Genomic DNA, 57,015 nt, shown 5'->3' on the forward strand with positions numbered 1-57,015 from the left:
GCGGGGCGGGGGGGGCCCCCCCCCACACCCCCCCCACCCCCCCCGCCCGCCCCGGTCGACCGGGCCCGCGGTCGGCGTACGAGGGATCTCAGCGGGCGTCGGGCTCCGCGTCGGCGTCCGTGCCGCCGAGCCGGGCGTACACCTCCGGACGGCGCGAGCGCAGCCGCAGGGCGAGGCCGACCCCGGTCAGGAACACCACCGGAACCACCGCCACCAGCGGCCAGTTGACCTCCGGCCCGGCCGCCGTGAACAGGTCGAGCCGCCAGACCACCAGCCCGGTCGCGCCGCACAGCAGCGCCGTCGAGAGCAGCGGGGCGACCGCCGTACGGAACCGGCCGGCGCTCGCGGCGGCCGCCCGCTCGCGCCGGAAGAACGCGTACACGGCCAGCCCGGCCAGCGCCTGGAGCAGCAGGATGCCGACCACGCCGGGGGAGTTCACCCAGAGGAAGAACTGGTTGTACGGGTCGGCGCCGATCAGCGCGGCCACCACGACGGCCCCCGCCGCGAGCAGGCTCTGGGCGATGCCGCCGATCCACGGCGAGCGGTGCCGGGGGTGGATCCGCCCGAGCGCGGCCGGGGCCGCGCCCTCGGCGGCCAGCGCGTGGCCGTAGCGGGTGATGGTGTTGTGGAAGGCGAGCAGCGCGGCCAGCAGGCTGGTGACGATCAGGACGCGCTGCAGGTCCGTCGCCCAGCCGCCCACGTACTCGGTCATCGCGGTGAAGAACATCCCGGCCGGGTCGGCGGTCGCGGTGGCCACCGCCTCCGAGTCGCCGAAGGCCTGCACGATCGTCCAGGTGATGAAGGTGTAGAACAGCCCGAGGAAGGCGATCGCCGCGTACGTGGCGCGGGGCACCGTGCGGTGCGGGGCGCGGGCCTCCTCGCGGTAGATCGCGGTGGCCTCGAAGCCGACGAACGCCGCGAAGGACAGGCCGAGCACGCCGCCCATGCCACCGGTGGCCACGTTGCCGGGCGCGAACGAGGAGAGCGAGAGGCCGTGCGCGCCGCCCCGGACCAGCACCGCGACGGCGAGCACCAGCAGGATGCCGGTCTCGGCGATCAGCAGCGCGCCGAGCACCTTGGCGCCGAGGTCTATCGAGCGGTAGCCGAGGAACCAGACCGCCGCGACCCCGAGCAGCGCCCAGAGCGGCCAGGGCAGGTCCACGCCGAGCAGGTCGGCGGCGGTCTCCTGGGCGAAGTAGCCGAAGGCGCCGAACATGCCGATCTGGATCGCGTTGTACGACAGCACCGCGAGCAGCGCGGCGCCGAGCCCGGCGGGCCGGCCGAGGCCCCGGGTGACGTAGGCGTAGAACGCGCCGGCGTTGCGGACGTGCGCGGTCATGGTGGTGAAGCCGACCGCGAACAGGGCCAGGACGAGGCCGGTGGCCAGGTAGGCGGCCGGGGCGCCGATGCCGCCGAAGGCGATCGCGAAGGGGGCGACCCCGGCCATCACGGTGAGCGGGGCGGCGGCGGCCACGACGAAGAAGACGATGTCGCCGGTGCCGAGGACGCCGCGTTCCAGGCCGGGGGCCGGTGCCGGTGTCGATGCCGGTGCCGCTGTCGGGGGCGCGGCCGCGGGGGCGGTCGTGTCGGAGGGCAGGTGCATGGGGGAGCTCTCCTGGGGTCGTGCGGTCGAGGGTAGGGGAAGCCGCCCGGATGGGGGCGCGGACGGCCTTGGCGCGCGCCGGGGGCGCATCCGGGCGCAGGGGGGCGCGGACGCGGATGGGGCGCGGCGGGGGCGTTCGGCGGGCGCGGGGCGGTCAGTGGGTGCGGCGGCCGCCCAGCCAGGTGCCCAGGACGGCGAGCCGGGCCAGCTCGCCCGCCGGGACGGCGTACGGGTCGGCGGCCAGGTGCACCAGGTCCGCCCGCAGGCCGACCCGCAGCACCCCCCAGTCGTCCTCCTCGAACGCCTGGTGCGCCACCCCCGCCGAGTAGGCGGCCAGCGCCTCGGCCAGCCCGATCCGCTCCTCCGGCAGCCAGCCGTCCGCCGGCAGACCCTCGGGCGTCTGCCGGGTGACGGCGGTGGCCAGCCCGGCCAGCGGCTCGTACCGGGTGACCGGCCAGTCGCTGCCGAACGACACCCGCGCGCCGCTGCGCAGCAGCGCGGCGATCTGGTACTGCCGCGCGCCGCGCTCGGGGCCGATCCGGGGCAGCGTCAGCTCGGTCATCAGCGGGTCGGGCTGCGCCCAGAGCGGCTCGAAGTTGGCGATCACGCCGAGTTCGGCGAACCGCGGCAGGTCCGCCGGGTCGACCAGCTGGACGTGGGCGATCACCGGACGCCGGGCGCGCGGTCCGTTGCGGCGCCCGGCGGCCTCGACCGCGTCCAGGGCGATCCGCACGCCGTGGTCGCCGATGGCGTGGATGTGCGGCTGGAAGCCGAGCGCGTCGACGGCGGTGACGGCGTCGGCCAGTTCGGCGGCGGTCCAGTTGGCCGCCCCGTGCGAGTGCGGGCAGTCGGTGTAGGGCTCCAGCAGCGCGGCGGTGCCGGACTCCACCACCCCGTCGGCGAAGAACTTGACGGCCCGGGCGGTGAGCCGCCCGCGCCCGGCGTCGGCCACCCGCGCGCGGTCGGCGGCCAGCCGGGGGAGGCGCTCGCGCCAGCCGTCCGGCTCCAGCAGCAGCGCGAGGTTGGCCCGGACGGCGAGCTCCCGGCCGTCGGCGACGGCGGCGAGCCAGGTGTCGACCTGGTGGGGTTCCACCCAGGCGTCCTGGATCCAGGTCACCCCTGCGGAGGCGAGCGCCCGGGCGGTGCCGTGCAGCGCGTCGACCTGCTCGGCGAGGTCGGGCAGCGGGACGAGGGCGAGCACGGGGTTGAGCGCGCCGAACTCGCGCAGGGTGCCGAGCGGGCTGCCGTCGGCGCGCCGGACGATCTCGCCGTGGGCGGGCTCGGGCGTGTCGGCGGTGTACCCGGCCCGGCGCAGCGCCTCGCTGTTGGCCCAGCCGGTGTGGTGGTCCATGGTGCGCAGCAGCACCGGGCGGTCGGGGACGACGGCGTCGAGCAGCGCGGCGTCGAACAGGCCGCCCTCGGCGAGCCACGGGTCGAAGGCGTCGCCGGTGATCCACTCGGCCTCGGGGTGCTCCTCGGCCCAGACCCGGACGGCCTCGACGACCTCCGCCAGGCTGGTGCGGTCCCGCACCGGGACGCCGCGCAGGCCGAGCCCGCCGATCAGCGGGTGGACGTGGCCGTCGCCCCAGGACGGCAGCAGGGCGCCGCCGGCCAGGTCGACGGTCTCGGTCCGCTCGTCGCGCAGGGCGTGCGCCGTCGCGCCGAGGGCGGTGATCCGCCCGGCGGTGACGGCGAGGGCGTCGGTGACGGGGCGGGCCGGGTCGCCGGTGTGGATCCGGCCTCCGGTGAAGAGCGTGTCGGCGCGCATGCGGGGGCGTCCTCTCCCGGTGCGGTCTGGTGTGACCTGGTTAACTGAATGGGATTCGGTAACCGTAGGTGCGCCCGGGCGGGGCGCGGAAGAGTTTTATTGAAAGTCATTCGGTTACGTTTTCATTACGATGATCTTGAGCGATGATCGTAGGGCCGCGTCGCGCGGCGACGTCGCCATCGCCGAGCAAGGACGGGAAACCCATGGCCAGGCCGCGCACACCCCTGCTGGACCGGCAGCGCATCGTGCAGACCGCGCTGCGGCTGGTCGACGAGGCCGGCGACCTCACCATCCCGGCCCTCGCCGGCGCGCTCAAGGTCAGCCCCTCCGCGCTCTACCACCACGTCACCGGGCGCGCCGAGATCGTCGCTCTGATGCGCGCCGAACTCGTCCGGGTGATCGGCGAGCGCTCGCTGTGGGACAGGCCGTGGGACGAGGCGCTGCGCGGCTGGGCCCGCGCCTACCGGGAGGCCTTCGCCGAGCACCCCGGCATCATCCGGCTGCTGGCCACCGCGCCGCTCGCCGAACCGTTCATGCACGAGCTGTACGAGCGGGCGGTGGTCACCCTGGAGGCGGCGGGCTTCGCGCGCGAGGACGTGATGGGCGTGATCACCGCCCTGGAGAGCTTCATCCTCGGCTCGGCGCTGGACCTCGTCGCGCCCGCCGTGATGGTCGACGCCGTCGACCGGGCCGCCACCCCGCGGCTGGCTGACGCGCTGGCCGCCGTCCCGGCCGGGCGGGACCGCGCCGACCAGGCCTTCGAGGTCGGACTCGCGGCGCTGATCGCCGGTTACCGCACGCTGCTGCCCGCCGGTCGCGCGCGGGGTGCGGCGGAGGGGGATCCGATTTCTGACCAGGCGTGATGGCCTGCTAGTGTTCATTCCGTCGAGAGGGAACGATCACCGCGGAGCGGGGGTCGGGACCGGTTCGACCAGGCGTCAGCGGTGCTACCAGAGCACGCCCTACTTTCAGTAGGGAGAGTCCGTGCGACCCGGGCCTGGCGCTCCATCGGAAGCGGCCGTTCCCCTTGTGGGGGCGGCCGCTTCGTCGTTCCCCGGCCCGGGGCGTTCGCCGGTCCGGGGCGTTCGCCGCCCGTCGCGTCCGACATCTATCGCATCCGCCGTCCGAAACCCGTCGAGGTGGCCGACAACCGGCCAAGGTGGCACGCCAGGTGGATCGTCCGTTCGTGTTCCGTGCGGGTGTGCGGTCAGCGGAGATGTCCGATCGAACTGATCTGACGTGACGTCAAAGGATGGCCGAAAAACCGCCGTTGTGGTGTGAATATGCCATTGGAACGTTCGTTGAATGGAATCCACCAGTAGCCTTCCGTGTCGAACTCGCCACGCGTCGTGGCAGTCGGCCGGTGCCCGGCGGCCATGGCCCGCCGCGCCGTTTCCTCCCCGAACCCTCCGAAGGAGCCCGAGTGCCGGGTATCGACGAGTGCCTGTCCCGGGCGATGGCGATCGCCGGGGCCCGCTCGGCCAGCCTGATCGACTGGAGCAGCGGGCTCGCGCTGGGCAGCGCCGGCGCCAGTCCGACCGGCGACCACGACACCACGGCCGCAGAGGCAACCGACTTGGTACGGGCGGCCGTTGAGGCTGCGACCTTCACCGCAGCAGAGGACCGGACGGCGTCGATGCAGGACATCATCCTGACCGCCGGGCGCAGTTACCACCTGCTTTGCTTCATCGATACCGTCTTCGACAGCCGGCTCGTGCTGCACCTCTGGCTCGACCGCGCCGAGGGCAATCTCGCCGTAGCCCGCTTCCGGCTCCAGTCGCTCGCCGAGGAACTGGTGCTCGGATGACGAACTTCCTTGCGAACTCCCCGGCCGGCTCGGGCTCGTGCGACCCCGGCGCCGGGGCGCGCGCCGCCGTCGGGTTCCGGCCACCGGACGCGGCCGTTCCGAAGGGTACTTCGCCGGAGGGCACTTCCTCCGAGGGTGCCTTCCCGGAGGGCGCTCTCCCGGAGGCCTTCGCCCCCGGCTGGACCCCGGGCGCGGCCGTCGAACGGCTCGCCGGTGAACGCGCCACCGGGGCCCTGCGCGGCCCCGCCGGGACCGTCTACCTCGTCGACGGCCTGGTCGCCCACGCCGAGTCCGACCGCGCGCCCGACCTCGCCACCCTGCTCACCGCCTGCGGCCGGCTCACCCGCGAGACCTGGCAGGACGCCGTCCACCGGTTCGGCCCGCACGCCCGGGTCGGCGAGGCCCTGGTCGAACAGGGCCGGCTGACCCGCGGCGAGCTCGAACTCTGTCACCTCGGCGCGCTCTACGACGCCGCCTGCTTCCTGCTGGACACCCCGCAGGAGGGGGACGGCCCGTACGAGGAGGACGGCCCGGGCGCGACGGACGGCCCGGACGCGGTGGACGCCCCCGCCGCCCCGGCCCGCTGGACCTTCGCGCCCGGCGTACGGCACTGGTTCGGCCCGGTGGCCGCCGTCGGCGCCCACCGGCTGCGCCGGGAGGCCGAACGGCGGCAGCACCTGCTGGACCGGATCTGGCCCTCGGCGCAGTTCGACACCGCGCCGCTGCGCCGGTCCGCCACGCCGCAGACGACCACCGCCGCCCCCGGACGCCACGCCCGCCGGCTCCGCCCCCCGACCCGGCGCCAGTGCGAACTGCTCGACCACGCGGACGGCCGGAGAACCCCGGCGGAGCTGGCCCGGCTGCTCGGCCGCTCCGCGTTCGCGACCACGGCGGACGTCCGCCGGCTCGCCGCCGCCGGCCTGCTGGCCGGCCCCGACACCGGGTGCGCGGCGGGAACGGCGCCGGCCGCGCCCGGCGGGGTCCCGGCACCCAGGGCGCCGGGCGGACTGCACCGGCGGGTGCCCGGAGCGGCGCTCGCCGCCCTCACCGGCCCGCCGCGCGCCGCCGCTCCGCCGCCCGCCGGCGTCCCGCCCAACGACACCGATCCGGACATCGCGCTGCTGATCCGGGTCCGAACCCTTCTGGAGGCCCGACTTTGAACCACGCTCCGCCCGCGACCCCGCCCTCACGGCCATGAGGCGGGCGCTCAAGCAGCGTGTCGGAAGGAGGCAACTGATCGCCTTGGAAACCGAGCTGTTGGCCGAACTCCGCGCCATCAGGAACCGGCTGCCGCACCTCGCGGGCGGTCTGGTGGCCAGCGTGGACGGTCTGCTGATCGCCCACGACACCCACGGGACCGAGCCCTCGGGCCTGGCGGCGATGACCGCCGCCTCGCTCAGCCTGGCGCAACGGCTCGCCGACAGCACCGGCCAGGGCGAGTTCCGCGAGTCGCTGGTGCGCGGCGAACACGGCTACGTCGCCACCTACGCGGCCGGCGGCAGCTGCGTGCTCACCCTGCTCGCCCACCCGGACGCGAACGTCGGCCGCCTGCACCTGGAGGCCCGCCGCTCCGCCCAGCGGATCGCCGCGCTCCTGAACGACGCGCTGCTGCCCAAGGAGGCCCGGGAACCCTGACGGGCCCGGCCACCGCACGTACGTCCGTACCGCACCCACCCAACTCGACTCACCGATTCACCGAGCTCACCGATTCACCGAGCTCACCGATTCACCGACTCACCGACGAACGGGAGACACCGAGATGACCGACGCCGCAGGCGCGCTCAAGCAGGCCATGACCGTGATCGAGGGCGCCATCGGCGCGGCCCTGGTCGACTACAACAGCGGCATGGCGCTGGCCACCCTCGACGGCCCCGGCGGCCTCGACCTCAACGTGGCCGCCGCCGGGAACACCGACGTGGTGCGGGCCAAGATGCGCACCATGGACATGCTGGGCCTCAGCGACGGGATCGAGGACATCCTCATCACCCTCAGCAGCCAGTACCACCTGATCCGCCCGCTCACCAGCCGCAGCGGAAAGGGCCTGTTCCTCTACCTGGCGCTGGACAAGGGCCGGGCCAACCTGGCGATGGCCCGGCACCAGCTCAGCAGGATCGAGGCGGACCTGGAGGTCTGACGGCGGCCGGCTTCCCGGACCGGACGACCTCGCCGCCGGGGAGCCCCGCGCAGACCGTGCCGTCGGGCGTGACCACGCGCCACGGTGCGAGCAGCGCGTGCGGCGGGACGGAGAGCGTCCCGCCGCCCGCACCGGCGAAGACCAGTTCCAGCCCGCCGGCCGGGGTGACCCGGGCGGAGCCGACCGTCCGGCCGACCAGACCGAGCAGTGGTCCGGTGGGCCGGAGGGTCAGCGCGGGGTAGTAGAGGCTGACCCCCGTCGGTCCGGTGAAGCGGAACTCGTGTGTCACCCGGACGGTCGCCGGCCCGTCGAGCGCGAGGTCGAGGCGGTCGCCGCCGCCGACCGCCGTCACCCGGCGACCGGTCAGGGCGGACAGGGCGTCGCCGAGGCCGTCCCCGGTGCGCGTCGTGTGTTGCGTGTTCTGCATGCGGCCAGTGTGGACCGGCGGGACGCCGCCTGTCCCGCTGCCCCTCCCACCGGCCTCGCGGGGCGCGCTCACCCGGCCGGGTACCCGCCGACCAGCTCGGCCGGGCCTCCCGGCCGGTCCCGCGCCGCCAGCGCGGCCGCCGTCCGGGCCCAGGACGCCGGCGTCAGCAGCGCCCGCGCCTCCACCGGGTCGCAGAGCCGCCACTCGACCAGCTCCTCCTCGGCCAGCACGATCGACGCGAACCGCTCGTCCGCCACCGTGCCGCCGTCGAACAGGTAGACCAGCACCGCGGTCTCCCGGGCCGACGCCGGGTCCGCCGCCCGGCCGGGCAGCCAGTCCAGCGCCAGCAGCCGTCCCGGCTCGCAGGACCAGCCCAGCTCCTCGCGCACCTCGCGGCGCGCCGCCGCCCGGGGCAGCTCCCGGTCCGCCTCGATGCCGCCGCCCGGCAGCGTCCAGTACGGCACCTCGCCGCCCGGCAGGTCCCACGGCCGCTGCCGCACCAGCAGGACGCGGCCCGCCCGGTCGGTGAACACCGCGCGGGCCTTGGCCCGGATCCGGGGGCGGCCCGCGATGTAGGCGGCCCGGTCCAGCAACGGCGGGGCGTCGGAGGGCGGTGCGGGGGCCGTTCGCGCGGGCCAGTGCGGGGACAGCCCGGACAGGCCCGCGGCGCCCGTGTACGCGGGGGGCGCCGGGTGGGGCGTCAGGTGGTCGAGGGCGTGCCCGGCGGGCAGGCCGTCCTCCAGCTCCAGGGGTGCGGCCGCGCGCGGGGCGCGCAGACAGGCCGTCACCCGCCGGGAGAGCCGCGGCGGCAGCGCACGGGCCGCCTGCTCCGGCGTCAGCCACGCCCAGCCGCCGACCTCGGCGCGGTCCGGCGTGAAGGCCGCCGCCTGCGCGGGGGTGAGCGGCTCGGCCCAGTACAGGTGGGCGGCGATCGGCGGGCGGGAGTGGTCCAGCGTCCAGTCCAGGCAGGCCAACGCCCCGAGCCGCGGGGTGAACCCCAACTCCTCCTCGATCTCCCGCACCGCCGTCCGGCGCGGCGACCGGTCCTCCGGGTCCCAGCCCCCGCCCGGCACCGCCACCGGGTGCTTCAGGTCGTACGGCAGCCGCACCACCAGCACCCGCCCGCGCTCGTCCGGGAACAGCACCCCCGCCGCCGCCAACAACTCCCGCCCCGACCCTGCCTCGCCCGCCACCCGCACTCCTTCCGCCACCCGCACTCCCTCCGCCACCCCCGAGGACACCCCACCCCGCCCCTCCGGTTCCCGGCCCGCTCGAACCGGCCTGCCCCACCCCGACGTTCGCTCGCCCGGAGCGGGCGCACCCCGCTGTGGCGGTGCGCCTACCTCGACATCTCCGGAGCCGGGCATCCCCCCACCCCGGCGCGCGGATCCGGGGCACCCCGTTCTTGCTGCTCGCCCGCCGCGATATACCCGTAGCCGGGCGTCCTTCCGCACCTCTGCGTGCGCACGTCCGCCGATCCCGGCGCGCGGAGCCGGGACACCGCCTCCAAGCCCTGCGGCTGCACAGGCCGATGGGCCTGGAGTCGGACACCCGGCCCTGCGCCGGTTCGCCCACTGTGAGGCGTCCTGAGCCCGGGCCTCTCCCGCACTCCTGTGTTCCCGCACCCACCCGCCCCAGCGCCCGCGGAGCCGTGCGCCCTGCTCGCGCGGTTCGCCCCGTGGCGAGGTGTCTGGAGCCGGGGTCCGGGGCTTCTTCCCACGCCCCTGCGTTCGCGCGTCTGCCCGGATTGGCGCGCGCGGGGCCGGAGGGCTCTGCCTCTCCGCTTCTCTGGTGGCCGGCGGCTCCGCCCGCCGGGAGGTGAGGGGAGCAGGGGGCGTCCGGGCACGTGGGGCCGGCGATGTGTGGGGGCGGAGCAGGAAGTCGATGTCGCCGACTTCCCACTCCGGGGGTCGGCGGCTGCCGGCCTCGCGGGCGGAGCGGGAAGTCGACGGGGCCGACTTCCTACTCCGCCGGCTCGGGTGGCAGGGCGGCGAGGGCGGTGGTGGTGGCGTGGGCCATGCGGTGGTCCTGGTGGCCGGTGGTGCCGCGGAGGCGGGTGTAGCCCTCGACGGCGGCGAGGGCGACCAGGCCCGGGAGCAGGTCGGTGCTGCGGTCGGCGACCCAGCGGGTGCCCTTGGTGGCCATCCACCAGACGTCGGCCAGGGTGCCCGGCGGCGGTTCGGCGGGTTCCGGGGCGGGGGCCGGGCCGATCGGGCGGCCGGCGGTGGTGAGCAGGTCGTGGAACCCGCGGGCGATCAGGTGGTGGCCCGCGGCGCTCGGGTGGAGGCGGTCGACGCTGAGCAGCCGGCGCTCCGCCGTCCAGGGCAGCTCGGCGATGTGCAGGTGGACGGTCCGGTGGCGGGCGGAGAGCGCGTGCACCACGGTGTTCACCGCCCGCATCCGCCGGGCCAGCGGCCGGGCGAGCGGACGGGGCAGGCGCAGCAGGCTGCCCGGGTCGGGCAGGCAGGCGGTCAGCACCACCGCGCCGCTGCCGGTGAGCCGGCCGAGGGCGGTGTCCAGGGCCAGGGTGGTGCGGCCGACGTCGAAGCCGGACCGCAGGGTGTCGTTGCCGCCGGCCACCACGGCGGCGAACTGCGGCCGCAGCGCGAGCGCCGCCGGCAACTGCTCCGCCGTCAGGTCGGTGGTGAGCGCGCCGCTGCGCGCCAGGTTGGTGAAGTCGACCCCGGTCCGCGGCGGGGCCAGGGACCGGGCGAGCAGGGCCGCCCAGCCGCGCCAGCCGTCGGCGATCGGGTCGCCGATGCCCTCGGTGAGCGAGTCGCCGAGGGCCACGAACCGGACCGGTCCGCCGGTCCGTCGCTCGCCCCCGCGGGTCGCGCTGTGCGCGGCACCCGGTACGGTGCCGCCTCCTCCGTCCACTGCCGTGATGGTGTTCATCGGACCTCCCACCCCGTTCCGTGCTGTTCCGTGCCGTCCTGTTCGTCCTGTTCGTCCTGTTCGTCGAAGGGGGGCTCAGCGGGTGGCGACGGGCGCCGCGCCGTGGGCGGCGAGGAAGGCCGTCACGGCCGCCGGCCACCCGTACCGTTCGGCCTGGGCGCGGGCGGCGGCGCGCCTGGCCGGTTCGGGGCGGGCGAGAAGTTCGCGCGCCGCCTCCGCGAACCCCGCGCCGGTCGGTTCGGCGGCCGCGCCGGCCGCGCCGACCAGTTCGGGCAGGGCCGAGCCGCGGTGGACGGCGACCGGCGTGCCGCAGGCGAGCGCCTCCAGTGCGGCCAGCCCGAAGGTCTCCACCGGTCCCGGCGCCAGCACCACGTCGGCGCAGCCGAGCAGGCGGGCGACGGCCCCGCGCCCGGCCAGGTGGCCGAGGAGGTGCACGGGCAGCCGTTCCCGCGCGGCCCGGGCGGCCAGCCGCGAGCGCAGCGGCCCGGTGCCGGCCACCGCCAGCACCGCGTCGACCCCGGCGGACCGGAGCGCGGCCAGGGCGTCGAGGGCGAGCGCGGGGCGCTTCTCGGTGGAGAGCCGGGAACAGAGCACCAGCAGCTCCTGCCCGGGGGCCGCGTACCGGGCCCGCTCCGCCACCCGGTCGGCGGCGGCCGGCGGGCGCAGCACGGCGAGGTCCACGCCGAGCGGGGCGCGTGCGAGGTTCCGCACGCCCAGGCGGCGGAACTCGGCGGCGGCCCAGTCGGTCGTGCAGATCACCGTGTCGTACGACCGGGCGGTCCGGCCGTTGAGCCGGTTCGCGGCCGCGTCGGCGGCCGGGCCGGGCACGCCCCAGGTCCGCAGCAGGCCGGCGGCGCTCTCGTGCGAGACCATCGCCGAGCGCACCCCGTGCCGGCGGGCCCAGGCACCGGTCCAGCGCAGGGTGGTGCGGTCGGACACCTCCAGCCGGTCGGGGGCGAGCCGTTCGAGTTCGGCGGCGACCGCCCGGCGGTCGGTGAGCAGCCGGTAGCCGCCGCTGCCGCGGACCACGGGGCCGGGCAGCGTGACGACGAGTCCCTGCTCGCCCTCCTCGGCGGTGCGCCGCTTCCCGGGTACGACGAGCACCGGGGTGTGGCCGGCGGCCCGGTAGCCGGCGCCGAGGTGGCGCAGCGCGGTGCGCAGTCCGCCGGACACGGGGGTGACGAAGTTCGCCACCCGGACGATCCGCAGGGGGCCGGTGGTCATGCGGGCAGTTCCTCCGTCAGCGGGGCGGCCGGCCGCTCGGGTCCGTCGGGCGCACCGGCTCCGTCGGTCGCGCCGGGGGCGGTGGGCGCAGCGGAGGGCGCGGACGCCGCGGGCGCGTCGGGCCCGGCGGCCACCCCGTGGCGCTCCGCGAGCACCTCGGCGTAGTGCCGCAGCAGCAGGTCCCCGACGGCCTCCCAGGTGCGGGCGGTGACCTCGGCCCGCCCGGCGCGTCCGTAGGAGGACCGAAGCTCCGCGTCCCCGGCGAGGGCGGTCACCGCCCGGGCCACCGCCGCGCCGTCGCGGGGCGGGACGAGCAGGCCGGTGCGGCGGTGCGCGACCAGGTCGAGCGGGCCGCCGGCGGCCGGGCCGACGACCGCGACCCCGCTGGCCATCGCCTCCTGGATGGTCTGGCAGAACGTCTCCAGCGGCCCGGTGTGCACGAAGACGTCCAGGGTGGCGAAACATCGGGCCAGTTCCTCGCCGGTGCGCCGGCCGAGGAAGACGGCGCCGGGCATGGCGGCCTTCAGCCCGGGCGCGGAGGGCCCGTCGCCGACCACGACCACCCGCACACCGGGCAGCGTGGAGGTCTCGGCGAGCAGGTCGACCCGCTTCTCCGGCGCGAGCCGCCCCACGTACCCGACCAGCACCTCGCCGCCGGGGGCGAGCGCCCGGTGCAGCGCCTCGTCGCGGTGGCGCGGGTGGAAGCGGACCGAGTCCACGCCGCGCGGCCACAGCTGCACCCGGGCGACCCCGTGCGCGGTGAGGTCCTGGGCGGCGGGGGTGGACGGCGCCAGCGTCCGGGCGGCGAGGCCGTGGACGGCGCGGATCCGGTGCCAGGCGGCCGCCTCGCCGAGCCCGCGCCCGGCCCGGTAGGCGTGCGCGTACCCGGCGAGGTCGGTCTGGTAGACGGCGACGACGGGCACGCCGAGCCGGGCGGCGACCTGCGCCCCGCGCGCGCCGAGCACGAACGGACTGGCCAGGTGGACGAGGTCGGGCCGGTGCCGCTGGATCGCGGCGGCCAGCTGCCGGCTGGGCAGCGCGATCCGGACCTGCGGGTAGCCGGGCAGCGGGACGGAGGGGACGTGCACCACCGGCAGCCCGTCCGGCACGCCGCCGGCGCCGAAGGTGTGCGAGGGACTCTGCGCGCCGCGTGCGGGCGCCGGGGTGACGACGAGCGGCTGGTGCCCCCGGCGGAGGAGGTGCTCGGCGGTCCGCAGCACGCTGTGGGCGACGCCGTTGACGTCGGGGGGAAAGGATTCGGTGACGATGACGACACGCATGCCGGTGTTCTGTCCGCCCCCGGCGTGCACGCGGCCAAAGGGATCTGTCGCGCAAACGAACGCGGGTCGGCGAATCGTTCCGCCGACCCGCGTCGGAGGCCTCAGGCCGGTCCGGCGGCCGCTTCCTTCAGCTCCGCGTAGGGCGCGAGCTTGCGGATCGACTCGATGCTCTTGAGGCAGTCGTCCCGGTTCTCCTCCGGGTCACCCGTCACCACGATCGATCCGTTGCTCGCCTTGAGCCGGAACCGGTGCATGCCGCTCTCATCGGTGTACAGCTCGAACTTTCCCGCCATGGCAGTCGACACCTCTCGTTCAGGAATCCCCCTCGCACCGCAACGTAGGAGCAATTCCGGCGCCCCGCCCGCCGGGCCGCTCCATCCGAGTCATTCGCCGGTCAGCCGTCGCACCGTCCGGTCGATGCCGGCGCCGTCCTGTTCGGTCTCCTCCATGTACAGCCGGCCCCAGCGGATCAGCCCGTCCTGGACGCCGAACAGCGTCGTCCCCCGCATGTCGAACGCGGTGCCGTCCCGATGGGTGCCGTGCCAGTGCCACTCGCCCCACTCCACGCCGTCCGCGCGGGCGTGGGCCGCCAGCTCCGCCCGCAGGTCGGGGACGTCCTCGAAGAACCGGCCCCAGTTCCTGCGGACCTGCTCGCGGCCGGTGAACGCGCGGGCCGGGTGGGCGGGCTGCCGGCTGTCGTACCCGGGGGCGAAGCAGGCGGCGAAGCCGTCCAGGTCGTGGTCGTCGATCGCTCGGCGGAGCCGCTCGATGAGCATGGTCCGCTCCTTCCGTCGTCCGTCCGAACCCCCTGCCGGTCTCCTACCCAACCGGGCGCGCGGCCCCGGCCCACCGGCACTGTCGGTGCCGCGGACTAGGGTGGGAAACCCGTTCTGTTCCCGCTTCCGCCAACGTCCGGAGAGGTGCCGCCCACCGATGTACGCCCTGCACGCGCTCTGGCGGGCCGACGGCCGGCTCGCCGTCTGGGCGGAGGACGTGGCGGTGTACCGGGGGGACGCGCCGGCGGGTGCCGGCCGCGGGGGAGCGGCGCACCCGTTCGCCTGCCCGGCCGGCGAGGTGGCCCGGCTGCTCGGGGCGGTCGGGCCGGGCCTGGGCTGGCTGGCCGAGCAGGCCGCCGAGCGGTGGACGGGGCTGTTGCTGCCGACCCTCGGCGACCGGCCGGTGCCCTCGCCGGACCTGCCGGTGGGTGCCGTGCGGCGCGGTCTGGCGCTGGGCGCGTGGCGGGTGCCCGCGCTGCTCTTCGACCGCTCGCAGGCGGCCCAGCTGCTCGGCGCGCTGCACGACCCGCACTGGCCGGGCGCGACCGTCCAGCTGCCCGACGGCACCCCGGCCGAGCTGGCGTACGGCGCCTCGGTGCGCTGGCTGTCCGCCGTGCACGACCTCGCCTGGCGGCTGGTCGGGCGCGGGCGGCTGCTGCCGGTGCTGGTCGAGGAGGCGGGGCAGTGGTACGCCCGCTGGCGGCCCGCCCCGGACGCCCCGGCCCACCGGGAGGCGGCCGCGCTGCTCGCGGGCTGCCCGCCGGTCTGCCGCGCGGAGCACCCGGCCGGCCCGGGCGGCGAGCCGACCGCCGCCGCCCTGTTCACCGGGCTGCTGGACGCCCTGGCCGACCAGGAGGCCCGGGTCGCCCTCGCGGACCTCGACCCGCCCGCGGACCCCTTCCTCGCCGCCCTGCACGGCCCCGACGGCCGGCTCGCCCAGGCCCCGCCCGCCGGGCTGCCCGAGCGGCTGGCCGCCTGGCAGGCCGTCCGCCCGGCCGACGCGCCGCTGCGGCTGGACTTCCGCCTCACCGAACCGCTCGGCCCCGACCCGGACGACCCCGACGGCGGGGTCCTCGCCGACACCTGGCGGCTCGACCTGCTGGTCCGCGCCGCCGACCGCCCCTCGCTGGTGCTCCCCGCCGCCGCCCTGCGCCCGGGCGCCGCCGCCGACCCCGCGTACCGGGCGCTGGCCGGCGCCCTGCCCGCCACGGCGGCCGACCCGGCCGAGGCCTACCGGGCCGAGCTGGCCCGCGCCGTCCGGGTGGACCCGGGACTGCGCACCCGGCTCACCGGTGCCTTCCCCACCGAGGCCCGGCTCGACCGGGCGCAGGCCCTGTGCTTCCTGCGCGACGGCGCGCCCGCGCTGGCCCGCGCCGGGTTCGGCGTCCTGCTGCCCGCCTGGTGGCAGCGCCGCCCCCGGCTCGGCCTGGTCCTGACGGCCGGCACCTCGGCCGGCGACCCGTCCGCCGTGGCCCGCACCACGCAGGTCGACCGGGACGCCGTGCTCGCCTTCGAGTGGCGCCTGGCCCTGGGCGATGCCACCCTCACCGAGCAGGAGCTCGCCGAACTCGCCGCCGCCCAGCAGGGGCTGGTCCGGCTACGCGGTCGCTGGGTCGAGGTCGACCAGGCCCAACTCGCCGCCGCCGTACGCTTCCTGGCCGAGCACGGCACCGGCACCATGGAGCCGGTCGAACTGCTGCGGCTGGCCGTGCGGGACGGCGCCGTGGTGGACGGACTGCCGGTCACCGCCGTGCGCGCCACCGGCCCGATCGGCGACCTGCTGGCCGGCCGGACCGGTTCCGCCGACCGCGTCCCACAGCTGCCCGACGGCTTCACCGGCACCCTCCGCCCGTACCAGCGACGCGGGCTGGCCTGGCTGGACGCGCTCGGACGGCTGGGCCTCGGCGCCGTCCTGGCCGACGACATGGGCCTCGGCAAGACGGTGCAGACGCTCGCCCTGCTGGCCCTGGAGCAGGAGCGCGGTGCGCGCGGCCCGGTGCTGCTGGTCTGCCCGATGTCGATGGTCGGCACCTGGCAGCGCGAGGCCGCCCGGTTCGCCCCCGGCCTGCGGGTGCACGTCCACCACGGCCCCGACCGCACCGCGCCCGACGCGGCCGCCGACCTGGTGATCACCACCTACGGCCTGGTCCAGCGGGACGCCGCCGAACTGCGCCGCGTGCACTGGCGGCGGATCGTCGCCGACGAGGCCCAGCACGTCAAGAACCGCTCGGCCCGGCAGTCCCGGGCGCTGCGCTCGCTGCGCTCCGGCCCGCGGATCGCGCTCACCGGCACCCCGGTGGAGAACCGGCTGGCCGACCTGCACGCCGTCCTGGACTTCGCCAACCCCGGGCTGTTCGGCAGCCCGGAGGCGTTCCGGGAGCGGTTCGCCGTCCCGGTCGAGCAGACCGGCAGCGCGCAGGCGGCGGCCCTGCTGCGCCGGGTCACCGGCCCGTTCCTGCTGCGCCGCCGCAAGGACGACCCGCTGATCGCCCAGGACCTGCCCGCCAAGCAGGAGTTCACCGTCCGCTGCGCGCTGACCGCCGAGCAGGCCGGGCTCTACCGGGCGGTGGTGGCCGATCTGCTGGAGCGCCTCGGCGGGCTGCACGGCGTCGAGCGCAAGGGCGCGGTGCTGGCGGCGATCGGCCGGCTCAAGCAGGTCTGCAACCACCCGGCCCAACTCCTGCACGACGGTACGGCGGTGGCCGGGCGCTCGGGCAAGGTCGCCCGGCTGGTCGAGCTGCTGACGGAGGCGCTGGCCGAGGGTGACCGGGTGCTGGTCTTCACCCAGTACGCGGAGTTCGGCACCATGCTCCGGCCGTACCTGCGGCGGAAGTTGGGCGAGGAGGTGCTCTACCTGCACGGCGGGGTGCCGCGCGGGCGGCGGGAGGAGATGGTCGAGCGCTTCCAGTCGCCCGGCGGCCCGCGGGTGTTCCTGCTGTCGCTGAAGGCGGGCGGCACCGGGCTCAACCTGACCGCCGCCAACCAGGTGGTCCACCTGGACCGCTGGTGGAACCCGGCGGTCGAGGACCAGGCCACCGACCGCGCGCACCGGATCGGTCAGCGCCGCGCCGTGCAGGTCCGTCGGCTGGTCTGCGCGGGCACGGTCGAGGAGCGGATCGACGAACTGCTCGCCGCCAAGCGCACCCTGGCCGAGGCGGCGGTCGGCGACGGCGAGCAGTGGCTGGCCGAACTGCCCGCCGACCGGCTGCGCGAGCTGCTGGTCCTGTCCGCCGACGCGATCGGGGAGTGAACCGTGGCCACCGACGACGAACGACCGCTCGCCGACCTGCTGGACGTCTTCTGGCAGGGCTCCGTCCCCGCCGCCCCCGGCCTGGCCGGCGATCCGGAAGGCGATCGGGAGGGCGAAGCCGTCACCGCCTTCGAGGAGTTGGGCCCCTCCGGTCTCGCCGAGCGCGGCCGCCCGCTGGATCCCGCGCTCGCCGCCGCCTACCGGCGGTTCACCGGCGCCGGCTGACCCCGGTGAACCGCCCTTCCGGAGGCTAGCCCGCCGTCACGGGGTAGTGGTCGGACAGGTCGTTGTAGGTGTAGCCGGTGCCCCAACTGCTCACCGTCCACGGGGCGCTGTGGAAGCGGACCACCGTGTTGGTGTAGTGCGCGGGGCGGGCGTGGTCGGCGCGGTAGAGGACGTAGTCGAGGTCCTCCTTCGGCTCGCCCGGGTAGCGGTAGGCGGCGATCGAGTTGTCCGCGGTGTCGAATGAGTCGGCCCAGCCGTCACGGGTGTCGGCCGGCGCCACGCCCGCGTTGGCCAGCAGGGCGGGGTACTCGGTGCCGTGCGCGTCGACGTTGAGGTCCCCGGCGAGCACGACCGGCTCGGCGGCCGGGATGTTCTTGGCGTCGACGAAGGCCTTCATCGCCTTGAGCTGGGCGGCCCGGATCGCGGCCGGCCGGCCCGCGGAGCAGCCCGAGTCGGTGGACTGCAGGTGGGTGCCGATGACGTGGGTGCGCAGGCCGTTGACGTTCAGCACGGCGTAGACGAAGCCCTTGTTCGAAAACCGGTCCGAGCCGCAGGCGTCCTTGAAGACGTACTGCTCCTTGCGCAGGATCGGCCACTTGCTGAGCAGGGTGACGCCGCCGTCCTCGGGGGTGGCGGAGCTGTAGCCGCCGGCGGTGGCGTCCCAGCCGCTGGTCGAGCGGCCGACCACCGGGGTGTGGTACGGGTAGGCGGCCGAGGCCTGGGCGACCAGCGCGTCGGAGGCGCCGTTGTCGAAGGCCTCCTGGAGCACCACGACGTCCTGGCCCTGGAAGACGTCGGTGGCGGGGATGGCCTTGGCCCGGTAGTCCTGACCCCAGTTGGGGTAGAGGTTCTTGCTCATCAGGAAGACGTTGTACGTCAGCACCTTGAGCGCGGGCACGGACGCGCTCGCGGCGGGGGCGGCGTGGGCGCCGGGCGCGGCGGCGAGCGGGGCGAGCAGGGCCGCGGCGGCCGTGCAGACGGCGGCGAGACGCGTGGAGGGAGTTGGCATGCCCGCAGTGAAACGATGCCGGGCCACGTTCGTCCAGACGGTGAACGATAACCATATGAACTCATCGGTAACTTAAAGCTGTCTGGCCAACTCCTCTCTGTGCGGAGGAACTTGCCTGGACAACTCGCTCGGCCACCACATTCGGTGGTCCAGGTCCATGGTGAGCGCGGTGACCAGCACGGAGCGCACCACCAGGGTGTCCAGCAGTACGCCGAGGGCCACCGCGAAGCCGATCTCGGCGAAGCCGACGATCGGGAGGGTGCCGAGCACGGCGAAGGTGCTCGCCAGGATCAGGCCGGCCGAGGTGATCACGCCGCCGGTGGCGGCCAGACCGGCCACCGCACCCGGCCGGGTGCCGTGGTGGGCGGCCTCCTCGCGGACCCGGGTCATCAGGAAGATGTTGTAGTCGATGCCCAGGGCCACCAGGAAGACGAAGACGAACAGCGGGAAGGAGTTGTCCTGGCCCTCGAAGTGGAAGACGTGCTCGAAGAAGAACGCGCTGATGCCGAGCGCGGCGGCGTAGGACAGCACGACGGTGGCGATCAGCACCAGCGGGGCCGTGACGGCGCGCAGCAGCAGGGCGAGGATCACCAGGACCACGCCGAGGACGAGCGGGATGATCGTCCGGTTGTCGGAGGTCGCGGCCCGCCCGGCGTCCAGGATCACCGCCGTCGAGCCGCCCACCTGGGCGTCGGCGCCCGGCACGGCGTGCACGGCGGCCCGCAGCCGGTCCACGGTGTCCTTGGCCGGCCCGCTGTCCGGCGGGTCGGTGAGCGTGGCCTGGAACATCGCCCGGCCTTCGTGGGTCAACGGCGCCGTGGTGCCCGACACCCCGGGCGTCTCCTGCGTCACCGCGCGCACCGCCCCGGACTCACCGGCCGCGGAGATGACCGTCAGCGGCGCACCCGTGCCGGCCGGGAAGTGGTCGGCCAGCACCTCCTGGCCGACCACCGAGTCCGGCTTGCCGGTGAAGGTTCCGGCCGTGCTGAGGCCGGTCGCGTTCAGCGAGACCAGCCCGACGCAGCAGGCCGCGAGCGCCAGCGCGGTGCCGATCCACACCTTGCGCGGACGGCGTCCGATCCACGCCCCGACGTGCGCCCAGCGGCCGGTGCGCGTCGGCTCGGGCGTCCCGAACGCCGGCCGCACCGGCCAGAACACCCAGCGCCCGACGATCACCAGCAGCGCCGGCAGCAGGGTCAGCATCGCGGCCAGCGCCACCAGCACCCCGATCGCGCAGACCGGGCCGAGCCCGCTGGTCGAGTTCATCTCGGCGACCAGCAGGCACAGCATCGAGGCGATGACGGTCGCCGAGGAGGCCAGGATCGCGGGCCCGGCCCGGTGCAGGGCGAAGGCCATCGCCTCGTGCCGGTCCTCGTGCCGGCGCAGCTCCTCCCGGTAGCGGGCGGTGAGCAGCAGCGCGTAGTCCGTGCCCGCGCCGAGCACCAGCACGATGAGGATGCCGGCGCTCTGCGCGTTGACGGTCAGCCCGGCGTGCTCGGCCAGCAGGTAGATCACCGCCTGCGCGACCACCAGCGCCCCGGCTGCCGAGAACAGCGGCAGCATCCACAGCACCGGGCTGCGGTAGGTGAGCAGCAGCAGGACGATCACCACGCTGACGGTGGCCGCCAGCAGGGTGGAGTCGATCCCGGCGAAGGCCTCGGCCTGGTCGGCGCCGATACCGGCCGGGCCGGTGACGTGGGTGGTCATGCCGAGGCTGTTCTCGGCGGCGGTGGCGCGCAGGCTGTCCACCGCCGGGCGCAGGTCCTGCCAGCCGCCGGTGCCGATGTCGATCGGCACGATGGTCTGCAGCGCCTCGCCGTCGGCGGACTCCACCGGTCCGCTCACCCGGCCGAGCACGTGCGGGGCGGAGGCGAAGGCCTCGGCGTCCCGGGCCGCCTCGGCCCTGTCGGCCAGGGTGATCCCGCCGTCGCGGACGTAGACCACCACCGCCTGGGCGGTGTCCACCGGCTGGAACGCCCGCTGCTCGTCGAGCACCCGGGTGGACTCGGCGTTGCTCGGCAGCCAGCTGGAGGCCTGGTTGTCCTCGGCGTCGGTGAGCTTGCCCGCCAGCGGGCCCGCCACCACCAGCAGCACCAGCCACAGGGCCAGCACCACCCACTTGCTGCGGTGGCCGCACGGCAGCTCGGCCAACTTCCGGGTCGGGCTCATCGGGAGACCCCCGTCCTCGGGGCGCGTGACCCGCTCGGGCGCGTGACTCGTTCCAGCCTGACACCGGGGCCGCGCACCGGCAGCCCGAGCGGCTCCGGCGGAGTGTCCCCGGGCCGGCGGTCCGCCCCGGGCGGCGGCGCTACGCGGGCAGCGCGGCGCGGGCCCGCAGCCCCTTGAGCGCGGTGATGTCCCGGGCGTGGCCGGTGCCGTCGCCGCCGTGCTTGCGGTCCGGGGTCTCCACGATCAGCGGGACCCCGGCGGTCGCCGGGTGCTCGAACAGCTCGCGGAACGGCTCGGCGCCGATCAGGCCGTCGCCGATGTTGGCGTGCCGGTCCTTGCGCGCGCCGACGGCGTCCTCGGAGTCGTTGGCGTGGATCAGCCGCAGCCGGTCCGGACCGGCGGCCGCGACCAGCGCGTCCAGCGTCCCGCGCACGCCGCCCGGCGCCGCCAGGTCGTGGCCGGCCGCGAAGGCGTGGCAGGTGTCCAGGCAGACCCCGACGCGCGGGTGGCCGTCCAGCGCGTCCAGGTACTCGGCGAGGTCCTCCATCCGCGAGCAGAGCGAGCGGCCCTGGCCGGCGGTGGGCTCCAGCAGCAGCCACGGCGCGTCGTCGCCGAGCGCCTCCAGCTCCTCCAGCAGCGGGCGGACGTCCGCCCGGACCTGGGCCATCGCCTCGGCCCGGCGCGAGCCGCCGTCCGGCGCCGCGCCGACCGCCGAACCGGTGTGCAGCACCACGCCCAGCGCGCCGATCGCGTGCCCGCGCAGCAGCGAGTGGCGCAGCGAGGCGGCCGAGCGCTCGCGGGTGGCCGGGTTGTCGGAGCCGAAGTTGATGAGGTACGGCGCGTGGACGTAGGCGGGGATCGCCTCCTCGGCGCAGGCCGCGCGGAACTCCTCGTCCTGCGCCGGGTTGCCGGCCGGGGTCGCCCAGCCGCGCGGGTTCGCCACGAACACCTGCACCGTCTCGGCGCCCACCCGGCGGGCGTACGCCAGACCGGTCCCGGCCGGGCCCCGGGCCGCCACCGGCACATGGGCGCCCACCGGGTTGCGGCCGGCCGGGGACGGCGGGCGCGGGGCGGCGGCCGGTGCGGGGATCACGGGGGCGGCGGTGGCGGCGGTGCTCATGGCTCCGAGCATGGCATGCGGGCGCCGGACGGGCGGCGGCCGGGCGGTTCCCACCCGATCGGGTGAACCGGTGGAACCGGGTCGTCCCGGGGTGCTCGGCGCTCCGTCTTAGTCCGTGAGAGCAACGGAACCCGAGCGCCGAGGGAGGCGCCCATGACCGCCACCGAGTCCACCCACTCCTTCCCGCCGGTCGAGCCCGTCGAGACGGTCGACCTGCGCGACGCCGAGCTGGTGCGGAGCCCGTTCGAGGCCTTCTCGCGGATCCGTGAACGGGCGCCGCTCGCCCGGGGCACCATCCCGGGGGTCGATCCGTTCTGGATCGCCACCCGCTACGAGGACGTCCGCACCGTCCTCGCCGACCCCCGCTTCGTCAACGACGCGGCCGGTGTGCCCGGCGCCTGCCCCGCCCACCGCACCGCGCAGGTCTGGCGGGCGCGCGGTCTGCCGCCCGAGTGCGAGCAGTACCTGCGTGCCGGCGTGTTCGACGCGGACGGCGCCGAGCACCGGAGGCTGCGCGGCCTGGTCCAGCCCGCCCTGACGGCCGGCGCCGTCGGCCGGCTGAGGCCCCGGATCGAACGGCTCGCCGCCGAGCACGCCCGCGCCCTGCGCGAGCACGCCGACGCCGACGGCGTGGTCGACCTCGTCGCCCACTTCGCCTATCCGCTGCCGGTGACCGTCATCTGCGAACTGCTCGGCATCCCCGAGCCGGACCGGCCGCGGTGGCGCGCGTGGAGCTCCTACCTCGGCCGCGGCGCCGGCCCCGGACTGGACGACGCGCTGCGCGCGATGGTCACCGCCGCCCACGCGCTGATCGACCGCCGCCGCGCCGAGCCGGACGACGGCCTGGTCTCCCACCTCGCCGCCGCCGAGGGCACCACCCTCGACCGGGTCGAGACGGTCTCGCTCCTGCTCAACCTGATCGTGGCCGGCCACGAGACCACGGCCACCCTGATCGGCAACGGAACGGCCGCCCTGCTCGCCCACCCCGGGCAGCTCGCCCGGCTCCGCGCTGATCCGGCCCTGCTCCCGGCCGCCGTCGACGAGCTGATGCGCTGGTGCGGGCCGACGCTCGGCGCGCTGCCCCGCTACGCCACCGAGGACGTGCGGCTCGCCGGGACGCTCGTCCGCAAGGGCGAGGCCGTGATGCCGATCCTCGCCGGGGCCAACCACGATCCCCGGGCCTTCCCCGATCCCGAGCGGCTCGACCTGGGCCGCGCCACCGCCCCGCACCACGACGCCCACCTCGGATTCGGCCACGGTGCCCACCGCTGCCCCGGCGCGGTGCTCGCCCAGGAGGAGGCCGTGGCCGCCTTCGCCGCCCTGCTGCGCCACTACCCCCGGCTCGCGCTCGCCGTCGCCCCGGCCGAGGTGCGGCGCGGTCCCAACCCGGTGGCCTGGCACCTGGCGGAGCTGCCGGTACGCCTGGGGGCGCCGGTGAGCTGACGGACCACCACTGCCGGTCCCACCCTCCCCGGCCCGGCCTGCTCCGGCCCGGCCTTGCCGGCCTCACCCTTCCGGACTCGCCCGGCCCGACGCCCCGTCAGCCCGGCAGCCCAACCCTGGTGGCGGGGGCACCCGCGCGCACCTAGCGTCGATTCGGCCGACACCCACCGGCCGTCAACCCCCGCTCACCTTGCGTCACCGTGCCGATGGCCCCCACGCGCGCGTCGGGGCTCCCAAGCGGCGGCGTGCCAGAAAGCAGGTCATCACTCATGCCCACGCGACGGGTCCACCACCTCGCCGCGGCCACCGCCGCCGCCACGACCGCCCTGACCACCGTCCTCACCGCCGTCGGCGCCGCGCCCGCGCACGCCGCCGGCGAACTGCACGTGGTGTTTCCCGGGGAATCGATTCAGCAGGCCCTCGACGCCGCCCTTCCCGGTGACACCGTGCAGCTGCTGCCCGGCGAGTACCGGGGCAGCGTCCGGATCACCACACCCGGCCTCACCCTGCGCGGCGCCGGCCCGGACAGCGTCATCCTCCCGGCCGAGCCGGCCGCCGCCGCGCCCGCCCCGGCGGCGGACGCGCCCGCTCCCGCCGCTCCCGCCGCTCCCGCCACGTCCACCCTGTCCGCCGCCGACCTCGCCGCGGCCTGTTCCGCCGTCGGTCACGGCCTCTGCGTGGTCGGTACCGACAGCCGGCCGCTCGCCGGGGTCACCGTCGAGGCGCTCGCCGTCACCGGCTTCCGCAAGAACGGCATCAACGCCACCGGCACCACCGGCCTGACCGTCCGCGCCACCTACGTCCACGACAACGCGCAGCAGGGCATCAGCCAGGAGAAGTCCACCCGGGGCGTGATCACCGCCAACGAGTCCGCCCGCAACGGCCAGTCCGGCGTCTTCCTCGCCAACTCCGTGGACAGCGAGGGCGGCGCCCTGTCCACCGACGGCACCCTGGTCAGGGACAACCTGCTCACCGACAACCGGATCGGCGTCACCGTGCGCCGGCTGCGCGACCTGAGCATCGACCGCAACCGGATCCACGGCAACTGCGGCGGGGTCTTCGTCGTCGGCGACGAGGGCGTGCCCCGGGCCGGCGCGCTCACCGTCACCCGCAACCAGGTCGTCGCCAACAACCGCTACTGCCCGCCCAACCCCCGGCTGGACCACATCCAGGGCGCCGGCATCGTGCTCACCGGTGCCGAGGAGACGGCGGTGACGGAGAACGAGGTCCGCGACAACGTCGGCGCCTCGCCGTTCTCCGGCGGGATCGTGCTCGTGCCCAGCGTGGTCGGCGTGGCCAACGCCCGCAACACGGTCACCGACAACCTCGTGCTCGGCAACGGCCCGGCCGACCTCGCCGACCGCGACACCGGCACCGACAACGCCTTCACCCGCAACCAGTGCGCGGTCTCCGAGCCCGCCGGCCGTTGCTGACCGGTCCGTCCGCCCCCGGGCCCGTCCCCCCGACACCCCCGCCCACCCCTCCGACGCCCCCGAAGCCCCGAGTCCCCCGAAGCCCTGCGCCATCCCGTTCCCGCAGAAAGCAGAGAAACGGTCCATGACCACCGCACCCGCCACCACCCCGCAGGCCGCCATGCGCCTGCGGGAGCTCGTCTTCGGCGCCGCCTGCGCCGCCGCCGTCCGCGCGGCCGCCCGGCTCGGTGCCGCCGACGCGCTCGGCGACACCCCCACCACCGTCACCGACCTCGCCGCCGACCTCGGCACCGAGCCCCGGCAGCTGCGCCGCCTGCTGCGCGCCCTCACCTGCTACGGCATCTTCGAGGAGCTCGACGGCGACCGCTTCGCCCACACCGAGATGTCCCGGCTGCTGCGCGAGGACGCCCCGAACAGCCTGCGCTACATCTCCCTGTGGTGCACCGAGCCGTGGACCTGGGAGGCCTGGCCGAAGCTGGACGAGGCGGTGCGTTCGGGCCGCAACGTCTTCCCCGAGCTGTTCGGCAAGGAGTTCTTCGACTACCTGCACAGCGAAGGCGGCGAGTCCGCCAAGGTCTTCGACAAGGCGATGACCACCTCCAGCCGGCAGTCCGCCGCCGACTTCGCCGCCTACCTCGACCTCACCGGCGTCGACTCGGTGGTGGACATCGGCGGCGGCCAGGGCCACGTCCTCGCCAGCCTGCTGGAGAAGCACCCGGCGCTGCACGGCACCCTGCTCGACCTGCCCAAGGTGGTCGCCGGCGCCGACCCCCGGCTGCGCGAGGGCGGCGCGTTCGCCGCCCGGGCCCGGCTGGTGCCCGGCGACTGCCGGGTGGACATCCCGGTGGTCGCCGACCTCTACATCATCAAGAACATCCTGGAGTGGGACGACGAGAGCACCCGGCGCACGCTGGCCAACGTGGTCGCGGCGGCCCGCCCGGGCGCCCGGGTCGTGGTGGTCGAGAACCTGGTGGACGACAGCCCCTCGATGCGGTTCACCACCGCCATGGACCTCATGCTGATGCTCAACGTCGGCGGCGCCAAGCACTCCGAGACGAGCATGGCCCGGCTGATGACCGAGGCCGGCCTGGAGGTCCGCGAGGTCCGCCCGGTCAACCCGTACCTGCACGCCTTCGAGGCCGTCGTCCGCGGCTGACCCGTCCAGGGCCGCGCCGTCCGGGGCCGTGCCACCCCGCCCGCACACCGCGACCGCCGGTCCCCTTCCACAGGGGGGCCGGCGGTCGCGGTGCCGCCGGAGCCGCTCACGCCTTGCGGGAGGACTCCAGGTGCGCGAAGACCACCACGTTGTCGAGGTAGTCCCGGCGCTGCTTGTCGTAGGTGCCGCCGCAGGTGATCAGCCGGAGCTGGGCGTCGGGCGTCTTCCCGTAGACCCGCTGGTCGGGGAAGGCGTCCTTGGCGAAGGTCTCCACGGCGTCGACCGCGAACACGGCGATGGTGCCGTCGGCCCGCTGGACCTCCACCTTGTTGCCCGGCAGCATCAGGCTGAGCAGCAGGAACACCGCCGGCCCCTTGCTGGTGTCGACGTGCCCGGCCACCACCGCGGCGCCGCGCTCGCCCGGCGAGACGCCGCCGCGGTACCAGCCGACCAGGTTCTTGTCCTCCGGCGGCGGGGGGTTGAGCTGCCCGGAGGGGTTCAGGGTGAGCTCGGTGAAGGGGGCGTCCACGTTGATCTGCGGGATCCGCAGCCGGGCCGGCACGGACCGGTCCAGCGGCGGCGCCGCCTTGACCGGCGCGGCCGGGGCGGGCCCGACGGCCCCGCCCGCCGAGGGGTCGGCCCCGCCCGCCGCCGGGGCCGTGGCGGCCGGGGGCCCGGCCTGCCCTGCTGCGGACCCGTCCGCCGGGACGGTGTCCACCGAGTTGTAGATCAGCAGCAGACCGACCGCTGCCGCCCCCATGCCCGCGCGCAGCATCCGGGACGTCCCGGGGATCAGACCGGCCATCGTCGCTCGTACTCCTCTCCACGGCCCGCGCTCCCGAGACCGCGGGCCCGACACGGCGAAGCGCCGCCCCGCACGCCGCCCCATCGAGCCCGGCGCACGGGGCGCGGGCCACGACGGGGCGGCGGCGGGAACGGCGCGGGATCAGATGGTGGCGTCGCCGGTGCGGCGGCCGCGGCGCAGCGCGATCGCGCCGGCCCCGAGACCGCCGAGCAGCAGGACCGCACCGGAGGCGAGGCCGCCGCCGGAGAGCGCGAGCCCGCCGCCGCCGGTGTGCACGCCACCGTGCGGGGCCTTCTCCTCGCCCTTGGCCTCGTAGCCCTTGTCCTCCGAGCCCTTGCTCTCGGAACCCTTGGCCTCGGGGGCCTTCTGCTCCTCGGTGCCGGAGGAGCCCTTCTGCTTCTCCTCCCAGGTCTTCTGACCCTCGGCGCTGGCGGCCTTGTCCTGCTTCTCCTGCCAGGTCAGGTTCTTGCCCTGGTCGGAGGCGCCATCGGCGAAGGCGAGCGGGGCACCGACGGTGAGGACCGCCGCGACGGCGGCCCCGGCGAGCAGCGTGCGTGCAGAACGCATGATGATGATCCTTCCGGCGCGTTTCCCGCGATCGCCGACACGTCGTCGGCCAGGGGACTCACGGGGTGGGCGCCTGATCCAACGTCAACCACGGTGGCCGCCGGTGCCACCGGAAGGCGGCAGCGGCGGCCCGGCCGGTGAGCCCTTCGGGTGGATGTCCCGGGCGTGTTCACCCGAGTGCCCTGGGCGGTCCGGGTGACCACCGCCGCCGGGGAGGAACGGGGAGCGGAGCAGCGGCGTGCGGCCGGCCGGGGACGGGCAGACTGGGCGCATGGTCGAGATCTCGAAGGACGTCCGGGAGCGGATCGCGGCGGGGCACATCTGGTACGTCGGCACGGTCAACGCCGACGGGTCGCCGCACGTCAGCCCGATGTGGGTGGGGATGGAGGGGGACCTGCTGCTGTTCAACACCTCTGTGGGGCGGGTCAAGGAGCGGAACCTGCGGCGGGACCCGAGGGTCTGCCTGTCGCTCGCCGACCCCGCCGACCCGTACGACCGGGTGCAGATCCGGGGGCGGGTGGTGCGCTTCGTCGAGGGCGAGGAGGCCGAGCGGAACATGGACCGGCTGGCCCGCACCTACCTTGGCGTCGAACGTTACGGCTGGGGCATCCCGGGGGAGCGGCGGGTGGTCGTGCTGATCGAGCCGACCAGGGTCAGCCGGGTGACCGGGGTCGAGCCGCTCCCGCCGGGCGCTCCCGGGGCCACCCCGTCCGCCCGGGGCTGACCGCCCGCCCCGGGGGACCGGCCGCCCGGGGGCGCGTCTATCTTGAGGGGCCACGGACACGAGAGGGGCGGACATGGGCACGGCCGGTCGGAAGGTGGCCGCTGCGGCGGCGACGGGTGTGCTGCTGGCGGCGGTGGCGGCCTGCGGTTCGGGGAGTTCGGCACACTCCGGGGACACGGCGAAGGGCGCCCCGGCGGCTTCGGCGAGCCCCGGTACTACGGCCGACGCGGGCGCCGGCGCCACCGCCGGCACCTCGACGGCTCCGGGCGGCACCCCGGGCGGCGCCCCGGCGGGCGGTTCCCCGGCGCCGGGGGCCGCGGCGGGCGGTGCGCCGGCCCCGGGCGCGACGGCCGGCACCGGATCGTCCGGCGCGGGCGCGGGCGCGGGCGCGGCGGCAGCGGGCGGCTCCGGTTCCGGACCGTCCGCCACCGGACCGTCCGCCACCGGACCGGCCGGCGCGGGAACGTCCGGCGGCGGGCAGTCGGCCGCCGGACCCGACTCGGACACCCCGCTGCTCGACTCCGCGCTGGTCGCGCAGCTGCTGCCCGACCAGAAGGCCATGGCCGGATGGGAGGAGGAGAAGCGGCGGGTCGACACCGCCGACCACGCCACCACCTGCACCGCCGCCACGCCGTGCACCGGCAAGCCGCTGAGCGGGCAGGCCCGGTTCGGGGCCGGCGAGGTGACCGTCCGCTTCGGCGTCGACACCCTGCCCGGCCGGACCCAGGCCCAGGACCGCCTCAAGGAGGCGTACGCGGCCTACGGCGACACCACCAAGTACGGCCCGGCCGACGTCGGCCCGCTGGGGACGGAGAGCCGCGCGTTCCAGGGCCAGCTGGCGGGCCGGGACGGCGTGGCGATCGTGATCCGCTCCGGCACGGTGGTCGCCACCGTCACCACCGAGGGCGGCCCGGTGGACCCGGCGGGCACCCGGCGGCTCGCCGCGATGCTGGTCGAGCGCATCGAGCAGGCCCAGGCGGGCCGCACCCCGGACGCCGGGCTCGACCCGGCCTGACGCGCCCCCGACGTACCGCCCGACGTACCGCCCGGCCCACCGTTCGGCCAACCGCCCGGCGTACCCGACGTACCGCCCGACGTACCGCCCGGCCCACCGTTCGGCCAACCGCCCGGCGTACCCGACGTACCGCCCGACGTACCGCCCGACGTACCGCCCGGCCCACCGTTCGGCCAACCGCCCGGCGTACCGAACGTACCGCCCGACGCGCCCCGTGCCCCCCGGACCGACTCTCCGGCCCAGGGGGCACGCGCGTGCGGATATCACGCCGGAACCACTGCCGGGTGACGCAGCGTCAGTACCGCTTGCGTTCCGGCCAAGTTGAGGATCACCGTCCGCTGGCGCGAAAACAGTGGTCCGGATAGCGGACGCCGGAATGGACGCCCGGCGCGCGGGCGCCGGTCCGGGCGTTGCCGCTGGTCGCGCCCGCGAGGGCCGGCGCCGGGCCGGACGGGGCGGTGCGGGCCGCGGACGGGGGAGGGCCGAGGAGGCGGCGGTATCCGGTCGAATCGGGCGGGGGCCGGAATCCGGCCAGCCGGTTGCCCGGTAGCGAATCGGTAACCGAGGGTCGTGCTGATGAACGAAAAGCCTCGCCCGTCCCACGCCGACACGCCGGCCCGCCGCGATTTCCGGCTCCTGCTCTCGGGAGCCGTCGCGGCGCAGGCGGGCAGTCAGGTCACCCTGGTCGCGCTGCCGCTGGTGGCGGTGGTGGAGCTCGACGCCACACCCTTCCAGGTCGGCCTGCTGACCGCCGCCGAGACCGCCGCCTTCCTGCTGGTCGGCCTGCCCGCCGGCGCCTGGCTGGACCGGATGCGCAAACTGCCCGTGCTGGTCCGCTCCGACGTCCTGCGCTGCCTGGCCGTCGGCTCCATCCCGCTCGCCGCCGCGGCGGACGCGCTCAGCCTGCTCCAGCTCTACCTGGTGGCCCTGGTCACCGGAGTCGCGACGGTCTTCTTCGACGTCGCCCACCAGTCCTTCCTCCCGGTGCTGCTGCCGCGCGAGCGCCTGGTGGCGGGCAACGGCGCGATCGAGACCGTCCGCTCCTCCGCGCAGATCGCCGGGCCGGGCCTGGGCGGCGGGCTGGTCCAACTCCTCGGCGCGCCACTGGCGATCATCGTCGACGCGGCCGGCTACCTGCTCTCGGCGCTGCTGCTCGGCCGGATCCGCGCCGAGGAGCGGCCGCCCCGGCCCGAGCCCGGGAGCTCGCTGCGCGCGGACGTCGCCGAGGGCCTGCGCTTCGTGACCGGGCACCCGCTGCTGCGGGTGATCGCGGCCACCACCGCGCTGTCCAACCTGTTCGGCGCGGTGCTGATGGCGGTGCAGACCGTCTTCTGGGTGCGGGTGCTGCACCTGTCACCGGGCGCGATCGGGATCCTGCTCTCGGTCACGGCGGTCGGCGGGCTCGCCGGTGCGCTCTGCGCGGGCCGGCTGGCCGCGCGGGTCGGGCAGGCCCGGCTGATCTGGCTCGCCCCGCTGGTCACCGCGCCCTTCGCGCTGCTGTGGCCGCTCGCCGACGGCGGAGCCGGGCCGGTGCTGTTCGCGGCCGGCGGGGTGGTGGCGCTGTTCGGCGCGGTGGTCTACAACGTCGCCCAGGTGAGCTTCCGGCAGGGCCTGTGCCCGCCCCGGCTGCTCGGCCGGATGAACGCCACCATGCGGTTCCTGGTCTGGGGCACCCTGCCGCTCGGCGCCCTGCTCGGCGGCGCCGTCGCCGACGCGGCCGGTCCGCGCGCCGCGCTCTGGCTCTGCGCGGCGGGCTTCCTGGTCGTACCGGTGCCGCTGCTGCTCTCGCCGCTGCGCGGCCTGCGCGACCTGCCGTCCGCGCCGCCGGAAGCGGACACGCCCGACGCCGCGCCCGACGCGCCCGCTGCGCCCGCCGCGCCCGACGCGCCCGCCGCGCCCGGCGGTGCATCCGAGGGCGCCCCCGCCGCCCACCGAACTCCCTGAACCGACCGAAGCGGAGACCTCCCGTGCACTCCAGCATCACGGCCGCCTACCTCACCCGCTACCGGTCCCTCGCCGCCGCCTCCGAGGCTGCCCCGGCGGTGCTGCTCCCGCTCACCGGCGCCCAGCGCCGCTTCCTGATCACCCGCCGCCGTGACCCGCGCGGCCGGACGGACGTCGTCCCGCTGTTCTTCGCCTTCCCGCGCGGCACCGTCGACCTGCCCCGGCTGCGCCGCGCCGCCCTGCGGCTGGCCGGCCGGCACCCGGCGCTGCGCGGCGAGTTCACCGTGCTGCGCGGCACCCCGGTGCTGCGGCTGGGCGAGCCCTCCGTCGAGGTGGCCCACGTGCCGGTGGACCGGGCGGTCGACCCGGCGGCCGGTCCGGCGGCGCCCCCGGAGCCCGGGCAGCCGGACGGACCGGCCCGGTCGGCGCTGCGCCGGGCCCTGCTGGACTGGCCGGCCGACGGCCCGGTGCTGCGGCTGCTGCTGGCGGCCGCGCCGGACGACGAGGAGGAACTGCTCGCCGTCGCCCTGGACCACGCCGCCTGCGACGAGCAGTCGCTCGGCCTGGTCACCGAGGGGCTGAGCGCCGCCTACGCCGAGGACGACGGCGCCCCGGGCGCGGCCGGGCTGACCGTCCCGGCGGAGGCCGTCGAGGCCTACCGGGCAGCCGTCGAAGGCCAGTTGGCCGCCGAGGCGAACGCCGCGGGCGCGGCCGCGCAGGCCCACTGGGCCGCCCGGCTCGGCGCGCTCGGCGACCCCCCGCGGGGGGAGCGGCCGGCCGGGGCCGCCTGGTCGACGGGCATGGCCGTCGAGCGGCTGCCCGCGGTGACCGGCGCCGCCCGCGGCGGGGTCTTCCCGGCGCTGCTGGACGCCGTGGCGGCCGCCGCGCACCACCTCGACGGCGGTGGCGAGCGGGTGCTGGCGCTCGGCTACCCGTGGGGCGGCCGCCCGGCCGACGCGGCCCCCGTCCTCGGCTGCTTCCTCAACACCCTCGTCCACCCGGCGCCACCCGGCCCGCCCCGCGACCTCGACGCGCTCGGCGCCGACTGGTGGGACGACCTGGACCACGCGGACACCCCGTACGACGAGGTGGTGCGCGCCGCCCGTTCGGCCGGGGCGAGCTGGTCCGGCGCGCTCGACGGGCTGCTCACCTTCGAGGACCTGCACCGCCGCCCGCCGCTGCTGCTCGCCGGCGCCGCCGGGCGGGAGGTCCACCTGGCGGGCCGCCCGCTCGCCGCGCCGCTCGCGGTCTCCGCCTCGCACGGGGAGGACCTGCTGGTCCGGCTGGCCTGGGACCGCGAGCGCTACCCGGGCGCCGCGGCGGAAGCGGCCTTCGCGACCCTGCTCGCCACCCTGCGCCGCCACCTCGGCGCGCCCGTCTGATCCCGGCGGGACCCCGCCCGCCCGCCGCGCCGCCACCCGCCCACCGCCCACCGCCCAGCCACCCGTCACCTTTCACCCGCCCGAGCTCAGCGACCACCCCGCCCGCGCGCCACCCCGGTGCGCCCCGACCACCCCGCCGAGCCCGCCACCACCCCCGGCGCGCCCGGCCCGGGGCGAGCCCCGAACCGCCCGCCCCTGGCACTGTCGAACCGAACAACAACCCGACACCACAAGGGAGTTGCCCATGTTCGCGCTGTCCTCCTCGCAGGAAATAGTCTGGCTGCACGAGCAGTTGCTGCCCGGCAGCCGCGCCTACAACTTCACCGCCGCCCTCGACCTCTGGGGCCCGCTCGACACCGACGCGCTGCGCGCCGGCCTGACCGCCGTGCTCGCCCACCACCCCGGCCTGCGGCTCGAACTGGTCGAGCAGGCCGAGGGCTTGCCACTGCAGCGGGTCGGCCCCCGTGGTGAACCCAGGCTGCGCACCAGCGACCTGGGCGCCGAGCCCGACCCCGAGGCCGCGTTCCGCGCCCTGCTCGCCGCCGAGGCCGAGGAGCCGCTGGACACCACCGAGGCCCCGCTGCTGCGCTGGCACCTCGCCCGGCTCGGAGCCGACCACCACCGGCTCATCCACGTCGAGCACCATCTCGTGCACGACGGCCACTCCTTCGCGATCCTGCTGCGCGACCTGTTCACCGTCTACCGCGCGCACGTGCTCGGCGCCGCCGACACCGTCACGCTCCCCGCCGCCCCCTCCTACGAGGACCACGTGCGCGCCGCCGGCGCCGCCCGGCAGGCCGACCGCGAACGCGGACTCGCCTACTGGACCGGCGAGTTGGCCGACGCCCCGCTCGACCTGACGCTGCCCGGCCTGGCCCGCCCCGGCGCGCCCCGCCGCCACCGCGGCGGACAGCTGCGCCAGTCGATCGGAGCCGACCTCGCCGAGCGGCTGCGCGAGCGCGCCAGGACCGACGGGCACACCCCGTTCTCCACCCTGCTCACGCTCTTCGCCGAACTGCTGCGCCGCCACAGCGGCCACCGCGAACTGGTGGTCGGCACCGCGGTCGGCAACCGCCCGCCCGGGTTCGAGGGCACCGTCGGAATGTTCGTGAACACCGTGCCGCTGCGCCTGCGGCTCGACCCGGCCGCCCCCGGCACCGAGGCGGTGGACGAGGTGACCGACGTGCTGTTCCGCGCGCTGCCGCACCAGGACGTCCCCGTCCAGGAGCTGACCCGCGCGCTCGGCCGGCACACCGGCGGCAGCGACAACCCGCTGTTCGACGTGATGTTCAGCGCGCACGACGCGCCGCTGCCCGACGTCCAGGCGCCCGGCCTGGAGGTCTCGCTGTACGAGGGGTTCAACACCGGCACCACCCGCTTCGACCTCGACCTCGTGCTGCTGCCCGACGACCGCCGGGTGGTCGGCGAGAAGCACGGCGCGGCCGGGATGACCCTGGTCTGGGACTACGACGCCGACCTCTTCGGCGAGCCGACCGCGAGCCTCCTCGCGGAACGGCTGCTCGACCTGCTGCGCGGCTACCTCGACGGCCCGGACGCCCCGCTCGCCGACCTCGCCGCGCCACCCTCCCGGGAACCGGCCGCAGCCCCCGCCCCCGAGCCGGCCGACCTCGACCCGGCCGCCGCCCACGACCCCACCGCGCTCGCCCTGCTCGCCGGCTCCGAGCGCCTGAGCTACGGCGACCTGGACCGCCGCGTCGGCGAACTCGTCGAGCGCCTGCGCGCCGCCGGGGTGACCCCGGGCCAGCCGGTCGCCACCGTCCTGCCGCGCGGCGTGGACAGCGTCGTCGCCCTGCTCGCCTGCCTGCGCCACGGCGCCGTGTACGCGCCGCTCTCCGCCGAGGACCCGCAGGCCCGGCTCGGCCTGCTGCTGGACCGGCTCGCCCCCGCGCTCGTCCTGGCCACCCGGCAGAGCGCGCTCGCCCTGCCCGGCGAGCTGACCCCGGCGCTGCTGGACGGCCCGCCGTTCCCCAAGGCCGAGCCCGCCGCCGTGCTCGACGGCGCCGCCTACGTGATCCACACCTCCGGCTCCACCGGCGTGCCCAAGCCCGTCCTGGTCGGGCGGGGCGCGCTCGCCCGCTGGACCACCGCGCTCGCCGCCCGCTACGGGCTCGGCCCCGCCGACCGGGTGCTGCTGTTCGCCCGGCCCTCCTTCGACGTGGCCCTGGAGGAGGTGCTGCCCTCGCTGGTGGCCGGCGCCGCCCTCGTGGTGCCGCAGCGCGAGGTGCCGACCGGGCCCGAACTGGTCGCCGTGCTGGCCGCCCGCGGCGTCACCGTCGCCAACCTGCCGACCAGTTACGCGCTCGCCGTCCGCGACGACCTGCGCGAGGCGCTCGCGGACGGCCGCTGGTCCCCGCGCCTACTGGTGCTCGGCGGCGAACGGCTGCCCGCGCGCGCCCTGCGCGGGCTGACCGACGGCACCGCCGTCACCGTTCTCAACGCCTACGGCGTCACCGAGGCCACCGTCACCTCCACCGTGCACGAGGTCACCGCGACAGACCTCGCCGAGGACACCGGGGACGCCGTCGCCCGCGATGCCGCCGACGCCCGCGATGCCGCCGAGATCCCGCTCGGCACCGAACTGCCCGGCGTCCGGGTGCACGTGCTGGACGCCGGCGGACAGCCGCTGCCGCCCGGCGCGGTCGGCGAACTCGCCATCGGGGGAGCGGTGGTGGCCGACGGCTACCTCGGCCTGCCGGAGCCCACCGAGGCCCGGTTCACCACCCCGCCCGCGCTCGGCGGCGAGCGCGTCTACCGCACCGGCGACCGCGGCTACCGCGACCTCGACGGCCGGCTGCGCTTCCTCGGCCGCCAGGACAACCAGGTCAAGCTGCGCGGCTTCCGGATCGAGCTGGAGGAGATCGAGGCCGCCGCCTCCGCCGAACTCGGCGGCCGCTCCTGCGCCGTCGTGCTGCACCACGACGCGACCGCCGGCCCCCGCCTGCTCGGCTTCCTCGACGGCGGCCCGCAGCCCGACCAGCCCGCCCTGCACGCGGCGCTGGCCCGCCGGCTGCCGGCCGGCCTCGTCCCGGCGAGCTGGACGGCGCTGGACGCCATGCCGCTGCTGCCGGGCGGCAAGCCCGACCGGACGGCCCTCGCCCGGCTGGCCGCCGAGGCGCCCGGCACCGCCGACCCGGCCCCGCGCCCGGCCGAGCGCGCCTTCGCCGATCCCGGCCAGTCGCTGGTGGCCGAGGCCTGGCGCGAGGTGCTCGGCCACGACCGGTTCACCGCCGACTCGCACTTCTTCGAGGTCGGCGGCCACTCGCTGCTCGCCGCCCGGCTCGCCGCCTGGCTGGAGCCGCGCCTCGGCACCCGCCCCCCACTGCGCACCCTCTTCCAGCACCCCGTCCTGGCCGACCAGGCCCGCGCCCTGACCGGAGCTCAGAAGTGACCCCGACCACACCCCTCACCTCCGCCCCCGGCCTCTCCGCGCCGTCCGCCGTCCTCGAAGCCGAGCACCGCGAGCTCACCGACGCCTTCGAGAGCTTCGTCCGCCGCGAACTCGACCCGCTCGCCGCCGAACTGGCCGAGTCCGCCGAACAGCCGCCGGCCGACCTGCGCGCCTACGTGCGCAAGCGCTCCGCCGCCCTCGGCTTCTACGCCGGCGACTACCCCGAGGAACTCGGCGGCTCCGGCATGCCGTTCACCGCCGTCGTGCAGCTGCACCACGCCGCCGGACGCAGCGGCTGCCCGCTCGCCCCCTACGCGCTGGCCGGCTCCGACGGCCCCAGCCCGCTGCTGCGCCACGGCACCCCCGAGCAGATCGAGCGCCACCTCGTCCCGCTGGTCCGCGGCGAGCGCACCCGCTGTCTGGCGCTCACCGAACCACAGGCCGGTTCCGACGCCTTCCGGCTCACCACCACCGCCGTCCGCGAGGGCGACGGCTGGCTGCTGAACGGCCGCAAGACCTTCGTCAGCAACGCCGACCGGGCCGACCTCGCGCTCGTCGTCGCCGCCACCGACCTCGGCGACGGCGCCGGGGCGACCGCCGGCGCCACCGCCTTCGTGCTGCCCATGGACCACCCCGGGCTGCGCATCGGCCAGCGCTACGAGGGCATGTCCGGCGAGCCGCTCTTCGAACTGACCCTCGACCGGCTGTACGCCCCGGCCGACTGCGTCATCGGCGGCGAGGCGGGCGTCGGCGCCGCCACCGGGCTCGCCATGGACAGCCTCTCCCGGGGCCGCCTGGTGGTCGCCGCGATGTGCAACGGCATCGCCGAGTACGCGCTGCGCCTCGGCGTGGAGTACGCCCGCGAGCGGCGGGCCTTCGGGCAGCCGATCGGCGACTACCAGCACGTCCAGGAGCACCTGGTGCGCACCCGCGCCGAGGTCGAGGCCGCCAAGCTGCTCACCCTCGCCTGCGCCCGCCTGGTCGACGACGGCACCGAGGCCCCCGAGAACGCCGCGCTCGCCAAGCTGACCTCCTCCGAGACCGCCGTCCGGGCCGTCGACCGCTCGCTCCAGGTGCACGGCGCCACCGGCTGGGTGCGCGGCCATCCGCTGGAGTACCTCTACCGCTACGTCCGGATGACGACCATCATCGAGGGGACCTCCGAGGTCCAGAAGGTGATCGTGGCCCGGGCCATGGGTCTGGGCTGACCCCGTTCCGACGACCATCGACCGACGTCCGGAGGACTGACCATGACCACCACCCAGGCCCGCCCCGTGCCCGGGCTGCTGCCCGGCCTCTCCGTCGCCCACGGCCGCCCGCACCGCGACGGCGCCGTCCTCGACCTGTTCACCAGCTGGGCCCGCCGCACCCCGTACGCCCCCGCCCTGATCGACGGCGACCTGACCCTGGGCTACGCCGAACTCGACCGCCTCGCCGACGAGGTGGCCGGTCAGCTGGCCGAGCGGGTACGGCCCGGCGACCTCGTCGGGCTCTGCCTCGACCACTCCGCCGCGCTGGTCGCCACCACCCTGGCCGTCGCCAGACTCGGCGCCGTCCACCTGCCGCTCGGACCGCGCCCCGGCGAGCGCCGGCTGCGGGCCGTCGCCGAACAGCTGCGCCCCGTCTGCCTGGTCGGCGACCCGGCGCTGCTGCCGCCCGCCCATCGGGACGGCCGGCACCGCCCGCTCACCGCCCCCGGTGCGCACGGCGTGGTGGCCGCCTTCGCCGACCCGGCGCGGACCGGCGGCGCGCAGGCCGTGCGGGCCCCCAAGGGCACCCAGTACACCGTGCTCACGTCCGGCTCCACCGGCCTGCCCAAGGCCGTCGCCGTCGGCCCGACCGCACTCGGCGCCCTGCTCACCTGGTACCGCGAGCTGACCGGCCTCGGGCCCGGCGACCGGCACAGCCTGCTCATCGGCGTCGCCTTCGACCCGCACCTGATGGAGCTGTGGGCCGCCCTCAGCTCCGGCGCGGCGCTGGTCGTCGCCCCCGACGCGGTCCGCTGGGACCCGGCCGCGCTCACCGACTGGTGGCGCGCCGCCGGCATCACCGTCGGCGTGCTGCCCACCCCGCTCGCCGAGCCCGTCCTGGACCGCCCCTGGCCCGGCGGCCTGCCGCTGCGCCACCTCATGATCGGCGGCGACCGGCTGCGCCGGGCCCCCGGCCCGGACGTCACCGCGACCGTCCACAACGCCTACGGCCCGGCCGAGGCCACCGTGGTCACCACCGTGCACACCATGGCCCCGGGTGTCGGCCACGGCACCGGCGCGCCGCCGATCGGCCGCCCGATCCCCGGCGCGATCGTCCTGGTGACCGACGAGCACGGCCGCCCGCTGCCGCGCGGCGAGGCCGGCGAACTGCGGATCGGCGGCCGGGGCCTGGCCATCGGCTACCTCGACGCCGGCCTCACCGCCGAGCGCTTCGTCTCCGCGCCCGACGAGGTCGACGGCACCGACCGGGTCTACCGCACCGGCGACCGGGTCCTGATGCGCCCGAACGGGGTGCTGGAGTTCCTCGGCCGGCTGGACGACCAGGTCAAGGTCAGCGGCGTGCGGATCGAGCCGGCCGAGGTCGAGGCCGCCCTCGAACGCGACCCCCGGGTGCGGCGCGCCGCCGTGGTCGCCCGCCCGGCCCCGGCCGGCGGCGCCCAGCTGCTCGCCTTCGCCCAGCCCGCCGCCGAGGGCGAGCCGGCGGACGGCGCCCTGCTGCTGGACGCCGTGCGGGCGTGGCTGCCCGAGCAGGCCGTGCCGAGCGTCCTGCGGCTGGTCGACACCTTCCCGCTGGACGCCAACGGCAAGATCGACCGGGCCGCGCTGCTCAAGGCCGAGGAGGCCGCCGCCCAGCAGGGCGGCCAGGGCGGCGCGCAGCCCGGGGAGGAGCGGGCCACGCCCGCCGAGCGGACCGTCCTGCGGCTCTGCCGCGAACTGCTCGGCCGCACCGGCCTGACCCTCGCCGACAACTTCCTTGACGCGGGCGGCACCTCCGTCACCGCGGCCCGGCTGCTGGCCGCCCTGGAGGAGGAGTGCGGCGTGCGACTGCGCGCCCCCCTGCTGCTTCGCCAGCCGGACCTGCGCGCCGTCGCGCGGCTGCTCGACGAGCGCCGTACGAGCGCCGCCGGCTGACCGGCCGCCTCCCCGTCCTCTTCCCACCCTCGCAGAGCGCCCCGGCACGCCGCCGGGGCGCTCGGAAGGCTGACCTCCTCATGACCTCTCCCGCCGCCACGACCACCGCCACCACCGTCCCGGCCACCGTCCCGGCGCTCGTCGCCCGGCAGGCCGCCGAGCGCCCCGACGCGCTCGCCGTCACCGACGGCAGCGCCCCCCTCACCTACCGCGAACTCACCACCGCCGCCGCCCGGTTGTCCGCCGAGCTGACCGCCCGCGGGGTCCGCCCGGGCACCGCCGTCGGCCTGCTGTGCGCCCGGGCCGCCCGCCTCCCGGTCGCCCAGCTCGCCGTCTGGTGGGCCGGCGGCCACGTCGTGCCGCTCGACCCGGCCTACCCGCGGCCGAGGCTGCGCGCCATGCTCGACGGCGCCGACGTCCGGCTCACCCTCGGCGACAAGGCGCTGCTGGCCGAGGCCGGCCTGCCCGGGGAGCACGTCCTGGTCCTCGGCGAACTCGGCCCCACCGCACCCGATGCCGCCGGCCCCGTGACGCCGCACCCGCCCGGGCCCCCGGCCCCGGACGCGGCCGCCCTCGTCTACTACACCTCCGGCTCCACCGGCCGCCCCAAGGGCGTCCTCGTCCCGCACAGCGCCGTCACCGACCTGGTCACCGCCGCCGACGGCCCCGCCCTCGGCCCCGGCGACCGGGTGCTGCACCACTCGCCGGTCGCCTTCGACGCCGCCACCTTCGAGCTGTGGGGCCCGCTGGCGCGCGGCGCCGCCGTCGCGCTCTGCCCGGCCGAACGCCCCAGCGCCGAGGAACTCGCCCGCGACGTCGAGCGGTTCGGCGTCACCACCGCCTTCCTCACCACCGCGCTGTTCCACCAGCTGGCGGCCCGCCGCTCGCGGATCTTCGGTGTGCTGCGCACCGTGCTGGCCGGCGGCGAGGCGCTCTCCGCGGAACACGCCCTCGCCGTGCTGCGGGCCTTCCCGTGGCTCGACCTGTTCAACGTCTACGGCCCCACCGAGGCCACCACCTTCACCACCCTGCACCGGGTCCGGCCCGCCGACGGCACCGGACCGGTGCCGATCGGCCGCCCCTTCGGCGGCGCCCGGACGCTGGTCCTCGACGAGCACCGCCGGCCCGTGCCCGACGGCACCCGCGGCGAACTGTGGATCGCGGGCGAGCGGGTGGCGCTCGGCTACCTCGGCCGGCCCGAGCTGACCGCCGAGTGCTTCGCCGACCTTCCCGGCGCCGGGCGCGCCTACCGCACCGGCGACCGGGTGCTCCGGCGCCCCGACGGCGTGCTGGAGTATCACGGCCGGCTGGACGACCAGGTGAAGGTGCGCGGCTTCCGGATCGAGCCCGGCGAGGTCGAACACGCCCTGCGGAGCCTTCCCGAGGTGGCCGAGGCGGCGGTCGTGGTCCGCCGGGCCGGCCGCGAGGACGCCGCCCTCACCGCCTGCATCGTCCCCGCCGAGGGCGTCCGCCCCGTACCCGAGGCGCTGCGCCGCCGACTCGCCGAACGGCTCCCGGCCCACATGGTGCCCACCGCCTGGACGGTGCTGGACGCCCTGCCGCTCACCGGCACCGGCAAGGTCGACCGGCGCGCGCTGGCCGCCGACGACGCCGGCCCGGGCGGCACCGGGCCCGGCCCGGACGACCCGCCGGCCTCCGCCGCGCTGACGCCGATCCAGCAGGTGGTCGCCGCCGCCTGGTCGCGCGCTCTGGAGCACGAGGTGACGGCCGCGGACGCCGACTTCTTCGCCGAGGGCGGGCACTCGCTGCTCGCCATGTGGGTGGTCGACGACCTCCGCGAGGACCTCGGCGTCGACCTGCCGCTCGGCGACTTCCTCGACCACCCGACCGTCGCCGGCCAGGCCGCACTGCTCGAACGCGCCCTGCTGGCGGCCGAAGCCGCCGAAGCCGCCGAAGCCGCGCAGGCCGCCGACTCCGCCGAGTCCGCGAAGAGCCCCGAGGAGCCCGCCCGATGACCGCCCCCGCCGACCAGGCAGCCCAGGCAGCCCAGGCCGACCTGCTCCGCCGCGCCCGCCGCCGTGCCTCCGTGCCCACCACCCGACCCGGCCCGGTGCCCCCCGGCCCGGTGACCCGCGGCACCGGCCCCGGCCCGGCCCCGCTCTCCCACGCCCAGCAGCGGATGTGGCTGATGGAGCGCCTCGGCCAGGGCGGCCCGCGCTACCACGTCCCGCTCGCCACCCGGCTGCGCGGCCCGCTGGACCTCGACGCCCTCGCCGCCGCGCTGACCGCCCTCACCACCCGCCACCACGTCCTGCGCACCCGCTACGCCCGGCAGGACGACGAGCGCCCCCTCCAGGAGACCGCGCCCGCCGCCCCCGTCCCGCTGCCCGTCCGCGACGCCACGCCCGAGGCCGCCGGCGCCCTGCTGCGCACCGAGGCGGCCCGGCCCTTCGACCTCGCCACCGGCCCGGTCCTGCGCGCCCTGGCCGTCCGGCACGCCCCCGACGACCACACCCTGCTGCTGACCCTCCACCACATCGCCGTGGACGGCTCCTCCCTGCCCGTCCTCGCCGCCGACCTCGCCGCGCTCTACGCCGCCGCGGTCGAGGGCCGCCCGTCCGGGCTGCCCGAACCGGAGCTCCAGTACGCCGACTACGCCCGCTGGGAGCGCGCGGACGACGACCGGCTCGCCGCCGCGGCCGCCGAGCGGGCCGCCCGGCTGGCGGGCGCGCGTCCGCTGCCCCTGCTGCGCGCCGTGCCGCCGGGCACCCCCGAGCGCCGCGCCGTCCTGCACGCCGCCCCGCTCGCCGCCGACACCCTCGACGGCCTGCGCCGGCTCGGCGCCCGGCACGGGGCGACGGCGTTCACGGTCGTCCTGGCCGCCGCCTTCGCCGCCCTGCGCACCGCCACCGGCGGGTCCGACCTCGTCCTCGGCTGCGCGGGCGGCCACCGCGCCCGGCCCGAACTGCGCCGGCTGGTCGGCCTCCAGGTCAACACCCTGCCCGTGCGCGCCCACCTGCCCGGGCCCGGCGGCGACCCGGCCTTCACCGAGGTGCTGGCCGCCGTCCGCACCGCCCTGCTCGACGCCCAGGAGTACCACGACGTGCCCTTCGACCTGGTCGTCGAGCGCCTCGGCCCCGCGGCCCGGGGCGAGGACGGCACCCCGCTGCTCGCGGTGAGCTGCGACCTGGTCCGCCCGCCGGAGCCGCTGGCGCTGCCCGGCCTCACGGCGGAGGCGGTCGAGGTGGACCTCGCCCTCGCCAAGTTCGGCCTGACCCTGCTGGTCGAGGACGGCCCCCGGCCGCGCTGCCTGCTCCAGCACGACCCGGCGGCCCTGGACGAGCCGACCGGCCGCCGTCTGCACGCCGCCTTCGCCGACCTGCTCACCGCGGTGGCGGCCGATGCCGACCGCCCGCTCTCCCGGCTCCCCGGCGAACGGCTCACGGCGCCCGCGCCCACGTCCGCGCCCGCCGCGAGCGACCACCCCGCCGTCACCGCCCTGCTCGCCGACCCCCGGGTCACCGACGCCGCCCTCCACCTCGCCGACCACGGCCCGGCCCTCGCCTACGCGAGCGTGCGCGGCCCGGTCGCCCCCACCGGCGCCGAACTGCGCGCCACCCTGCGCCGCCACCTCGCGGCGCCCACCCGACTCCCGCTCGCCGTCACGCTGCTGGACCGCATCCCGCGCCGCCCCGACGGCACCCTCGACCCCACCCGCCTCCCGGGCCTCGCCACCGCCCACCTGAGCGCCGTGCTCGACGCCTTCGCCGACCTGCTCGGTACGCGCCCGGCGGCGGACGGCGACTTCCTGCGGCTCGGCGGCCACTCCCTGGTGGCGGTGCAGCTGGCCGAGCGGCTGCGCGGCAGGCTGGGCCTGCCGCTGACTGGCCTCGACGTCCTGGAACGGCGCACCCCGCACGCCCTGGCCGCCCTGCTCGCCACCCGCGCCGCCGAACGCCGGAGCACCGAACGCCGAACCACCGAGCAGCAGGGCACCGCTCGCCGGACCACGACGCGCTCCGCGCCGGCCGGGACGGTGCTGCTCACCGGCGCCACCGGGGGCGTCGGCGCCGCCGTGCTGCAGGAACTCCTCGCCCAGGGCCGCCCGGTGCGGGCGCTGGTCCGCCCCGAGTCGGCCCACCTGGTGGCCGGCGCCGGCGTCGAACCGGCCGAGGGCGACCTCGCCGACCTCGACAGCCTGCGCCGGGCCGTCGAGGGCGCGGACACCGTCATCCACGCCGCCTGCACCTTCACCGAGCACGCCGTCGACCTCGCCGCGATGCGCGCCCTGGTCGACGGGTGGCGCGGCACCGCCGGGTTCGTCTTCGTCAGCAGCATCGACGCCTACGGCCGCCCCGCCCCGGGCGAGGTCCCCGAGGGCGCCCCCTCCTCCGGACCGCTCAGCCCGTACGGCCGGGCCAAGCTCGACTGCGAACGGATCCTGCTGGACGCCGCCCCGCGGGCCCGCGGCCCGGTCGGCGTGGTCCGCTCGCCGATCGTCTGGGGCCCGCACCGGCGGCTGCGCGACCAGCTCCGCTGGGGCGCCACCGGCGCGCTCTACCAGGCCGCGCTGGCCGGCCGGCCGCTGCTCCTGCCGCCCGCGGACGCCGGCTGGTCGGGCGCGGCCTGGGTGCACTCGGCGGCGCTCGCCCGGGCCGTCGCCGAGAGCGCCGTCCGGGCGCCGGGCCGGGTGGTCAACGCGGTCACCGGCCACGTCTCCTGGGCCGACTTCACCGCCGAACTGGTCCGGCTGCTCGGCTCGTCCAGCCCCGTGGCGCACGGCCCGGACGCCGACCCGGAGCTGCTGCGCCCCTGGCGCTACCGGGCCGACGCGCTGGCCGGGGCGCTGCGCCCGGAGCCGGGGGAGGACTGGCGCGGCGTGCTCGCCGCGATGACGGCCGGGCCCGCCACCGGCTGAGCACGGCGGACACCCCGGGACCTCTCCGGTCCCGGGGTGTCCGCCCGACCACGGCCGGCGCGCCCTCAGCCGCGCCGCTCCCAGCGGTAGAACTCGCGCGCCATCGCGTCCTTCGGCCCCCGCCAGGTGGCCGGGTCGTACGCCTGGACGTACGCGGTGAGCGCGTCGCTGATCGCCCGGAACTCGGGGTGGCCGGCCACCTGGGCGACGGCCGGGCCCGGCGGGCGGTCCGCCTCGATCAGGTGCAGGTAGACGTCGCCGAACTGGAACAGGCTCCGGCCCGTCACGCCGATCAGGTGCGGCAGTTCGCCCCGGTTGTCGGACTCGCCGAACACCTCGGCGATGCCGGCGGCCGCGTCGGGCTTCATCCGGGCGACGATCAGGGCGCGGTGGGTCTGCGCGGTCCCGGGCACGCTCCCGGGGGTGGTCACGGGGGATGCCATGATCAGACCTCCGCCGCCTTCTTCTCGACCTTCTCGCGGATCAGCTGCATCTGGATCCGCGAGTTGCGGTTGATGTGGTTGACCATGCCGTCGTCGTCGACGGGCGCGGTGGGCTTCATCGCGAAGTCCTGCACCCAGCGCATCCGGGTGCCGGCCGGTACCTCGGCGTACTCCCAGCGGATGTCCATGAACTCGAACGGGCCGGGTTCCACGCGCCGGGCGCTCACCGCCAGCTCGGTGCGGTCGGTGATGCGCTCGGAGACCCAGCTCCACACCTTGCCGTCGTCGTCCGGGTGCATGGTGAGGCGGAACCGCACCCGGTCGCCCTCGCGCTCCAGTACCTCGACGGAGGCGTACTCGCTGAACAGCTGCGGCCAGTTCTCCAGGTCGTTGGTGATCTCCCAGACCAGGTCGAGCGGGGCCGCGATGACGATCTCGTTGTCGGTGTGTCCGGGCATCTCAGGCACCCGCCTTCGCGGTGACGGCGGAGTTGACCAGGTCCAGGAACTCGGCCGGGGTCTTGGCCGACTCCGCGCCGTTGGTGACCTTCACGCCGTGCCGGTTCTCCAGCTCGCCGACCACGCCGAGCAGGCCGAGGGAGTCCACGCCGAACTCGTCGAAGGCGGCGCCGGGGCGCTCCAGCTCGGCCGGGTCGATCACGACGCCGGCCCGGGCCTGGATGAGCGCCGCGAGTTCGGGATAGTTGAGGGTGTTGCTCACGGGGGTGTCCCTTCGTTGCGAGCGAGTGGTGAGCGAGTGTCTGGGCGGGTGATCGGGTGATCGGGTGATCGGGGGAGCAGGGGCTCGGGGGAGCGGGGACGGGAGTCAGGACGGCTCGCCGCGCCGGAGCACCAGTGCCGCGTTGGAGCCCATCAGCCCGCGGCTGAGCACCAGCGCGGTGCGCAGCTCGGCCGGGCGGGCGCGGCCGGTCACCAGGGCGAGCTCGTGGGCGACCTCGGTGACGTTGGGGGTGGGCGGCAGCACGCCGTCCTCCATGGCGAGCACGGCGGCGGCGGTGTCCAGCGCGGGCGCGCCGCAGTAGGCCCGCCCGGTGCCGGCCTTGGGGGCGGTGACCGGGACCCGTTCGGCGTAGGGGCCGAGCGCGTCGGCCAGCGCCAGGGCCTCGGCGCGGTCGGCGGCCGGGACGCCGAGGGCGTCGGCGAAGACCACGTCGACCTCCTCCGCCGCGATCCTGGCGCGCTCCAGGGCGATCCGGATCGCCGCGGCCAGGCCCTCCCGGGACTCCGCCCAGCGGGAGGCGCCGGTGAAGGTCGCGCCGTGGCCGGCGACGTGCGCCCGGACGGCGGCCCCGCGCCGGCGGGCGGTCGCCTCGTCCTCCAGCAGCAGCATCGCGCCGCCCTCGGCGGGGGCGAAGCCGGCCGCGTCGGGGGAGAACGGCAGGTAGGCCCGGTCGGCCCGGTCGGCGAGGCTCAGCTCGGGGTAGCCGAGCTGGCAGACCATCGAGTACGGCGCGAGCGGGGCCTCGGCGGCGCCGACCACCACCGCGTCGGTGCCGTTCTCGACGGCCCGGGCGGCGTGCGCGATCGCGTCCAGGCCGCCGGCCTCGTCGCTGGCCACCACCCCGCACGGGCCCTTGTAGCCGCCGCGGATGGAGATCTGGCCGGTGCTGGCCGCGTAGAACCAGGCGATGGACTGGTAGGGGCCGACGAACTGCGGCCCCTTGCCCCAGAGTTGCTGGAGCTCGCCCTGGCCGAACTCGCCGCCGCCGGAGCCGGCCGCGGTCACCACGCCGACCGCGTAGGGCTGTTCGGGGTCGGGGACGAAGCCGGCGTCCGCCACCGCCTGGTCGGCGGCGGCCATCGCGTAGTGCGTGAACCGGTCGGTCTGCACCAGGTAGCGGCTGTCGATGGTGGCCCGGGGGTCGAAGTCCCGTACCTGGCCCGCGATGCGCAGCGGGAGGTCCGCGCAGCCCTCACGGGATATCCGGTCGAGGACGCTCACGCCCTGCCGGGTGGCCTTCCAGAAGGCATCGGCCCCCACGCCGTTCGGCGCCACCACACCCAGGCCGGTGATCACCGCCCGGCGGTTCCGCTGACGTGACGTCATGGTTCTCACCCCGTTCTTGTGAGCACGACGGCGGACTGGAATCCGCCGAATCCGCTGCCGACCGACAGGATGGTGCGCAGCGGCAGCTCCCGCGCGGTGCGCGGCACGTAGTCGAGGTCGCACTCCGGGTCGGGCGTCTCGTAGTTGGCGGTCGGCGGCACCACGCCGCGGTGCAGCGCGAGGGTGCAGGCGACCACCTCGATGGCGCCGATCGCGCCGAGCGAGTGCCCGACCATCGACTTGATCGAACTCATCGGCGTCCGGCGGGCGTGCTCGCCCAGCGAGCGCTTGACGGCCGCCGTCTCGTGCCGGTCGTTCTGCTTGGTGCCCGAGCCGTGCGCGTTGACGTAGTCGACGTCGGTGCGGTCGACCTGCGCGTGGGCGAGCGCGTGGTCGATGGCCCGGGACATCTCCAGCCCCTCCTGGGTGAGGCCGGTCATGTGGTAGGCGTTGCCGAAGGTCGAGAACCCGCCGATCTCGCCGTAGATCCGCGCGCCGCGCCGGCGGGCGTGCTCCAGCTCCTCCAGGACCAGGACGGCGCCGCCCTCGCCGAGCACGAAGCCGTCGCGGTGGGCGTCGAACGGCCGGGAGGCGTGCGCCGGGTCGTCGTTGCGTTCGCTGGTGGCCTTGATGGCGTCGAAGCAGGCGACGGTGATCGGCGAGATCGGCGAGTCGGAGGCGCCGGCGACGCAGATGTCCGCGCGCCCGTCCTCGACCGCCTGGAAGCCGTAGCCGATGGCGTCCAGACCGGAGGTGCAGCCGGTGGAGACGGTCTGCACCGGGCCGTGCGCGCCGGTCCGTTCGGCGACCGCCGAGGCGAGCGTGCTGGGCGCGAAGGCCCGGTGCAGCTGGGGCTCGGCGAGCCGGTGGTCGACGTCCCAGCGGGCGCCGCCGGCGCTGACCAGGGCGTAGTCGTGCTCCAGGCGGGTGGTGCCGCCGACGGCGGTGCCGAGCGAGACGGCGATCCGCCACGGGTCCTCGGCGGCGAGGTCGAGCCCGGCGTCGGCGAGCGCCTCGTCGGCCGCCACCATCGCGAACTGCACGTAGCGGTCGGCCCGTTGGACGTCGTCCGGACCGAGCCCGTGGGCCGCCGGGTCGAAGTCGCACTCGGCGGCGATCCGGGAGCGGAACCCGGCGGGGTCGAAGAGCGTGATGCCCCGGGTCGCCGTCCGCCCGGCGGTGAGGAGGTCCCAGAACGCCGGGACCCCGACCCCTCCGGGCGCGACCACGCCGATACCGGTGACGGCGACCCGACGGCGGCTCACGAACCCACCTTGGCGTGTTCCGGCGGCCCCGAGTTGACCACCGGCCCGGTCTCCTCGGTGTCGACGTGGCCGAGTTCGGGGCGCGGGGCGAGCGGGCCGAGGTGGAAGACCATCTTGGCCACCGAGTCGCCGACGTTGCGGAACCGGTGGCGCATGTTGATCGGGATCATCAGGCCCTGCTCGGGCTTGAGCACCCGGGTCTCGCCGTCCAGGTCCACCTCCAGGTCACCGGTGACGACGAAGACGAACTCCTCGGAGTACGGGTGGTAGTGCTCACCGATCCGCTCGCCGGGCTGCACGATGGCCAGGCCCATGAACCCGCTGGTGGCGCCGCAGGTGGTCGGGGTGAGCATGGCGCGCAGGTCGCCGCCGCGCCGGCGGTTCTCCGGCGCCTCGGAGACGTGCACGATCCGTGGGTACTGCGTGGACATGGGTTCTTCCTTCTCTTGCCGGAGCTACTTGCCGGAGCTGCTTGCCGGGGCTTCTCTTGCCGGGGTGCGTGGTGGTCAGGAGTCCTGGGAGGTCCGGTCGGTGACCGGGTTCATGCTGCGGGCGGCGAGGAAGGCGCGCAGTCCGGCGTCGGTGCGCAGGTCGCCCTCCGGGCCGAGGTCGAGCAGCCGGCCCAGCACGGTGGCCTCGCGCTCGCCGGCCACGCCGAGCGTCGCCGCCGGGTCCGCCTCCGGCGGCAGCCGCAGGTCCACCAGGCGCACCACGACGTCCTCGCGGTGGAAGACGGTGCTCGCGGCGACCGGGCCGGTCGGGTCGGCGGTGGCCAGTTCGTCGTAGTCGGCGAGCAGGTCGGTGACCGCCTTCCCGTTGCCGGGCTTCACCGGGTACAGCACCGCGTGCCGGTGCAGCCGCCCGGAGGCGGGGGAGCCGGCGACGGCCTGGTTGGCGGCCGGCAGCGCGGCCCGGGCGAAGAAGGCGCGCGCCGCCTGCGGGTCGCCCAGCTGGCGGGCCTCCTCCAGGTACGGGTTGATCGCCTCCTCGACGGCCCGCACCTCGGGCTGCATGGCGACGTGCCGCAGCGCGTCGCCGAGGCTGCCGATCACCTCGACCGCGCGGACCACCCGGTTGCCGTGCATGAACAGCGAGGTGCGGCGCAGCCGGGTGGTCCCGTCCACCTCCGCGCGGGGCGAGGTGTAGCCGGACAGGATCCGGGCCACCTCCGGCGCGCTGCCGGGCTTGACGGTGAAGGTGAGCGCGTGCCGGACCACGCCGTCCGGGCCCGGGTCGGCCTTCGGCGGGCCGGCCTGTCCGGCGGGGGCGGTGCGCGGCAGGTCGGACGGCACCTCCACCGGCTGGCGGCTGCCGGTGGCGCCGGCGGCGGAGGTCTCCCGGAGGATGGCGTAGCGCAGGGAGCGGAAGGTGTCGCTGACGCAGCCGTGCATCGGCTTGACCATCTCCCGGTGGGCCGGGCTGTCCACCCACTCCAGGAAGGTCTCCTGGTCCTCCCACTCGCTGGTGATCAGCCACTGGCGGGGGTCGTTGATGGACTGGCAGAGCTGGTCGCTGACGTGGCCGGGCACGGTCGCGACCTGGTGGCGCAGCTGCTCGTACACGTCCATGAAGCGCTGCTGGGCGCCGTCCTGGATCTCCAGCATCAGCACCACCCGCAGCCGGGTTTCGGAGGGGGAGTGCTGCCGGGCGGGCGGTTCGGACAGAGTCGTCATGATCCACTTTCTGCTTCTGGGCCGCGCGCGTCGGGGGCCGCGAGCGGCGGCGCCGGTGCCGGAGGGGGCCGGGCGGCCCCCGGCGGGAGGGGTGCAGCGGTGGCGGTGGGCCACCAGGCCTGAGGTCGATCGTGCGCGGCGCTTCCGGGTGGCGCGAGATATGCGGGCCATCCGGGCGAAGGGACGGCACAACGCCTCCGGCACGGGGGACTGATAGGACCGGGCCGCCGTGCCCGCGCGCCCCGCCGAGGGCCGCGCCGAGCCCCGCACTCGGCCCCGAACTCCCGTACAGGCTGGAGCAATTGATGAATCCGAAGGTGGACGACCGGGTACCGGTCCTGATCGTCGGCGGCTCGTTGGTCGGGCTGTCGGCCTCGCTCTTCCTGGGCCGACTGGGTGTCAGGCACCTGCTCGTCGAGAAGCACGCCGACACCTCGCATCACCCGCGTGGCCGAGGCAACAACGTGCGGACGATGGAGCTCTACCGGGTGGCCGGGATCGAGACGGCGATCCGCGAGGCGGCGTCGGTGCTGGCCCCGAACCACGGCATCCTGCAGGCCCCCTCGCTGACCGGCGAGGAGCAGGAGTGGCTGTTCCGGGAGATCGACCCGGGCGGGCGGCTGGCCCGGTTCAGCCCCAGCTCCTGGTGCCTGTGCAGCCAGAACGACCTGGAGCCGGTGCTCCGCCGCGCGGCCCGCGAGCTGGGCGCCGGCATCCGCTTCGGCACCGAGCTGCTCTCCTTCGAGCAGGACGCCGAGGGCGTGACGGCGCTGCTGCGCAGCCGGGAGACCGGTGAGGAGCGGGTCGTGCGGGCGGACTACCTGGTCGCGGCGGACGGCCCGCGCAGCCCGGCCCGCACCCGGCTGGGCATCGGCCAGAGCGGCAAGGGCGAGCTGTTCCACAACGTCAGCATCACCTTCCGGGCGAAGCGGCTGGCCGAGGTGGTGGGCGACCGCCACTTCATCGCCTGCTACCTCACCAACCCGGAGGCGGACGGCGCCCTGCTGCCGGTGGACAACCGGGAGGAGTGGGTGTTCCACGCGCCGTGGCACCCGGAGGACGGCGAGCCGCTGGAGGCGTTCAGCGACGAGCGCTGCGCCCGGCACATCCGGGCCGCGGTCGGGCTGCCCGACCTCGACGTCGAGGTGACCGGAAAGGCCCCGTGGCACGCCGCCGAGCGGGTCGCCGAGCGCTACTCGGCCGGCCGGGTGTTCCTGGCCGGGGACTCGGCGCACGAGATGTCCCCGACCGGCGCGTTCGGCTCCAACACCGGCATCCAGGACGCGCACAACCTGGCCTGGAAGCTCGCCGCGGTCCTCTGCGGCTGGGCCGGACCGGGCCTGCTGGAGACCTACGGGCAGGAGCGCCGGCCGGTGGCGCGGGTGACCGGCGAGCGCGCCTCGGCCCGCTCCGCCGAGCACAGCCACCCCGGGTACGCCGTCGTCCCGGGCGTCGGCCGGCAGGCCGGGGTGCTGTCGGTGGCGCTCGGCTACCGCTACCGGGAGGGCGCGGTGCTCGGCACCGACCCGGCCGGCGCGGTCGTCCCCGACTCCTTCGAGTCCTCGGGCGAGCCGGGCAGCCGGGCGCCGCACCAGTGGCTGCTGCGGGCGGGTGTGCGGCTGTCCACCCTCGACCTGTACGAGCAGACGATGGTGCTGCTGACCGGCTCGGCGGGCACCGCCTGGCGGGACGCCGCCCGCCGCGCGGCGGACCGGCTGGCCGTCCCGCTGGACGCCTACCGGATCGGCGAGGGCGCGGACGACGACCTGGCCCCCGAGCCGGGCACCGACTTCGCGGCCCTGCACGGCATCCGCCCCGACGGCGCCCTGCTGGTGCGCCCCGACGGCTTCGTCGCCTGGCGCTGCGAGCACCCCGCGGACGACCCGGAGGCCGCCGTCGAGTACGCCCTGCGCGCGGTGCTGGCGCTGTAGGCCCGGGACACCGCGGAAGGGCCCGCCGGGTGGCTTCGATCCGGCGGGCCCTTCCGCATGTCCGGCGAGGGGATGTCCGTCGGGGGGTCAGTGACCGCCCTCGTCGACCACCTCGACGTCCTCGATGTTCCGCTCGATGATCTCGGCCGGCAGCGCGACCCGGATCGCCCAGTAGTAGATCCCCAGGGAGAAGACGGCGACCACCGCCATGTCCCACCACATCGGGATCCGGCCGGTGCCGTCGCCGAAGCCGCCCTGCCAGGAGATCAGGCCCAGGCCCAGCAGGTAGGCCGGCAGCCACTGGGCGGCCCGCCAGTCCATGTGCGGGGCGTTCGGCAGGCCCTTGCGGATGGCGTACGTGGCGTAGCCGCCGAGCAGCAGGTAGCCGATGACGATCGCGATGCCCAGGCGGGACAGGGTGTGCCAGCCGGACCAGTAGATGATCAGGCTGGAGACGATGAAGGCCGCCGGGGAGACGATCGCGCCGGCGGGCAGGCGGTACGAGCGCTCGCGGGCCGGCAGCCGGCGGCGCAGGGCGCCGAAGGCGAGCGGGGCGCCGGCGTACATCAGCACGCTGGCCGAGGTGATGAAGCCGACCAGCTCCTGCCAGCTCGGGAAGGGCATGAAGCAGATGACGCCGGTGACGAACGACATGATGAGGCCGAACCACGGCGCGCCGCGCTTGTCGACCCGCTCGAAGAGCTGCGGGGCGTAGCCGTTCTTGCTCAGGCCGTACGCGATGCGCGAGGTGGAGGTGGTGTAGATCAGGCCGGTGCCGCCGGGGGAGACGATGGCGTCGAAGTACAGCACCCAGGCCAGCCAGCCGAGGCCGACCAGGGTGGCGAGGCCGGCGAACGGGCCGTCGATGCCGGGGAAGTCGAGGTTGTCCCAGCCGCCGGCGAAGGTGGAGGCGGGCAGTGCGGCGATGAAGACGACCTGCAGCAGCACGTAGATCGCGGTGCCGATGGCGACCGAGCCGAGCACGGCGCGGGGGATGTCGCGCTTGGGGTTCTTGCTCTCGCCGGCCAGCTGGATCGCCTGCTCGAAGCCGAGCAGGGCGAAGATGATGCCGCTGGCGCTGACCGCGGTCAGCACGCCCTTGACGCCGAACGGGGCGAAGCCGTGCGAGGTGAAGTTGGAGCCGTGGAAGTTGCTCACCGCCAGCACGAAGATCGCGAACAGCGGGACGAAGATCTTCAGCCAGGTGGCGGCGCTGTTGGTGCGGGCGAGCACCCGCACGCCGAGGAAGTTGACCGCGACGAACAGGCCCATCAGCAGCACGGCGACGACCATGCCGCTCGGGGTGAGGGTGCCGTTGTCGTTGAGGAATCCCTGCGCGAACTCCCAGTGCCCGGCGTAGCCGATCATCGCCTCGACCTCGATGGGCGCGACCGTGGCGGCCTGGAGCCAGGAGAACCAGCCGAAGGACATGCCGGCCAGCCCGCCGAAGGCGTAGTGCGGGTAGCGGGCGGTGCCGCCGGCGACCGGGAACATGCCGCCGAGCTCGGCGTGCACGAAGGCGAGCAGGACGATGGCGACCGCGCCGATGCCCCAGGAGACGAGCGCCGCCGGTCCGGCGACGACGACGGCGTTCTTCGCGCCGTAGAGCCAGCCCGAGCCGATGATCGAGCCGACCGAGGCCCACATGAGCCCGATGAGGCCGACCTCGCGGCGCAGCGACCGGTGGGTGGTGGTGCCGGGGGTGGAGCCGGTGCTCGTGCCGGGCGGGGAGAGCTGGTTGAGGGAGGCCATGCGCAATCTCTCTGTGGTGAGGGTTCTCCGGGGGTACGGAGCGCGGAGAGTTGCCACACAATAGGCGGATGCAGAGACATCTGCACAGGTTTCCTTACCGAATGGTTACCTACTTCGCGGGATATCCCCGCAGGTAGGAGGCCGTCTGTTCAGGTGCCCGTTACGCTACCTGCGGGTAATTCCACGATTTGAGCGTCCATTGAGCTTCGGTTCGTGTCCGTGCTAAGGAGTGCGATCCGGGGGGTTGTGGAAATGGCTCCGTCCGTAGGGAAACGCGGCCGCGGCACACCCGCTGTATGGTGACGCCCATGCGTTCCCGGATCCTGCCGCCGCCCGTCCGCTAGCGGGCGGCCCCTCCACGCGCACCGCAGCCCGGCGGCTCCGCCGTTCCCGGGCCGATGAGCGCCGCCCGCGCCGCCGGTGGACCTCATCCGGCCGGGCCGTGCCCGGCACTCGTCGTGGAGAACGAACGCATGACCACTCATGCCGCCGTGCCGTTGCGGCACGGCCTGCTGTCCATCTCGGCCGCCGCCGTCGCCTGGGGCGCCGGCGGGGCCGTGGCCGCCCTGCTGATGGGCGCCGCCGGGCTCGGCCCGGTCGCCGTCTGCGCCTGGCGGTTCGCCGTCGCCGCCGGCTGCCTCGTCCTGCTGCCCGCCCGCGCCGCCGCCGGGCCGCGGCGCTCCGCCGTGCTCACCGGGCTCGGGCTGGCGGTCAGCCAGTGCGCCTACTTCGGCGCGGTGCGCTGCGCCGGGCTCGGCCTCGGCACCCTGGTGACCATCGGCGCCGGGCCGGTGCTCACCAGCCTCGGCGCCCACCTGCTGCTCGGCGAACGGCTCACCGGCCGGGCGGTGGCCGCCAACCTGCTCGCCGTGGGCGGGCTGGTGCTGCTGGTGGCCGGCCCCGCCGGCGGACCGAGGCCCGTCCTCGGGATGGCGCTCGCCGTGCTGGCCGGCGCCGGGCAGAGCGGGCTCACCCTGTGGGCCCGCGCCGGCGGCACGGCCCGGGCCTCGGCCGGGGCCTTCGCCACCGGCCTGCTCTGCCTGCTGCCGCTCGCCCTCGCGGTGGAGGGCGGCGTGCTGCCGTCCACCGGGGCGCCGCTGCCGACGGCGGGCGCCCTGCTGTTCCTGGGGACGGTGCCCACGCTGCTCGCCTACCGCTGGTACTTCGCCGGTCTGGCCACCGTGCCGGGGGCCACCGCGGCGGTGCTGGTCCTGCTCGAACCGGCCACCGCCGCCGTCCTCGGCGTGGCCTGCTTCGGCGAACCGCTCACCCCGGCCCTGCCGGCCGGCTCCGCCCTGCTGCTCGCCGCCATCGCCGCACTCACCCGGCGGCGGTAGCCGGAGGTGCCCCGCGCCCGCCCGCCCGCTGTCCGGGCGGCGGGCGGGCGCGGGAACCCCGGGGCGGTGTCAGGGCACCGGGCGCAGGGTCGGCCGGGCGGGGAGCAGGGCCCGCAGGACGAGGTCGACGTGGACGTGGGCGGCGCCGGCGCGGAGCAGGGCGGCGGAGACGGCGCGTAACTCCTCCGGGCCGGTGCAGGCGAGCCGCAGTTCGAGGTCGGCGTCGCCGGCCAGGGCCAGGCCGCTCTGCACGGCGGGGATCTCGGCGGCCAGCCGGTCGAAGTCGAGCGGGACCGGGCCGAAGCTCACCCGGGCGAGGGCCTGCAGCGGGCGGGCCGGCTCGGGCTGCGGCGCGCCGGGGACCAGGTGGAGTGCGCTCACCGGCGCTGGAGCCGTGCGCCGGAGCGGGAGGCGGGGTGCCCGGAGGCCGGGCGGACGGCCCCGGCGGTGGCCGGGCCGCTCACCGGCGAAGCGACCAGGCGGGGGTCCAGGACCAGTTCGTCGATGCCGAGCGGCGCGGTGAGCGCGCGCAGCGCCGGTTCGCCGAGTTCGACGGTGGCCTGCTCCGGGCCGAGCAGCTCGGCGAGCGCGCCCGCGGAGCTGAAGCCGACGGCGCAGCGGCGGCCGTCGCGCAGGCGGAAGAGGCGGAGGGAGGTGGTGCGTCCGGTGACGGTGACCGGGACGTGCCAGACGACGACGCGGGCCATGCGGGTGCTCCCGAGTGGTGGAGTGTGGGCCTGCCGGAACTGCTCGACCGCGCGGAACCGTTCGTGACGCTCCCGCGCTGATGCTTCGACGCTAGGGCCGGTGCGGGCGCACGGTGAACAGTCCTGACGCAGCGTTGACCGAATGGTGCACCGCGTTGACGAAGTCCTGACGGTCGGGTGTACCGCTCATCGGACGGCCTTCCTCATCCTTCCCTATCCGTCCCTGTCGCATGGTAGTTTGCGTCATCAAACGACATCCCAGGGAGGCGCCGGTGCCGGAGCAGTACCCGGAGTACTTCTCGGTCGAGCAGGTTGCCGAACTGCTCGGCCTGCACGTGCGGACGGTCCGCGGCTACGTCCGCGACGGCCGGCTGCGCGCGGTCAGGATCGGCAAGCAGTACCGGATCGCCCGCCGCGACTTCGAGGACTTCACCGGGGCCCCGGCCTGCGCCGGCGAGCCCGCGGAGCCCGCGCCCCGGGGGCCGCTGCACGCCGAGGCCTCGACGGTGGTCCAGATCGACGCGATCGGCGTCCGCGAGGCCGCCCGGCTGTCCAACACCCTGGTCGCGATGGTCGCCGGCCCGCGCGAGGGCGGGGTGCCGCTGCGCATCGAGACCCTCCACCACGAGGAGCGCTCGACCCTCAAGGTGATCATCCTCGGCTCGCCGGCCGACACCGCCGAACTGCTGCTGCTGGTCCACACGTTGACGACGGAGAACCGCCATGACTGAGCCGCCCCGCACGCCCGCCGCCGCGCCCGCCCCCGTCACGCCGGACACCGCCGCCGGCCCGGCCGACCCCGCCGGTCCCGTCGTGCTGCGGCTGCCCGCCGAGGGTCCGGTGGTCCGCGACGCGGGCGCCGGGGCGGACCTGCTCGGCGAGGCCTTCGGCGCCGGCGCCGAGTGGCTGGTCGTGCCCGCGGCCCGGTTCGGCGAGGAGTTCTTCACGCTGAGCACCAGGATCGCCGGGGAGATCACCCAGAAGTTCGCCCAGTACCGGGTCGGCCTTGCCGTCGTCGGCGACATCTCCCGCCACACCGGGGCGAGCGGGGCGCTGCGGGACTTCGTCCGGGAGAGCAACCGGGGCCGGCAGCTGTGGTTCCTCGCCGACGAGGCCGGGTTCGACGCCCGCCTCGGCGCGTCCCGCGCCGCCCGCGGCGGGGCCGCCTGACCCGCTCCGCTTGCCCCTCGGCCGCGCCGGGACGACCGTGGAGCTGATCCGGATCCGGGGGGAGGTGGAGCGGAGGGGCGGTCACGAGATATCTTGACGTCAAGACGTTGGAGACGTGAAGCGGAGTACCGATGACTGACTCGACCATCATCTATACGCACACCGACGAGGCGCCGGCCCTGGCAACGTACTCGTTCCTGCCGGTGGTCCAGGCGTACGCCTCGACGGCTGGCGTGAAGGTGGAGACTCGCGACATCTCCCTCGCCGGGCGAATCATCGCGAGCTTCCCGGAGCGTCTGACCGAGGACCAGCGGATCGGCGACGCCCTCGCCGAGCTGGGCGCCCTCGCCAAGACCCCGGGCGCCAACATCATCAAGCTGCCGAACATCTCGGCCTCCATCCCGCAGCTCAAGGCCGCCGTCGCCGAGCTGCAGGCGCAGGGCTACGCGCTGCCGGACTACCCGGACGACCCGCAGACCGACGAGGACAAGGACGTCCGCGCCCGCTACGACAAGGTCAAGGGCAGCGCCGTCAACCCGGTCCTGCGCGAGGGCAACTCGGACCGCCGCGCCCCCGCGTCGGTCAAGAACTACGCCAAGACCCACCCGCACCGCATGGGCGCCTGGTCGGCCGACTCCAAGACCAACGTCGCCACCATGGGCGAGAACGACTTCCGCTCCACCGAGAAGTCCGCCGTGATCGCCGCGGACGGCGCGCTGCGCATCGAGCTGGTCGCCGAGGACGGCGCCACCACCGTGCTGCGCGAGTCGGTGCCGGTGCTGGCCGGCGAGGTCGTGGACGCCTCGGTCATGCGCGCCGCCGCGCTGAACGAGTTCCTGGCCGCGCAGGTCGCCAAGGCCAAGGCCGAGGGCGTGCTGTTCTCGGTGCACCTGAAGGCCACCATGATGAAGGTCTCCGACCCGATCATCTTCGGCCACGTGGTCCGCGCCTTCTTCCCGCAGACCTTCGCCAAGTACGGCGAGGTGCTGGTCGCGGCCGGCCTGAACCCGAACAACGGCCTCGGCGGCATCCTGGCCGGGCTGGAGAACGTCCCGCACCTGGGCGCGGAGATCAAGGCCTCCTTCGAGGCCGAGCTGGCCGAGG

At 76.1% G+C, this 57,015-nt stretch carries 48 protein-coding genes (1 of these 48 only partly in view); 24 read left to right on the forward strand and 24 right to left on the reverse strand.

Going from position 1 to position 57,015, the window contains the following annotated elements; genetic code table 11:
* Positions 1-88: 88 nt before the first annotated feature.
* Positions 89-1,603 carry an APC family permease gene (locus ABT238_RS17005; RefSeq protein ID WP_350762005.1) on the reverse strand — a complete coding sequence of 505 codons (1,515 nt, stop codon included), beginning with the start codon at positions 1,601-1,603 and terminating at the stop codon, positions 89-91.
* Between the two features lie 154 nt (positions 1,604-1,757).
* A complete protein-coding gene (locus ABT238_RS17010; protein WP_350762019.1) occupies positions 1,758-3,371 on the reverse strand; it encodes an amidohydrolase in 1,614 nt (537 codons plus the stop codon).
* A gap of 203 nt (positions 3,372-3,574) precedes the next feature.
* Between ABT238_RS17010 and ABT238_RS17015 the strand changes: the two genes are divergently transcribed.
* The 5 genes from ABT238_RS17015 (at position 3,575) to ABT238_RS17035 (ending at position 7,312) form a co-directional block, all read left to right on the forward strand.
* A complete protein-coding gene (locus ABT238_RS17015) occupies positions 3,575-4,234 on the forward strand; it encodes a TetR/AcrR family transcriptional regulator (RefSeq protein WP_350762035.1) in 660 nt (219 codons plus the stop codon).
* A 560-nt stretch (positions 4,235-4,794) separates the two neighbouring features.
* Entirely contained in the window at positions 4,795-5,178 is a 384-nt protein-coding gene (locus ABT238_RS17020) for a hypothetical protein (protein ID WP_350561376.1), read from the forward strand.
* On the forward strand, positions 5,175-6,338 hold the full coding sequence (locus ABT238_RS17025; RefSeq protein WP_350561378.1) for a transcriptional regulator: 1,164 nt from the start codon (positions 5,175-5,177) through the stop codon (positions 6,336-6,338). Before ABT238_RS17020 ends, ABT238_RS17025 begins: the two co-directional genes overlap by 4 nt.
* An 82-nt stretch (positions 6,339-6,420) precedes the next feature.
* Entirely contained in the window at positions 6,421-6,813 is a 393-nt protein-coding gene (locus ABT238_RS17030; RefSeq protein WP_350561380.1) for a roadblock/LC7 domain-containing protein, read from the forward strand.
* A 124-nt stretch (positions 6,814-6,937) separates the two neighbouring features.
* Positions 6,938-7,312 carry a hypothetical protein gene (locus ABT238_RS17035; RefSeq protein ID WP_350561382.1) on the forward strand — a complete coding sequence of 125 codons (375 nt, stop codon included), beginning with the start codon at positions 6,938-6,940 and terminating at the stop codon, positions 7,310-7,312.
* Here ABT238_RS17035 and ABT238_RS17040 read toward each other — a convergent pair.
* From ABT238_RS17040 to ABT238_RS17070, 7 genes are all read right to left on the reverse strand, one after another.
* On the reverse strand, positions 7,281-7,739 hold the full coding sequence (locus ABT238_RS17040) for a DUF6188 family protein (RefSeq protein ID WP_350561384.1): 459 nt from the start codon (positions 7,737-7,739) through the stop codon (positions 7,281-7,283). The two genes, ABT238_RS17035 and ABT238_RS17040, sit on opposite strands and share 32 nt — an antisense overlap.
* Positions 7,740-7,807: 68 nt before the next feature.
* Positions 7,808-8,932 carry an NUDIX domain-containing protein gene (locus ABT238_RS17045; protein ID WP_350561386.1) on the reverse strand — a complete coding sequence of 375 codons (1,125 nt, stop codon included), beginning with the start codon at positions 8,930-8,932 and terminating at the stop codon, positions 7,808-7,810.
* 769 nt (positions 8,933-9,701) lie between these two features.
* Positions 9,702-10,634, reverse strand: coding sequence for an SGNH/GDSL hydrolase family protein (locus ABT238_RS17050; protein ID WP_350762096.1), 933 nt, complete (start codon positions 10,632-10,634; stop codon positions 9,702-9,704).
* Positions 10,635-10,709: 75 nt separating this feature from the next.
* A complete protein-coding gene (locus tag ABT238_RS17055) occupies positions 10,710-11,858 on the reverse strand; it encodes a glycosyltransferase (RefSeq protein WP_350762107.1) in 1,149 nt (382 codons plus the stop codon).
* The gene (locus ABT238_RS17060; RefSeq protein ID WP_350561392.1) at positions 11,855-13,138 is read right to left on the reverse strand and encodes a glycosyltransferase family 4 protein; all 1,284 of its coding nucleotides are present in this window, start codon (positions 13,136-13,138) and stop codon (positions 11,855-11,857) included. The genes ABT238_RS17055 and ABT238_RS17060 overlap by 4 nt, the downstream gene beginning before the upstream one ends.
* Before the next feature lie 101 nt (positions 13,139-13,239).
* The gene (locus ABT238_RS17065; protein WP_350561394.1) at positions 13,240-13,431 is read right to left on the reverse strand and encodes a YegP family protein; all 192 of its coding nucleotides are present in this window, start codon (positions 13,429-13,431) and stop codon (positions 13,240-13,242) included.
* Positions 13,432-13,521: 90 nt separating this feature from the next.
* On the reverse strand, positions 13,522-13,914 hold the full coding sequence (locus tag ABT238_RS17070) for a nuclear transport factor 2 family protein (RefSeq protein ID WP_350561396.1): 393 nt from the start codon (positions 13,912-13,914) through the stop codon (positions 13,522-13,524).
* 157 nt (positions 13,915-14,071) lie between these two features.
* On the opposite strand from ABT238_RS17070, the gene ABT238_RS17075 reads away from it, so the two are divergent.
* Both ABT238_RS17075 and ABT238_RS17080 read left to right on the forward strand, forming a co-directional pair.
* Positions 14,072-17,164, forward strand: a complete 3,093-nt coding sequence (locus ABT238_RS17075) for an SNF2-related protein (RefSeq protein WP_350762142.1) — start codon at positions 14,072-14,074, stop codon at positions 17,162-17,164.
* A gap of 3 nt (positions 17,165-17,167) precedes the next feature.
* The gene (locus tag ABT238_RS17080) at positions 17,168-17,389 is read left to right on the forward strand and encodes a hypothetical protein (protein ID WP_350561400.1); all 222 of its coding nucleotides are present in this window, start codon (positions 17,168-17,170) and stop codon (positions 17,387-17,389) included.
* 25 nt (positions 17,390-17,414) lie between these two features.
* Here the strand turns inward: ABT238_RS17080 and sph are convergent, their stop codons facing one another.
* The 3 genes from sph to ABT238_RS17095 all read right to left on the reverse strand — a co-directional run bounded on the left by sph (position 17,415) and on the right by ABT238_RS17095 (position 21,687).
* Positions 17,415-18,398 carry a sphingomyelin phosphodiesterase gene (gene sph / locus ABT238_RS17085; protein WP_350561402.1) on the reverse strand — a complete coding sequence of 328 codons (984 nt, stop codon included), beginning with the start codon at positions 18,396-18,398 and terminating at the stop codon, positions 17,415-17,417.
* 72 nt (positions 18,399-18,470) lie between these two features.
* Positions 18,471-20,567 carry an MMPL family transporter gene (locus tag ABT238_RS17090; protein ID WP_350561404.1) on the reverse strand — a complete coding sequence of 699 codons (2,097 nt, stop codon included), beginning with the start codon at positions 20,565-20,567 and terminating at the stop codon, positions 18,471-18,473.
* 139 nt (positions 20,568-20,706) lie between these two features.
* A complete protein-coding gene (locus ABT238_RS17095; RefSeq protein WP_350762182.1) occupies positions 20,707-21,687 on the reverse strand; it encodes a deoxyribonuclease IV in 981 nt (326 codons plus the stop codon).
* Positions 21,688-21,840: 153 nt separating this feature from the next.
* Between ABT238_RS17095 and ABT238_RS17100 the strand changes: the two genes are divergently transcribed.
* From ABT238_RS17100 to ABT238_RS17110, 3 genes are all read left to right on the forward strand, one after another.
* Complete coding sequence (locus tag ABT238_RS17100; protein WP_350561408.1) at positions 21,841-23,130, forward strand: cytochrome P450 family protein; 1,290 nt, start codon at positions 21,841-21,843, stop codon at positions 23,128-23,130.
* A gap of 269 nt (positions 23,131-23,399) precedes the next feature.
* On the forward strand, positions 23,400-24,563 hold the full coding sequence (locus ABT238_RS17105) for a right-handed parallel beta-helix repeat-containing protein (protein WP_350762198.1): 1,164 nt from the start codon (positions 23,400-23,402) through the stop codon (positions 24,561-24,563).
* 124 nt (positions 24,564-24,687) lie between these two features.
* On the forward strand, positions 24,688-25,719 hold the full coding sequence (locus tag ABT238_RS17110; protein ID WP_350561412.1) for a methyltransferase: 1,032 nt from the start codon (positions 24,688-24,690) through the stop codon (positions 25,717-25,719).
* Between the two features lie 106 nt (positions 25,720-25,825).
* Here the strand turns inward: ABT238_RS17110 and ABT238_RS17115 are convergent, their stop codons facing one another.
* Both ABT238_RS17115 and ABT238_RS17120 read right to left on the reverse strand, forming a co-directional pair.
* Positions 25,826-26,524, reverse strand: coding sequence for a class F sortase (locus tag ABT238_RS17115; protein WP_350561414.1), 699 nt, complete (start codon positions 26,522-26,524; stop codon positions 25,826-25,828).
* 141 nt (positions 26,525-26,665) lie between these two features.
* Positions 26,666-27,091 carry a hypothetical protein gene (locus ABT238_RS17120; protein WP_350561416.1) on the reverse strand — a complete coding sequence of 142 codons (426 nt, stop codon included), beginning with the start codon at positions 27,089-27,091 and terminating at the stop codon, positions 26,666-26,668.
* 271 nt (positions 27,092-27,362) lie between these two features.
* Here ABT238_RS17120 and ABT238_RS17125 point away from each other — a divergent pair, with 271 nt between their 5' ends.
* The 9 genes from ABT238_RS17125 to ABT238_RS17165 all read left to right on the forward strand — a co-directional run bounded on the left by ABT238_RS17125 (position 27,363) and on the right by ABT238_RS17165 (position 43,566).
* On the forward strand, positions 27,363-27,815 hold the full coding sequence (locus ABT238_RS17125) for a PPOX class F420-dependent oxidoreductase (protein ID WP_350561418.1): 453 nt from the start codon (positions 27,363-27,365) through the stop codon (positions 27,813-27,815).
* 73 nt (positions 27,816-27,888) lie between these two features.
* Entirely contained in the window at positions 27,889-28,830 is a 942-nt protein-coding gene (locus ABT238_RS17130) for a hypothetical protein (RefSeq protein ID WP_350762222.1), read from the forward strand.
* A gap of 576 nt (positions 28,831-29,406) precedes the next feature.
* Positions 29,407-30,774, forward strand: coding sequence for an MFS transporter (locus ABT238_RS17135; protein ID WP_350762234.1), 1,368 nt, complete (start codon positions 29,407-29,409; stop codon positions 30,772-30,774).
* 23 nt (positions 30,775-30,797) lie between these two features.
* Positions 30,798-32,156: a non-ribosomal peptide synthetase gene (locus ABT238_RS17140; protein ID WP_350762245.1), complete on the forward strand. Its 1,359-nt coding sequence runs from the start codon at positions 30,798-30,800 to the stop codon at positions 32,154-32,156.
* Positions 32,157-32,400: 244 nt separating this feature from the next.
* Positions 32,401-35,565 (forward strand): non-ribosomal peptide synthetase, encoded by a 3,165-nt coding sequence (locus ABT238_RS17145; RefSeq protein ID WP_350561426.1) that lies wholly within the window; start codon positions 32,401-32,403, stop codon positions 35,563-35,565.
* Positions 35,562-36,773 carry an acyl-CoA dehydrogenase family protein gene (locus tag ABT238_RS17150; protein WP_350762265.1) on the forward strand — a complete coding sequence of 404 codons (1,212 nt, stop codon included), beginning with the start codon at positions 35,562-35,564 and terminating at the stop codon, positions 36,771-36,773. The genes ABT238_RS17145 and ABT238_RS17150 overlap by 4 nt, the downstream gene beginning before the upstream one ends.
* Before the next feature lie 42 nt (positions 36,774-36,815).
* A complete protein-coding gene (locus ABT238_RS17155) occupies positions 36,816-38,687 on the forward strand; it encodes a non-ribosomal peptide synthetase (protein ID WP_350561430.1) in 1,872 nt (623 codons plus the stop codon).
* A gap of 80 nt (positions 38,688-38,767) precedes the next feature.
* Positions 38,768-40,663, forward strand: coding sequence for a non-ribosomal peptide synthetase (locus ABT238_RS17160; RefSeq protein ID WP_350762278.1), 1,896 nt, complete (start codon positions 38,768-38,770; stop codon positions 40,661-40,663).
* Complete coding sequence (locus ABT238_RS17165) at positions 40,660-43,566, forward strand: condensation domain-containing protein (RefSeq protein ID WP_350762292.1); 2,907 nt, start codon at positions 40,660-40,662, stop codon at positions 43,564-43,566. Before ABT238_RS17160 ends, ABT238_RS17165 begins: the two co-directional genes overlap by 4 nt.
* Before the next feature lie 65 nt (positions 43,567-43,631).
* Here ABT238_RS17165 and ABT238_RS17170 read toward each other — a convergent pair whose 3' ends face one another.
* The 7 genes from ABT238_RS17170 to ABT238_RS17200 form a co-directional block, all read right to left on the reverse strand.
* Positions 43,632-44,009, reverse strand: coding sequence for a TcmI family type II polyketide cyclase (locus ABT238_RS17170; RefSeq protein ID WP_350561436.1), 378 nt, complete (start codon positions 44,007-44,009; stop codon positions 43,632-43,634).
* Between the two features lie 2 nt (positions 44,010-44,011).
* Positions 44,012-44,467 carry an SRPBCC family protein gene (locus ABT238_RS17175; protein WP_350762303.1) on the reverse strand — a complete coding sequence of 152 codons (456 nt, stop codon included), beginning with the start codon at positions 44,465-44,467 and terminating at the stop codon, positions 44,012-44,014.
* Position 44,468: 1 nt separating this feature from the next.
* Positions 44,469-44,729, reverse strand: coding sequence for an acyl carrier protein (locus ABT238_RS17180; protein WP_350561440.1), 261 nt, complete (start codon positions 44,727-44,729; stop codon positions 44,469-44,471).
* Positions 44,730-44,834: 105 nt separating this feature from the next.
* Positions 44,835-46,076 (reverse strand): beta-ketoacyl synthase N-terminal-like domain-containing protein, encoded by a 1,242-nt coding sequence (locus ABT238_RS17185; protein ID WP_350561442.1) that lies wholly within the window; start codon positions 46,074-46,076, stop codon positions 44,835-44,837.
* A gap of 5 nt (positions 46,077-46,081) precedes the next feature.
* Complete coding sequence (locus ABT238_RS17190; RefSeq protein WP_350762324.1) at positions 46,082-47,341, reverse strand: beta-ketoacyl-[acyl-carrier-protein] synthase family protein; 1,260 nt, start codon at positions 47,339-47,341, stop codon at positions 46,082-46,084.
* Complete coding sequence (locus tag ABT238_RS17195) at positions 47,338-47,772, reverse strand: cupin domain-containing protein (RefSeq protein WP_350561446.1); 435 nt, start codon at positions 47,770-47,772, stop codon at positions 47,338-47,340. The genes ABT238_RS17190 and ABT238_RS17195 overlap by 4 nt, the downstream gene beginning before the upstream one ends.
* Before the next feature lie 75 nt (positions 47,773-47,847).
* The gene (locus ABT238_RS17200) at positions 47,848-49,014 is read right to left on the reverse strand and encodes a SchA/CurD-like domain-containing protein (RefSeq protein WP_350762339.1); all 1,167 of its coding nucleotides are present in this window, start codon (positions 49,012-49,014) and stop codon (positions 47,848-47,850) included.
* Positions 49,015-49,319: 305 nt separating this feature from the next.
* Between ABT238_RS17200 and ABT238_RS17205 the strand changes: the two genes are divergently transcribed.
* Positions 49,320-50,945, forward strand: a complete 1,626-nt coding sequence (locus tag ABT238_RS17205) for an FAD-dependent oxidoreductase (RefSeq protein WP_350762345.1) — start codon at positions 49,320-49,322, stop codon at positions 50,943-50,945.
* 87 nt (positions 50,946-51,032) lie between these two features.
* Here the strand turns inward: ABT238_RS17205 and ABT238_RS17210 are convergent, their stop codons facing one another.
* Positions 51,033-52,697 (reverse strand): APC family permease, encoded by a 1,665-nt coding sequence (locus ABT238_RS17210; protein WP_350561452.1) that lies wholly within the window; start codon positions 52,695-52,697, stop codon positions 51,033-51,035.
* Between the two features lie 473 nt (positions 52,698-53,170).
* Between ABT238_RS17210 and ABT238_RS17215 the strand changes: the two genes are divergently transcribed.
* Positions 53,171-54,034: an EamA family transporter gene (locus ABT238_RS17215; protein ID WP_350762359.1), complete on the forward strand. Its 864-nt coding sequence runs from the start codon at positions 53,171-53,173 to the stop codon at positions 54,032-54,034.
* A gap of 69 nt (positions 54,035-54,103) precedes the next feature.
* Here ABT238_RS17215 and ABT238_RS17220 read toward each other — a convergent pair whose 3' ends face one another.
* Entirely contained in the window at positions 54,104-54,415 is a 312-nt protein-coding gene (locus ABT238_RS17220) for a hypothetical protein (RefSeq protein ID WP_350561456.1), read from the reverse strand.
* A complete protein-coding gene (locus ABT238_RS17225; RefSeq protein ID WP_350762376.1) occupies positions 54,412-54,741 on the reverse strand; it encodes an SAV_915 family protein in 330 nt (109 codons plus the stop codon). The genes ABT238_RS17220 and ABT238_RS17225 overlap by 4 nt, the downstream gene beginning before the upstream one ends.
* Before the next feature lie 272 nt (positions 54,742-55,013).
* Here ABT238_RS17225 and ABT238_RS17230 point away from each other — a divergent pair, with 272 nt between their 5' ends.
* The 3 genes from ABT238_RS17230 to ABT238_RS17240 all read left to right on the forward strand — a co-directional run.
* A complete protein-coding gene (locus ABT238_RS17230) occupies positions 55,014-55,472 on the forward strand; it encodes a helix-turn-helix domain-containing protein (RefSeq protein ID WP_350561460.1) in 459 nt (152 codons plus the stop codon).
* Positions 55,465-55,911, forward strand: a complete 447-nt coding sequence (locus ABT238_RS17235) for a DUF4180 domain-containing protein (protein WP_350762392.1) — start codon at positions 55,465-55,467, stop codon at positions 55,909-55,911. Before ABT238_RS17230 ends, ABT238_RS17235 begins: the two co-directional genes overlap by 8 nt.
* A 131-nt stretch (positions 55,912-56,042) precedes the next feature.
* Positions 56,043-57,015, forward strand: the beginning of a protein-coding gene (locus tag ABT238_RS17240) for an NADP-dependent isocitrate dehydrogenase (RefSeq protein WP_350762403.1). The gene runs 1,253 nt beyond the window's last position; the window shows 973 of its 2,226 coding nt (coding positions 1-973); its start codon is at positions 56,043-56,045; its stop codon lies off the right edge, out of view.

Source organism: Kitasatospora sp. NPDC001527 (assembly GCF_040298605.1).
Lineage (GTDB): Bacteria > Actinomycetota > Actinomycetes > Streptomycetales > Streptomycetaceae > Kitasatospora.

Excerpts from the sequence above, each read along its gene's own strand:
- ABT238_RS17165 (WP_350762292.1), top strand. The coding sequence starts at position 40,660 with ATGACCGCCCCCGCCGACCAGGCAGCCCAGGCAGCCCAGGCCGACCTG.
- ABT238_RS17015 (WP_350762035.1), top strand. The coding sequence starts at position 3,575 with ATGGCCAGGCCGCGCACACCCCTGCTGGACCGGCAGCGCATCGTGCAG.
- ABT238_RS17120 (WP_350561416.1), bottom strand. The coding sequence starts at position 27,091 with ATGCGTTCTGCACGCACGCTGCTCGCCGGGGCCGCCGTCGCGGCGGTC.
- ABT238_RS17205 (WP_350762345.1), top strand. The coding sequence starts at position 49,320 with ATGAATCCGAAGGTGGACGACCGGGTACCGGTCCTGATCGTCGGCGGC.
- ABT238_RS17145 (WP_350561426.1), top strand. The coding sequence starts at position 32,401 with ATGTTCGCGCTGTCCTCCTCGCAGGAAATAGTCTGGCTGCACGAGCAG.
- ABT238_RS17115 (WP_350561414.1), bottom strand. The coding sequence starts at position 26,524 with ATGGCCGGTCTGATCCCCGGGACGTCCCGGATGCTGCGCGCGGGCATG.
- ABT238_RS17060 (WP_350561392.1), bottom strand. The coding sequence starts at position 13,138 with ATGCGTGTCGTCATCGTCACCGAATCCTTTCCCCCCGACGTCAACGGC.
- ABT238_RS17090 (WP_350561404.1), bottom strand. The coding sequence starts at position 20,567 with ATGAGCCCGACCCGGAAGTTGGCCGAGCTGCCGTGCGGCCACCGCAGC.
- ABT238_RS17225 (WP_350762376.1), bottom strand. The coding sequence starts at position 54,741 with ATGGCCCGCGTCGTCGTCTGGCACGTCCCGGTCACCGTCACCGGACGC.
- ABT238_RS17055 (WP_350762107.1), bottom strand. The coding sequence starts at position 11,858 with ATGACCACCGGCCCCCTGCGGATCGTCCGGGTGGCGAACTTCGTCACC.
- ABT238_RS17175 (WP_350762303.1), bottom strand. The coding sequence starts at position 44,467 with ATGCCCGGACACACCGACAACGAGATCGTCATCGCGGCCCCGCTCGAC.
- ABT238_RS17155 (WP_350561430.1), top strand. The coding sequence starts at position 36,816 with ATGACCACCACCCAGGCCCGCCCCGTGCCCGGGCTGCTGCCCGGCCTC.
- ABT238_RS17105 (WP_350762198.1), top strand. The coding sequence starts at position 23,400 with ATGCCCACGCGACGGGTCCACCACCTCGCCGCGGCCACCGCCGCCGCC.
- ABT238_RS17235 (WP_350762392.1), top strand. The coding sequence starts at position 55,465 with ATGACTGAGCCGCCCCGCACGCCCGCCGCCGCGCCCGCCCCCGTCACG.
- ABT238_RS17075 (WP_350762142.1), top strand. The coding sequence starts at position 14,072 with ATGTACGCCCTGCACGCGCTCTGGCGGGCCGACGGCCGGCTCGCCGTC.
- ABT238_RS17210 (WP_350561452.1), bottom strand. The coding sequence starts at position 52,697 with ATGGCCTCCCTCAACCAGCTCTCCCCGCCCGGCACGAGCACCGGCTCC.
- ABT238_RS17125 (WP_350561418.1), top strand. The coding sequence starts at position 27,363 with ATGGTCGAGATCTCGAAGGACGTCCGGGAGCGGATCGCGGCGGGGCAC.
- ABT238_RS17130 (WP_350762222.1), top strand. The coding sequence starts at position 27,889 with ATGGGCACGGCCGGTCGGAAGGTGGCCGCTGCGGCGGCGACGGGTGTG.
- ABT238_RS17195 (WP_350561446.1), bottom strand. The coding sequence starts at position 47,772 with ATGTCCACGCAGTACCCACGGATCGTGCACGTCTCCGAGGCGCCGGAG.
- ABT238_RS17010 (WP_350762019.1), bottom strand. The coding sequence starts at position 3,371 with ATGCGCGCCGACACGCTCTTCACCGGAGGCCGGATCCACACCGGCGAC.
- ABT238_RS17160 (WP_350762278.1), top strand. The coding sequence starts at position 38,768 with ATGACCTCTCCCGCCGCCACGACCACCGCCACCACCGTCCCGGCCACC.
- ABT238_RS17040 (WP_350561384.1), bottom strand. The coding sequence starts at position 7,739 with ATGCAGAACACGCAACACACGACGCGCACCGGGGACGGCCTCGGCGAC.
- ABT238_RS17065 (WP_350561394.1), bottom strand. The coding sequence starts at position 13,431 with ATGGCGGGAAAGTTCGAGCTGTACACCGATGAGAGCGGCATGCACCGG.
- sph (WP_350561402.1), bottom strand. The coding sequence starts at position 18,398 with ATGCCAACTCCCTCCACGCGTCTCGCCGCCGTCTGCACGGCCGCCGCG.
- ABT238_RS17095 (WP_350762182.1), bottom strand. The coding sequence starts at position 21,687 with ATGAGCACCGCCGCCACCGCCGCCCCCGTGATCCCCGCACCGGCCGCC.
- ABT238_RS17070 (WP_350561396.1), bottom strand. The coding sequence starts at position 13,914 with ATGCTCATCGAGCGGCTCCGCCGAGCGATCGACGACCACGACCTGGAC.
- ABT238_RS17110 (WP_350561412.1), top strand. The coding sequence starts at position 24,688 with ATGACCACCGCACCCGCCACCACCCCGCAGGCCGCCATGCGCCTGCGG.
- ABT238_RS17025 (WP_350561378.1), top strand. The coding sequence starts at position 5,175 with ATGACGAACTTCCTTGCGAACTCCCCGGCCGGCTCGGGCTCGTGCGAC.
- ABT238_RS17170 (WP_350561436.1), bottom strand. The coding sequence starts at position 44,009 with ATGGCATCCCCCGTGACCACCCCCGGGAGCGTGCCCGGGACCGCGCAG.
- ABT238_RS17135 (WP_350762234.1), top strand. The coding sequence starts at position 29,407 with ATGAACGAAAAGCCTCGCCCGTCCCACGCCGACACGCCGGCCCGCCGC.
- ABT238_RS17200 (WP_350762339.1), bottom strand. The coding sequence starts at position 49,014 with ATGACGACTCTGTCCGAACCGCCCGCCCGGCAGCACTCCCCCTCCGAA.
- ABT238_RS17215 (WP_350762359.1), top strand. The coding sequence starts at position 53,171 with ATGACCACTCATGCCGCCGTGCCGTTGCGGCACGGCCTGCTGTCCATC.
- ABT238_RS17005 (WP_350762005.1), bottom strand. The coding sequence starts at position 1,603 with ATGCACCTGCCCTCCGACACGACCGCCCCCGCGGCCGCGCCCCCGACA.
- ABT238_RS17185 (WP_350561442.1), bottom strand. The coding sequence starts at position 46,076 with ATGACGTCACGTCAGCGGAACCGCCGGGCGGTGATCACCGGCCTGGGT.
- ABT238_RS17035 (WP_350561382.1), top strand. The coding sequence starts at position 6,938 with ATGACCGACGCCGCAGGCGCGCTCAAGCAGGCCATGACCGTGATCGAG.
- ABT238_RS17050 (WP_350762096.1), bottom strand. The coding sequence starts at position 10,634 with ATGAACACCATCACGGCAGTGGACGGAGGAGGCGGCACCGTACCGGGT.
- ABT238_RS17100 (WP_350561408.1), top strand. The coding sequence starts at position 21,841 with ATGACCGCCACCGAGTCCACCCACTCCTTCCCGCCGGTCGAGCCCGTC.